The organism is Janthinobacterium sp. GW821-FHT03C08, assembly GCF_059420905.1.
Genome location: NZ_JBWKUP010000006.1, coordinates 114178 through 170475, shown reverse-complemented (window position 1 = coordinate 170475; position 56298 = coordinate 114178). Strand labels below are relative to the sequence as shown.

Here is a 56298-nt window from a genome sequence, read left to right as displayed (position 1 = left end):
TTGCCTGTCACGATTAGGGCATCAAGTCAAGCGCTTGCTTTCCTCGCCGCAAGTTTTGCTTTAAGCAGACGATAGGCCCTCTTCTCATCAAGCTTCAGAAGGTTCGGCTCGTTCTGCAAGAGGTCAGCCAGCACCGGCGTGACAACATCGAACAGCGCCGACAGCAGCGTTTCGCCGACTGCGCGAGGCTCTGCTAGGTCCTCCAGTAGTCCCGACATTTCGCCGTGGGCGAGCTTGTTACGGCCTTCTCGATAGACCTTGTGGACGGCGGCTTCCACGGTGAGCGCGCCCTCTGGCACGGTCTCCCCCTCAGGCTTGAGCGCAGTCTCGGCGAACGCGATCATGTCCTTGGCGCTCCCCCCAGCGCCGGAAAGTCCGTCGGCGGCACAACCATAGTCCACAACGGCCATGAAGTCGGACGCCTCGCGACGAGCTTCACCGACCCAGTACAGCGCATTGGCCCAGCGTTCGACGAGATGCAGCGCATGTCCGCTTCGTCGTCCCTCGACGTAGTGTTGCAAGATGCACCCGGCGGCATCCAGGAAGGATTGCTCCCCCGCCATCTTGGCAGCCAGCGCGCCGGGACGTCCGCCAAGGCCAGGCATCTGTACGCTCGACCCACGCAATATCCGGCCGTCCAGCGTGGTCGCAAACCGGTCCTCTGCAAAAAGATGCTGCCGGCCGGCTTTCGTAAATCGTCGCGCATCCTCAACTTGGAACCTCAGTCCGATTGCGTCAATCGCAAGCCCCACCACCACCGACGCTTTGAAATGAGACCGCGCATGCTCATGCCCTTCCATCCGGATGGTCGCTACCCAGCTGTAATGGCGCAGCGTACGCAGAACGTCCAACGCATGCGACGCACAGCGACCACCCTCGGCTGCAACTGATCGAGCGGTCAACTCCTCCATGTCCAGTTCACGGGTCTCGACCTGACGGATGAGATCGCGGACCTCCGAATCCTTGACAAAGGAATCGAGCCATTCCGCTCTCGGCAGGAATCGCACCGGCCCCACGGCGAATGCCGGCACGGCTTGATCCGAGTGAAACAGATGGCAAGGGATATGCCGGTCGACGTCGGGACTCGCGCTGGCGGCGAGCTGCTGCAAGCGCGTTTGGTAGTCGTCGGCGAGCACCGCATAAAAATCGTCACCGAGCAGCACGTCATGCTCATTTTGGCCGTCCGGTACTGTTGGAAGGCGCGATTGGCAGTCGCGAAGCGTGTCCCCGATGGCCTGGAAAGAGAGCTTCATGAAGGCCTCCCGATCAATCGTCTGGCGCAGGGCTTCGCGTGATTTCCAGCTTTGCTGTGACAGCAAGTGCGCTGCGTCCACGCCAGCTTGCGTGACCCGATACTGACCGCCTTGCGACACCGGAATGGCAAGCGGAACGAAAGGGTCCGCGCTGAGGGCATGCCACTGTGCAAAGGTCATCTCCTTCGTCGTGATCACGTCCTCGACGATGGTCTCCATGAGCTTCCCAGCGGGCGTCTCTTTTGCACCGCCCGAGCTTGCAAACTTGTTTTCTCTTGCCACTTTCCCCTCCTACTTAGCCCAATATGGGGCTGGCGCTACACACAACCAGCTTCATTGATCCGCGGGTCATGGCCACATACAAGTGCTGCGCGCTCATGCCCTCCGTATTCAGCACCACCGCCACTTCTGCCTCCAGCCCTTTGAGCAGCAGCGTGCTGCCAACCGCACGCTTGGGCAACGGGCGGCCCAACAATCGGTTCTCTTCACGCACGCGCCTAGCAGCCTCCGCAAGCGGGACGTTTCCTGCCGAGGCTCCACGCAGCGCCTTGAGCACGCCGTAAAGAATGGCGGGGCGATGCACGCGCACATTCGGCATCTCACGCAGCTCTGACAGTAGTGTTGCGGCTGCGGCCATGGACGGTGCGCGCTGGAACGCCAAGGCACTGCTCTCCGCTGAGGACGGCGGATTCCTCGCGGTTCCTCGGGCCAACGACTCCAGACGCCGTGTCAGCTCTGCGACACCCACGTTGGTCATGACGCTTTGCGCCAGCGCCAGCAACTGCCCCATGGCCCCAGCAGACGCAACATCGAAACTGTTGCCGAAGGCGATGAGGTCTTGCAAATCGACTGCCTCGACGGTCGAGGCCCCTGGCGTCTGGCTTGCAAAGTTCTGCTGGCTGGAACGGTTACGGCTGTCGGCGATGATCAGTACACGCCCGTCTGCGGTGGGCGGCAGTGTCCGCGCAGCAGCCAGTCGCTGCGGGTGGTCGTTGGGCGGGATGGTCTGAACCCACGTCACATGTGCTGGTGGTCCATTGCGCAGATCCACCGACTGACCGGCCACCAACAGGCGGCGAGCCTCCAGCAGCCATTGTCCGAGTGCTTCCGCACCAGCATTGCGCCAACGCCATGGCGTGGCCAGTTCAGCCACGACCGGGAAATGCGCGCACACTTGCTGCTCCCAGTTAGCCAAGGCGTTGCCACCGAACCCGAAGATGCCCTGCATCGGATCGCCAAGCACGCAGGTCGGCAGGATCAGCGAGAGAAAGTAGACGAGATAGTGCTGAGGCACCGAACAGTCCTGGTACTCGTCAACAATGAGATGCGCATAAGACGCTTTCAGTACCTCGCTGACGTGCCCGGCCTGCAACAGCTTCCAGGCGAATTCGCGGATCGCCGGGTAGTCCCGCGCAGGCGTGGCGAGCCGCAGGATGTCCGGATCATGACCGCTGCGACCCGGAAAGCTCGCAATCAACCGAATGGCCCAGCCGTCGATGGTGCTCAATCGATAAGCACTGTGCGGCACACCGGCACGGTCCAGCCGGGCGCGAAGCGCCGCCACGCCAGCGTTCGTGTGCGTGAGCACGAGAATGGGTTTGCGACCTCCGTGAGCGGCCAGGGCGTGAGCAATCAACTGCGTCTTGCCACATCCGGCCGGTGCCGTCACGGTACCTCGGGCAATCGTGCGCAGGTCGATTTCAGCGGGGCCCATGGGCAGCCCACACAGATACCTGGTCTACCAGTGCCTTGAAGCCTGGACCGCATAGCGGCAAGTCCGGCGCCACGATGGTCCTTGCTACGTCCTCCATCCAGGAGATGGACTTGAACCAACCGGCCTTGCGGATGCGCGCCGCCTGCCCGAGCATGACTCGGTTTGGCACTGACAGCGCTTGCGTATTCTGGATTTCGTCCCAGACGGCCTGAACGGTCAGTGTGTTGTTAGAGACGGTGCGCAGGTGTTCGTGAATCAAGTCGCCATGCAGGTCGTGGGCATATTTGATCAAGTGCTGGCAGGCCACTGGCGTAAGGCTGCCAAACAGTTCGTCCTCCAATGCGCGGCCTGCGCGGTACGCGACGACCGCGCCACCGGCCTGCAGGAATGCCTGTTCGATGACAGGCGTAGGCTTCTTGTCGTCATCCCGCACCACCATCACCCTGTAGCCTAACGACTGGAAGGCGGCCGCGCGGGCATAAGGCCGGTCGGGCTCGCCACCGCCACAGTCGACCATGGCAATGCCCTGTGCTGCCAGAGACACACCGCCATGTTCTACCCGGTGCAAATCCAGACCACGCAGGAGGCCGATCTCGCTGGCTCCTTCGCACACGATCACGGAGCCAGCCAAAAAGGCCTCGGGATAGAGGCGAATGGTGCTCTGCGTGTCGTTATCGGTGCCTACCATGCGGGCTTCGTGACCGTGGAGACTGCGGCGCAGCACGAAAAGCTGCCCGCCCGACAACTCCCTGAGTGCCACTGGCGAATGCGTGGTGAGGAATGCTTGCAGCGGGGCCGCTTCCTTCGCTCCGAGAGAGCCGAGAAACCGAGCGATGCGGTGCGGCTCTAGGCCGTACTCCAGTTCGTCCGAAAGGACGATCGACGCTTGGCTGGCCGCCTTGCGCTGCAGACCGGCAACCAGCAGGCGTGTGGACCCAACGCCGAGACTGCGAAGCGGGATGCCAGCCTCATTGTGCAGAGAGATGGTCCCGCCGCCGAACGACACGGAATGCGAGTCGAGCAGCGCCCTCGCCTTTGCGCCAATGTGGACACCGAGTTCTTGGGCGGTCGCGGCGACGATCCCCAGCGCTTCTCCCAATTGCTGCTCGGCCTGGTCGCCAAAGGTGCCGCGCGCATCCCGTGCAGCCTTCACGAGTGCCGCCGAAGCATCCGCGCGTTCCTCCGAGATGCGGTTCAGCACCGAGCCCCGCTGCCAGGCCAAGTTGTAGTCAGCGAGCGCACCGATCCGCGTCGGCGCTAAGGCCAGACGGTCCTTCCATGCGAGTGTCTTCACCAGACCTTGCTGGAAGGCGCGGTCGGAGATAAGAGTCCAGGATGGTTCCAAGTCGCTGGCGACGGTCAGATTCAGGCAGAGAACCACTTCTGCACCGGCAGACGGCTCGTCTTCGACGATGCCCGTGGCAGCGTGATAACCGCGCAGAAACGCACCGAAGCTTTCCAGCGTACTCATGCTGTCATCCAGCGCGCCCAGTGTCAGCGTGATGCTGATTGGAGCGGTGATGTCCAGGCCGAAAAAGTCAGCGTCGGAAATCTGCACATTGCGCCTGGCGCCCAAGCACAGATCGATCGCATCCAGCACCGTGGATTTTCCGCTGTCACCCGTGCCGATCAGACAATTGATGCCAGGCGATGGACACCACACCAATTGCTTGATGCCACGGAAGTTGGCGATCTCGATTTTTCTTATTCTTGCCATTGGGTGCCCCTGTGATGGTGTGCGGCCTGTTCCGCTTTAGAAATCCCTGATGCAAAAGCACATTGCGAAGTGCTCGATTCTTTGCGCTACCTGCATTCCTTCGCAGGACATCGCCTGAGTTCCAGTGGCTCGCGGTCGGATCGAGAACCAGCGATGCAACTGGCGCGTCTCAGGCCTTCGGAGCGTCTTTCGCTTCGTAGATCCGTCGGGCTAGAAGGCTGGCGAAGATCAGATACTGTGCGGCCTTCTCCGGGTCGAGATCATGATTTAGCGAATGAGCCTTGGGATTGCGAATGCCAAGATAGGCACCGACCAAAATTTGCATGAACCCCTTCTGGTCATTTCTGCCCGACTCCGTGTCGAGTTCGCTGAGGATCAAGTGCGGCTTTTCCAAGCTCAACGCTTGTGTCGCCAGAGCCGCGCCGTCGAGATCCAGGCCAGTGCGCTCTCGCATCAGATCAAAGATCGCAACGACGGAGTTCAAGACGGCATCGCGGTAGTGTCCGTCCACATAGTGCTGGAAGGCATGCGCGAAGATAACCGGATGCAGCAGTTCCTCGAAGCCTATGCTCGGTTTGGTACCCGTCGCTTCACGCACATGCGCTTCCGCCCTCACCTCTACCTGGGGAAGATCGCGCGCAAGGATGTCGTCGTAGTCATTGGCGTCGCCAAATCCGATATGCCTGCCAAGATTTCCCATGTCTTGCTCAGGGAACCCTGCACCGGTCCACAGCTTGCGCAGTAGTTGATAGTCAGCTTTCAAATAGCCATTGATCAACTTGGCCCCTGCTTTATCGTCGCTCGCAAGGAGGCCTTGTGCATCGATCGCTTTCTGACGCATTGCCCGAAACAGGGCATTTACCTCCAAGTACCATTCAAGCATTGCGTCTCTCCTCGGTTGATCTTTTCCATTTAACAAGGCCCCCCAAACCCCGCATGAGCGACCACCGTCCTCGCGCAACGTACGGGCTTTCGCACTTTTACTTTTTCCTCAGCATCAGCTGAATCATGGCGAACAGTCGGTGGAACAGATAGTCGACCTGGTCCACATCGATCACCGGCACCTGGCTGATCTCCGAATGCCGAATGAGGTGACTGTTTCCAATGGAGTTAAGTTCTGTCGCTTCTGTCTCCAATCTCTCCCGCAGCGACGGCACGGAAGTAACTGCATCGAGGATGATCTTGACCGAGCGCTTCTTGTCGCTCGGGTCAGCCAGTGACTTGAGTCGCTCCCATGCGTCCCATAACCGCTCCAGCGCTTCACGACGCACCAACGGATTGCGGTCCGAAAACTTGGCCCGGCACTCGTCGAGCATGTTGTCGAGCGTGCGATCTCCCGTATTGAAAAGCGTTCGCTTCAGTTCTTCGCCAAGTACCGGCGGGAGCAGTCGTTCAATTCGACCATTGGGCAGCATCTCGAACGCAAGCCCGTTGCGCGCGAATATACGATTGACCGTCACGCGGAAGTCTTCCTGCCCCGCCTCCTGGTCGAAAGTCAGGTGGTGATGACTGAAGTAGTCGTGATACTTCCCTGAGATCGGCTTAGCCACTGATGCGTGAACGAACTCGATGAAATCCAAGACGAGCAAGGTGTCCGGCGCGAACGGCTGGCGTTCAGCAAAGTAACCCTCCCCATCAATGGAGACTGTCTCCAACGGCCAAGCCAGACCCGGCATTTCTGCGCTTACGGAAGCCGCCAAGGCGTCCGCATCGCCGCCGCAAGTGGCTTGTCCATCCGGGCAGCGTTCCGGAAAGCGCAGGCCGAATGCACCGCTATTGATCAACGCCTGTACCGTTGCCACGAGGCCCGCCCAGACAGTGGGCGAAATCACCTGCTCGGTGCGTGCGCGCGGACCGTTCTCACGATCGCTGAAGTAGTCGCTTATCACGTTGACTCCGTTCGCGGCCACGACGCGATGGTGGCGACGTGTCTATCCAAAAATTTCATTCCCCTGCGCAGTACCATGGTATTCATGCTTGTAGCCTCAGCAGCGACGCGCTAGCTGGACCAATGCATGCTTCTAGCCGCTCGCCGCTCAAGTCGTTCACGGCTTCCGGCGTCAAGCATCCGGCGTTGAAGAGCCCGAGGTATTGCCCCCTAGTCAGAGCGAGCGGTAAGTTTGTGAGCGGCAGCGCACCGGCCGGAAGGCCGAATTCGAGTCGTTGCAGGACTTCGTCGAGTCCCGCCAGGAACGTGGGCTGGTCCGGGAAGAGTGCCGACAGGATTTGGTGCGTCGAGCGCAAGTGAAAGCGGGTTGCGTCGGCGATTCCGATGATGTTCCCGTATCCGACAGCGCCTCCGAAGGGCGTGGTCGAGAACCGCTTCTCCAACACGTCGACGGGGGTGCCCTCGATCCAGTCGTACAAGAGCGCCGCGCGCTTGCATCGGCACCAGAACTCAATCTCGTCCCGGCAATATCGCTGCAGCGCCTGCGTCATCGCATGCCCATAACGCTGCGCCACATCATTGGCGCGCACGCTCTCCGACCGTCCCCGCTTCATGACCGGTGTGTAGATCGCATCCATTTCGTCGAGGACCTGCACCATCGCCAGCACCTGGGTGGGGGACGTCTGTGCGGCGTTCAGTTGTTTCATCAACTCGACCAGCCGCAGGCTCGACTCAAACGACAAGGACGAAGCGCCGCAGGCGCGTCCGAGCAAGGTCAGGTGGATCAACTCGCCCTCGCGCTCGGCCAGCCCGGCCTGGAGCAGGCGCTCGACCAACGCGGTGACTTCATGCTCCACGATCGCGATCCATTGCGGGTTTGCGCGTGACGCAGAGTAGCCGCCGAACGTGTTGACCAGGAGGCCAGGAATTTCGGTGGCGCGCACGCCCCGAACCTGGCTAAGCAAGCGCAACGTCCAGGTTGGCAGGTCGCGCTGCTGGAAGGATGACTTCACGTCTTCCGGCACGCCGAGCACGTACTTCTGGAACAGTTGCGCGCGTTCCATCGGCGTGTCGGCGAGGATGATGGCCTTGCCGGTCTCGTTGTATCCGAGCCGCCCCGCCCGTCCTGCCATGTTCTTGTACTCGGCGACGGTGAATGGGCGGCCGTCCTCACCGACGAACTCGTTCTCGGCCAGGATCACCGTCGATGCCGGGGTGTTGATACCGGCAGCCAGCGTCGTGGTGGCCACCAGCGCATGGATACCGCCGCCAGTGTTGCGATAACCTTTCTCGACGGCTTCGCGCTCCGCGCGCAAGAGATTGGTGTTGTGGAACGCAGTGCCCCCAGCAAGGCATTCCCGCAGATCCTGCGAGGCGCCGGTCAGATCCTGAGTCGGCAGCACGTCCAGGACGGTCGTCGCAGGACCCAGGCCCAATTCCCTTGACAAGTATTTGGCGCAGCCCTGTGCCGGACCACGCATGTTGCGGAAGACCAGCAACTTCTCGCCCTGTGCAACCAGTTGCTGAACCAGCGGCACGATCACGTCTTGCGAGCTGGGCTTGTCGCGACGCTGCACGATGCGATGCGCAGGCAACAGGGCTTCGGTCTTGGTAGTGCCGTCCGCATCGACGAACTGGAACGTCCCGCGCCGATCGAGCACGCCCTCGACCAGGGGTACAGGCCGTTCGCGGGACATCAGCAAGGGCAGGTCGAGCCAGCGATCGAAGCTGTTGAGGTTGCCAATGACCGCCGACAAGATCACCAGTTGCGGCTCTATGCCGCGCTGACGCGCCCGCAGCAGAAGCGCGAAAATCAACTCGACCGTAATGCCTCTATTCGGGTCCGTGATGAACTGGCCCTCGTCAAGCACGACGAGGCCGAGCTGGTTGAGCAGGCGCGGCGAGCCGAGCGCCAGATTGAGAAAGGTTTCGTAGGTGAAGAAACCCAGGTCATAGCGACCGCCCAACACGGGGCCAATGCCATCCGTTGCATCACCGCTGCACCGAACGACGCGCAGGCCCGCGGGTCCGTATCGCTCGCTGAACTCCTCGAACTTCTCGTTGACCAGCGCCCGATACGGCAGCAGAAACGCCGCTTTCTTGCCGGCGGTGACTGCCTGAATCGCAGCCAGTTCGCCGATCATGGTCTTACCCGAGCTGGTCGGCGCGACCACCAGCAGCGATCTGCCGGATAGTACGCCGTGTTCGTTGACTGCCTTGAGTTGCAGCGCGTTGAGGCCTCGCGGGAAGTCCGTCGTCCACTGATCGACGATTTCCGGCGGAAAGCCGTGCGCGGAAAATTCCGCAAATGAGCCCGACATTTGCTGGACTGCTCTGGCCGGGAACGCAGCGGCGTAGTTGTCACCACGCTTGAGGGCTGGAAACACAAGACCACCCTGGACGTTGCCCAGGAATACAGGCGTCTGCGTCACGCTGATGCGCTCGGCCTCGACACGCGCCAGCCGGATGATCTCGCCGGCGATTTCCGGGAAGCTGACCGAGTCGCCGACCGCACCCGTCAACGCCTCGATCACGGCATGCGTAAGCAGTCCGTGTCCGGTGCCCGGCTGCTCCCAGGCAGATTCGTTGGTTGCACAGGCGGCAAGCAGAATGCGTCCTTCGCCGTAAATCCCAGTCAACGCAAATGCGCTTCGCGGGCGCGCTGCAGCCTCCAGCACGCGTGCGGGCGCCTGCCCGCTGAAGCAGCAGTCAAGCACGCACAGCACCGCACGCGCCTTCGTCGCCTTGAAGGCATCGGCCAAGCCCGCCATCGACAGGCCTGTGCTGGAAAGATCGGCTGCGTTGGTATCGAACAGGACCAGGTTTCCATCGGGAGAGCCGTGCCCAGCGAATGTGATGACGACCACGTCGTCCTGGCCCGCAGCCGACAGCGTTCCGAGGATGGCTTGCGACACCTCTGCATGCGTGGCGGCCTCATCGACAAGCAGTCGGCCAGCCAGGCCTTCGACAGTGTCGGTGAACAGCGCCCACAACGCCGTCGCATCGCGGCGGGCCCCGCCCAGCTCGGGGATCGTAGCGTCGAGGTGTTTGTTGATGCCCACGAAAATTGCTTTGATCGCCACGCCGCCCCCTATCCGATTCGCGCCAAGAGTTGTTCGATTACGTCGCTCGCTTGGCGCTGACGCAACGCCCTCGCCTCGCGTTGCTCGGGCTCGTCACCCTCGCCCAGTTCAAATTTGGCGACGGACACCGGGCCATCCTTGCGATACCCCTCCGTCTTGTCGTCGTACACAAAGCGACTACGCAGGATCGCCAGGCAAGCCTGAATCACGGTGCCATGCGTGCCACCGCTTTCCTTGCGGAAAGCCTCGGCAACAGCGTCCATGCCATCGGGCGCGTGTTCAATGCAATAGATCAGGTCGTGCGCATCCTTGCGTTCAAACCGTTGGTCGAAGGCGAATGCCTTCAGGCAGGTGAAGCTCACCAAGTTGGCGTGCTTGATTTTCTCTGTCGCGACGCCGTTGTCGCCTAACAGTTCCGCTTGGATCTCGGTGACTTGGTGGAGATCGAAGACGATGGACGAGTGCGGGATGTTCAACGCCGAGATCGTTCCCTCGGTCGGCAACGGCTGCACCTTACCGCCAGCGATCTGCGGCGCGTCGGCCAACAGTTCCAACACCATCAAGGCGCCGTGTTCGGTGCGGGTCTGCCAACGCCACGAAAGCTTCTGCTTCTTTTCGTTCTCGGCGCGCTCGAAGCCCATCTTCTTGAAGTTGTCCTCCAGCGTGTGGTACGCCTCAGTGTCGGCCAGCATCTGCAAGTCGATCACGATGTCCACGTCCAGCGTGCCGGCGTGCGCAGGTATCAATGGCGGACGGGCGGCCACCAGGTATCGGGGAGTCAGGCCACCGACCAGGTAGACTGAATCCTTCCATGGCCCCAGCCCGCGCAACAGCGTCACGAGAACGCGCTCGCAGTCGAGGGTGTATTGATCGCTGTAGCCGTCGAGGGTCGCGGGCTTGGCCATCAGAAACCGATCCTGTCTCTGCGCAGATGCTCGGCCATTTCCTTGGCTCGCCCCTCGCCGCCCAGCAAGTCGAGGTAGACCTGAATGGGGCTTGCCAACCAGACATCGCCAATGCGCTCGCGAAACAGCAGTTCGCCCGGTGATTTGGCTTCGATGACCGTCAGATTGGCGCCTTCGTTGACCGACCTTGCACCCAACTCGTCGATGGCGGCGTCGGCTGTGGGCCCGACCAGCAGCCGGCAACGGACCTGAGACACGTTGGAAAGGAACGGCGCATAGCGTTGCGCGGCCGCTTCATGGGTAATCGCGTAGCCAACTTGGTGGGACGCGAACACGTGGCCTGCACGCTCAACCAATTGATCCGCCTTGAGGGCTGGCACGTAATAACGCTGCAGTGCGGGGGCACGGATCGATGCAAGCTGCTTCACCCAGGCGTCCAGCATCGCGCCAGGCTCTTTGAGATGCCGTTCTTTGCTCGGACCCTGGCCGCGCGTAGCCAGCCAATCGAAACGTTCCAGTTCCGTCAGTACCTGCGAGGTGGTCGCCGGTGACACCTGCGTTTGTTCGGCAAGTTCCTTGACGCTGAACCAGTCCTTGTGTCGAACCAACAAGGCGTGCAGCACCTGCGCGCGGCGACCCGAAAACAGCGATCGGACAGATTTAGCCAAGGTCTTGGGCGGCGGTCTGTCGATGTAGAGATAGGCACCATGCGCAGGCAGGAACAGGCTGCCGCCGCTGTCGTAATACCCGACGCGCTCGGTTCTGAGCAGATCCTTGGCTCCCGGAGAGATCGACTCAGCAACCAGCAAGGGCAAAGCCTCGTCGCCGCTCCTCCCCAGAGGCTGGCTGCGGGCATAGTCTCGGAACTGCCACAGAACTTCGCGCACATCCCTGGGATAGACCGCCTTTTTTGCCTCGATCAGCAACGTGAACGATCTACCAGCCACATGGAGTTCGATCTGGGCATCATGCCGAGGCTCGTCCGCAGACCCGACGGACTCCCAGCGACCCAGATTCGCATGTACTTCCGGCAGCCCCTGGAGGGTTTCCAGGAACTGTTCGATCAGTTGCCGCTCGTTCGTTGGGGACTCAAGCACCATGGTTTTAGGTTCTTTACTGCGCAGTGAATATGGCCATTCTACCGAATATTCGGCAAAAGCTCAATATTTACTGCACAGTGAAGATCATGGCTTCCGCCGGTCAAAGGCCCGATGCCTCGGGCAAGGCTGCTGCGTCCACCACCCGAGCGTCCGAGGGCCATGCCCCTCGGCTCGATGCACCCTACCCGCCCTGCTTGAATCCCCGATCGCGCGCCATGAATGCCTCAAGCATGTGAGGGATGAGGGTCGCCGCATCGACATCTTCACCATAAGTGCGGCCATGAAGGGCCGCATAGCGGTCGAGGTCGGCCTTCAGCGCGACGGGACACGCGAAGGTCAGCTTGACGATCTCGGTCTTGGGCAGCGGCCCCAGCCGCAGCTTCTTGGTCGTGTTCATCGTGAAGCCCCCCGGTTGAAGAACAGCGGCTGGTAGGGCCGCAGCACCAGGTCGCGGTTGACGATGATGCGCACCGGGAGCCCCGGCCGTTCGGTGAGCGTTGGCTGGATGTTGAGGTTGCGACGGGTCATCTCCTGCCCCGCCTGATTCACGCTGTCCTGCAGGCTGTCGCGTCCGGCGACGATGACGCGATCACCGCCCTGTCGGTTCTCCGGCGCGGCCAGTTCGGCACCGACGCCCAGCAGCGTCGTCAGTGCCGCGCCAGCGAAGATGCGATCCCAATGCCAATCAACGCCATCCTCCAGGCCGGCATAGCCGGCCGGGTCGGTGCCGGCCAGGTTGTCGAGCGTGAGCGATGACGTGTCCGGCAGGATGACCCGGTTCCACACCACCTGTACGCGGCTCTGCCCATAAGCGACCTGGCTGTTGTATTTGCCGAAGATGCGTGACCCCTGCGGTATCAGCAGATAGCGGCCGGTCGCGGTGTCGTACAGCGGCTCCGTCACCGTGCCGATCACGTCGCCCGGCAAGTCGGACTTGATGCCCGTTACGAGCGCTGCGGCGATCACCGTGCCAGCCATCACCTGGTACGGCGAAGCCGGCATTTGCAGATTGCCGGAATTACGGGTTTCCGTAGTTCCTGCTTTCTGGAACGCCTCCTTCTGGTCTTGCCGGTTCTGCACGGCGGTCGGGTCGGCGGGCTGGGCCGCCGTCGAGGCCGGCCCAGCGGCCTGCGGATCGAAGCCCGCCAAGCCAGAAGCTGGGCCAGCAGCGGCCACCTGCGCCGGCGCGGTAGCGGCGCGCTGGTTGCTGGAGCGGAAGAACACCGACGATCCCGCTGCCGCTTCAGCCTCCTTGCGCCGCGCGTCACGCTCGGCGCCGCCGGGGTCTTGGCCGGGCGGCGAATAGCGGGCCACCGCCTGCTGCTGAGACTTCACGATGGCCGGCCCCAGGTCGCCGGGCAACGGCGGCCCCAACTCTGGCACCTTGGGCGGTAGCTTGGAGTAGTCGGCGGGAAGCTGGTCCAGTCCTTCAGAGCGCGAGACGCGATCGACGTTGTAAAGCTCGGCCGGCTCGTTGCCACCGCGCCGATGCGTCGGCTGCAACGACCACATCGTTGCGCCCAGCACGGCCACGCCGAGGCCGCCGGTCAGCAGCGCCAGCGTTCGCCGATTCAAGCGCGTCACCGGGCGCGGTTGCGCCCTTAGCGCCACGTTCTCGGGCGCGACCTTCGGCGCAGCGTCAGGAATCGGCACATCCGGGGTTTCGTCCTGGCTCATGGTCATTTCCCCCGCATGCCATCCGTGCGCTCGATGCGCACCACGTCGCCCTTGTCCCCGCCCAGGCGAAGTTCGGCCGCGCCGAACAGCCGATCCACGATGTAGTACGGCGAGCGGAAGCGGTAGTTCACCAGTTGCCCGTCGCCCTGCGCGCCGATTACGAACAAGGGCGGCAACTCGCCCTGCGCGATGCCTCCCGGGAACTGGATATAGACCTTCTCGCCGTCGTCGAAAGCGCGCAATGGCTTCCACGGTGGATTGCTACCGCTGACCGCGTAGCGGAAGCGGATCTTCTCCAGCGACAGGCCGGTATCGACGGGCGCGGTCGCCTGCGCGGCCTGCGACTGACGCTGCAAGGCCAACATCCGGTCTTTCGGGTAGTCCCAGGACACGGACGCCATCCACGCTTTTTCCGTCGAGGTCAGTTCCAGCAGGTATGTCCTGCGGTTCGTGGTGACGACCAGATTGGTTTTGAGGCCAGACCGGGTGGGCTTCACCAGCACGTTGACGCGCAGCTCGGCGCCGGCGCCGCTGGACGTATCGCCGACAATCCAACGCACCGTGTCGCCGGCGGCGACTGTCACCAGTTCCTCGCCCGGCTGGAGCGAAATCACGGTGACGCGCCCCGGCGCGGCATAGACCTGGTACAGCGCGCCATCGGTGAAAGGCCACACCTGAATCGCGTTGACGTAGCCCTCGCGAGTCGGCGCGATGCGCGCCTCGGCGTTGGCACGCGAGACGCGCACGGTTTCGTCAGCCGGCTCCGGCGCGAGCTTAGCTTCGTCCACGTCAGGCAGCGGCTTCATCTGCGCCGGCATCGGCAGCACCTTCGGCACCTCCACCACTTCCACCGGCTTCGGTGGTTCGGGCAACGGTTGCGCCTGCACCGGCTCATCGAGCGAAATATGCGGCGGTGGCTTGCCCTGCGAGGCGCAGCCCATCAGTGACGACGTGGTGGCCGCCAAGGTCAGCACAAAAGCGTAAAAGCGGAAAGACAGGTTCATGGTTTGGCTCCTTCGGACGCATCCAGTTCGCGGCTCCAGGACAGGCCGTTGACGTAGATGCCCAGCGGGTTCTTGCGCAGGCGTTGTTCGGTGCGCGGGGTTTGCAGGACGATGGAAATCACGGCGTTCCACCGTTGGGTGCCGGCCGGTGCGCCGTTGACGAAACGCTGCTCCGTCCAACGCACGTTGAAAGACGAATCGCTGGCGCGAACGACGCTGGTGATTTGCACCGTCACCGACTCCTTGCCAACGCGGGCGAACGGATCGTTCGTGCGCGCGTAGTCGTTGAGTACCGCTGCGCCGCGGTCGGTGGTGTAGTCGTAGGCATCCAGCCAGTTCTGCCGTACTACGATGGGATCAATCGACAGCGAGCGAACCAGCGTGATGAAGTGTGCCAAGTGGTAGGCGACCTGTGCATCTGCTGGCCGGTACGGCGTGGCGGCCTCGCCGATCGCGCGCACCTGGCCGGTCTTGTCCACCTCCACCACGTAAGGCGTGACGATGGACTGCGCCGAGCGCCAAACCAGGCCGCCCGCCATCAAAAGCGCCAACGCGAGGCAGCCGAAGGCCATCAGCCGCCAATTCTTCGCCTGCACGCGAGCCGAGCCGATGCGCTCGTCCCACACCTGCGCGGCGGCTTGATACGGGGTGGCAGGCTGCGGCGTGTCGGCGTAGCGCACCTGCGGTCGTTTGAATCGCATGGCTGGTTCTCCTCAAGAATCGGAATCGGTAAGGCTTGGTCCGCTACCCGAGCCGCCGCCGTCCCCGCCGCGCAACGTGTGCGCGGCAGTGGTAGCGGCATGGGATATCTGCTGGCGGCGATGCAGTCGCTTAGCCCAGGCGGGTTGTTGTTGGTTGGCGCTATTCGCGGCGGCTTCGCCTGCGGTGGTCGGGCCTGACGCAGCAGCACCGGCCGCTGCGCCCCCACCGGACGCCTGTCCCGCGCCATCCGAGCGGAATGCGGCGGCGGCGCGCTGCCCGATCGAGCGCGCGCCAGCGGCGGCCTTCTGGCCGACCGCCTGCGCGCCGGTCTTGGCGACGTTGCCCAGGCCAGCCATCGCACCTTTCGCACCACCGCCGGCAGAGGCGGAACCGGCCTGAAACGCCGACCGTGCGCTGCCAGCGGTCGAGGCAGCGGCGCGTGCGCCGCTGCCGATGGCGCTGGCGGCGGCTGGCGCCATACGCGCTCCAGCCACCACAGCGCTACCGACGCCGGTAGCGGCAGCGCCGACCGCGACGGCGGTCCCCGCCGCACCCAAGGCGGCGCCTGCCATCGCGCCAGCACCGAGCTGCGGGCCGCCTGAAATTAGCCCCGTGGCGATGCCTGGCCCAAAGACGCCCAGTGCGAGCATTGCCAACGATGCGAGCATCACCACCAGCGCATGGTCTATGGACGGCTCGCCCGGCGTGGTCGGGAACTCTGCGAACAACCCTGTACCAATGCCGACGATGACGGCCAGCACTAGCACTTTGATGCCGGATGACACGACGTTGCCGAGCACCTTTTCAGCGAGAAACGCGGTCTTGTTCCAAAGCGCGAACGGCACCAGCACGAAGCCGGCGAGCGTGGTCAGCTTGAACTCGATCAGCGTGACGAAGAGCTGCACCGCCAGCACGAAGAAGCAGAGGATGACGATGAACCAGGCGAGGAACATCACGACGATGGGCGCGATGTTGACAAACACTTCGGGAAAGCCTGCCATCTCGCTTATCTGTTGAAGGATCGGCGCCGCCGCGTCAATGCCGGACTTAGCGAGGTGTCCCGGTTGCAGGAACGTCGCCATGCTCACGGTCGAGCCGGACGCTGTCAGGCCCAAGCCGGCGAACGAGCGAAACACGATGCTGGCCAGCATGTTGAAATTGCCGATGATGTAGGCGAAGGCACCGACGTAGAGCACCTTGCGAATGAGCTTCGCCATCACGTCGTCGCCCTGGCCGGTCGCATGGCCGAGCGCCCAATACAACCCGGCGAGCGTCATGTCGATCGCCACCAGCGTCGCGGTCAGGAATGCGACTTCGCCGCGCAGCAGGCCGAAGCCGGAGTCGATGTAGGTAGAAAAGACGTTGAGGAAGTGGTCGATGATGGAAACGTCGTTCATGGCCGTCCCTCCGTCGGTGTGCTGGGGCCATCGAAGCTGGCCGGGATCGGCGGCAGGTCAGCCAGCGTTTGGTATTCACCCGGCCCGGCCTGACCGGAGAGGAAGCGGCGCAGGTCGGCTTGGTCCACCCGCGCGCAGAACACGTCGTCGTGTTCGCCACGGTGGCAATGCGCACGCAGCGCGTGCAGCCGGGCCGGATCGGCGGCCAGCGCATCGACCGACAATGCCTGCGGCTGATTGCAGCCGGCCAGCAGGCACGCGAAGGCGAACAGGATGTGCGCGGGTATCATGGCCGTGCCCGTCAGTTGCCGTAGAAGTTGACCGACTGCGGCGTGTACGCCGTGCCGGTGCCAAGGAAGCGTCGCGTCACTTCGCGGCCGCGTTCAACGGCGGTGGCCTGCCGCGCCAGTTCCAGCGCCGTGGCGCGTCCCTGCGTGAGCTGGAGCTGTTGCGTCTGAATGGACTGCTTCGCTTGCAAGGCCAAGAGCTGGTTGGTCGCCTGCATGGCTTGCAAGGCGCCGGTGGCCGACTGGCTTTGGCCTATAAGGTCAGTCAACACACTCTCGTCTTCGGTCACGTTCTGCGACACCTGCGCCTGCATCTGCATCGCGGTCTGTAGGCCATTGAGCGTGTTCTGCCAACGCTGGTGCGCGTCCTGGTACATCTGATTGCCGCTCACGGTCGCGGCGTACTGCTGCGGATAGAGGCGCGCGAACTGCTGATCCATGCTCTGCACCTGGAACGCCAGGCCTTGCGCTTGCGTGATGAGCTGCTGGGTGGTCGCCAATGTTGAGCGCAGCCGGTTGACCACGTTAAATGGCAGGCTCGCCAGGTTGCGCCCCTGATTTATCAGCGACTGCGCTTGGTTCTGGAGTTGTTGAATCTGGTTGTTGATCTGCTCCAGTGTGCGAACCGCAGTCAGCGTGTTCTGCACGAGGTTGGTCGGATCGACGACGACCCATTGCGCTTGCGCAGCGGGCATGACACCGATTAACGCGGCAACAGCGAGGGTGAGAAGGCGAATCTTCATGGCGAGACCTCCAGAGGTTGACGAGCGAGGAAGGACGCGGCGGATGGTGCGGACGGCAGCAGGTCCGCCGCCCAATCAAGGCCGCGATGGCGCAGCCAGGCGCCGGTAAAGCCCGGTGCGCCGGCATCGGTAAGTACCCGGTCCATGGCGCGCTGGTCCTGGGGCGTCGAGGCGCCCGCGAATGCAAGCGTGACCGGCCCCAAGTCGAGGTCGAACAGGCGATTGCCTGCACGGGATTGGTAGTAGTAGTCGCGCTTTGGCTGCGCGGTGGCGACGATCTCGATCTGGCGGCTGTTGAGGCCAAAGCCTTCGTAGATCGTGCGAATCTGCGGCTCGGTGGCCTGCGGGTTCGGCAGGAAAATCCTGCTCGCGCAGCTTTCGATGATTGCGGGCGCGATGCTCGAATCCTTGATGTCGGCGAGCGACTGCGTGGCGAAAATGACGCTGACGTTCTTCTTGCGCAGCGTCTTGAGCCACTGGCGGATGCGCGCGGCGAACACCGGGTCGTCAAGGAACAGCCAGGACTCGTCGAGGATCAGCAGCGTTGGCGCACCGTCGAACCGCTCATCGAAGCGCGCGAACAGGTAGCCCAGCACGGCCAGCACCGCAGCCTTGCTGTGCATCAGCTCCTCCATTTCGAAGCACTGCACGTCGGCCGTGCCGAGCCGGTCGTGATCGGCATCGAGCAGCTTGCCGTGCGCGCCGCCGAGCACGTAGGGCGCGAGCGCTTGGCGCAGCGCGTTCGACTGCAACAGCACCGACAAGCCCGTGAGAGTCCGCTGTTCGATCGGCGCGCCGGCGAGGCTGCCGAGCGCCGACCAGATGGCCGCCTTCTCGTCGGGGCCGACAGCGACGCCTTCGTGCGTCAGGCGACCTTCGACCCATTCGGCGGCCCAGGTTCGGTAGCCCTCCCGGTCGATGCGCGCGAGCGGCTGGAAGGCGATCGCGCCATCAGCGCCGAGGTCGTAGTACTCGCCGCCCAGGCCCAGCGCCGTCGCTCGCATGGAGCGGCCCATGTCGAACGCGAAAATGCGGGAGCCGGGATAGCGGCGGAACTGCATCGCCAGCGTTGCGAGCAACACGGATTTGCCCATGCCCGTCGGACCGGCGATCAGCGTGTGGCCCACATCGCCGATGTGCGTCACCAGCCGAAACGGCGTGGCGCCTTCGGTGCGGGTAACGATCAGCGGCGGGCCGTCGAGATGCTCGTTCTTCTCCGGTCCGGCCCACACCGCCGATACCGGCATCAGGTGCGCGAGGTTCAGCGTCGAGACGATGGGCTGCCGCACGTTGGCGTAGGCGTTGCCCGGCACCGACGACAGCCACGCCTCCACCGAATTGAGGGTTTCGGGAATCGTCACGAAACCCCGACCCTGAATCGCGCGCTCCACCATGCGCAGCTTCTCGTCAGCCGTGTCGGCATCGGCATCGAGCACCGTTACGGTCGCGGTGACGTAGCCGAAGGCGACTTGATCGCTGCCCAGTTCCTGCAAGGCGGCGTCGGCGTCCGCCGATTTGTTGCTGGCGTCGGTATCGACCAACGGGCTTTCCTGCTGAAAGATCGTTTCGCGCAGCAGCGCCACCACGTTCTTGCGCTTGGCGAACCACTGCCGGCGCAGGCGGCCGAGTTCCTTTTCGGCCTCCGACCTGTCCATGCACAGAAAGCGCGTGCTCCAGCGGTAGGCGAAGCCCAGCCGGTTGAGGTCGTCCAGAATCCCCGGCCAAGTCGAGGTTGGGAAGCCGCGTACCGTGGCGATGCGCAGGTGCTGGTCGCCAAGCATCGGTGCGAGGCCGCCGATCAAGGGCGTGTCGGCCAGCAAGGCGTCAAGGTGGAACGGCACGTCCGGCACGCCGATGCGGTAGCGCCGTGTCGAGACGGTCGCGTGCAGGTAGGTCAGAGTTTCGGCATCATCGAGCCAGTCGATCTCCGGCATCACGCCATCGAGCAGGTCGAAGACGCGGCCCGTTTCCGCGACGAACGCGGTCATGCGTTCGCGCCAGTCCACGCCGGCGGTCGGCGTGTTCTCGTACAGCAGCTTCGCTGCGCGGGCGCGGGATTCCTCCGCCGGGAGGTATTGCAGCGTGAGGTGATAGCCGCTCTCGAAGTGGTGGCCTGATTCCTCAAAGGTCGCGCGCCGTTCCTCGTCCACCAGCCACGACAATGGTTCGGGAAAATCCGAGTGCGGATAATCGGCCGCCGGCCGGCGTTCGGCTTCGACGAACAGCGCCCAGCCGGCGCCGAGTCGGCGCAGCGCGTTGTTCAGCCGCGCCGTCGTGGCGATCAGCTCGCCTTGCGTCGCGCTGTCCAGATCAGGTCCACGAAAGCGCGCCGTGCGCTGGAAACTACCGTCTTTGTTCAAGACGACACCTGGTGCGACCAGTCCGGCCCATGGCAGCCAGTCGGCAAGCAGTGCGGGACGCTGGCGGTATTCGGCGAGTTTCAACATGGCTCGGTCCTCACACGTCCAACAGCGGTTTGTGCTTGAGGTGCTTGGCGAACACCTGCGTGAACTGCGGATCGACACGAGCGCCCCACACCGCCAGCGAATGGCCGACGATCCAGAGCACGACGCCGGGAATCCACAGTTGCAGGCCCAGGCCAACGGCAGCGGCCAGCGTGCCGTTGGCGATCGCCACAGTGCGCGGCGCGCCGCCCATCAGGATCGGCTCTGTCAGCGAGCGGTGCAGCGGCACCTCAAAGCCCGGCAAGGCGCTGGTCGCGCTCATACGACCGCCCCGCCAGAGAAGCTGAAGAACGACAGGAAGAAGCTCGACGCCGCGAACGCGATCGACAGGCCGAACACAATCTGGATGAGCTTTCGGAAGCCGCCTGATGTGTCGCCGAAGGCCAGTGCCAAACCGGTGGAGATGATGATGATGACGGCCACAATGCGCGCGACCGGCCCTTGGATGGATTCGAGAATGGATTCGAGCGGGCCTTCCCAGGGCATCGACGACCCGGCGGCCCGTGCCGTGCCAGCCATCGTCAGCATCACGGCGACGGTCAGCAGGCCGTGGTGCGCAGGGCCTGCTAGGCGCCGCAGGCGCGCCAGGATTGAGGCCGGATTTACGAAAATATGGAAAGTATGGGCGTGCATCTGTGTCATGGCAGTTCTCCAAGGTGGTTAGGGGACAGGGAAGAAAGCAGCAGCTCTGGAAGCCGTGGCTCCAGCGCATCCGCGAGGCGATAGCCCACGCCGTCGAAGCCAAGGACGCGGGCGATGCTTTCGATGCGGCGATGCCGGCCACGGCCGGCGATGTGGATGACAACGTTGACGGCCTCGGCGACGAGCGCACGCGGCGGATTCACGGCCACTTCGAGAATCAGTTGCTCCACGCGCAACAGTGCGCCCAGCGCGGAGCCTGCGTGGATGGTGGCGATGCCACCTGGATGGCCGGTGCCCCACACCTTGATGAGATCCAGCGCCTCGCCGCCGCGCACCTCACCGACGATCACGCGGTCGGGGCGCAGCCGCATCGTGGCGCGCACCAGCTCGGTCATCGACACGACGCCGGCACGCGTGCGCAGCGGCACGTGGTCGCGTGCCGTGCATTGCAGTTCGATGGTGTCTTCGAGCACCAACACGCGGTCGCCCGTGGCGGCGATTTCCGCGAGCAAGGCATTGGCGAGCGTGGTCTTGCCGGTGCTTGTGCCGCCAGCGATCAAGATGTTCTGCCGCTCGCGCACTGCCCCGCGCAAGAACTCGGCTTGTTCGAACGTCATCATCCCGTCGGAGACATAGCGCTCCAGCGGGATCACGCCCACGGCGCGCTTGCGTAGCGCGAAGGCTGGCCCCGGCGCCGCCGGCGGCAGAATGCCCTCGAAGCGTTCGCCAGTTTCCGGTAACTCGGCGCTCAAAAGCGGCTGGCCGCGATGGACTTCTGCGCCGACATGCGCGGCGACCAAGCGAATGATGCGTTCGCCGTCTTCCTCGGATAGTTCTGCGCCCAGCGGCGCGCGACCCGACGACAGGCGATCGACCCAAAGTGTGCGATCGGGGTTGAGCATGATTTCCACCACGTCGGGGTCTTCGAGCGCGGTGGCGATCAGCGGCCCCATCGCCGTGCGCAGCATGCGGATGCGCCGGTCGAGCGAGGTGGTGGCAAAGGACTGCCCGACAGTCGAGGGGATGGCGCTCATGAAGCACGCTCCTGAGCCTCAGCCAGCGCCGCCGCATCGTCCAGGTGAGCGGTGTCGGGATGCAGTTCCTCCACCACGTCGCGCACCAGGCTGCGCCCGCGCATCAGGTGGCGGCCGAGCTGTTCGACGAACTGCTCGAAGCGCGCTTTGCCTTGCGCGCGCGCCGCGTCTTGATGGGCTTCAGGAACCGGCGTGCTGACCGTCAGGAAGTAGCGGACAAACAGCGCCAGCGTTTCGATCTCGATGTTCTGGTCGCGCTCCAGCCTCTCGAACTGGCGCGACAGTCGATCAAGCCGCTTGGCGATGGCCGCCTCACGCTGGTCGCCCGCGTCCGGCGACAGCCAGGACGCCAGCGCCGCCGCCACGATGGAAGACTTGGACACGCCTTTCTTGGCGGCCAGCTCGTCGAGCCGCTTGGCGTGCTCGTGCGGAATGAACAGGTTGAGGCGGTATTGGCTCATAGCTCGATTCCGTCGTGTTGGTCGAGGGACGCCAGCCGGGCCGTGCGCTGCATGGCCGGGTCGAGCTGCCGAGGAAGGGGCAACGGCAAGTCGTCGTCATCGAGCAGTGCCAGGTCATTGGTCGGCTCTTGGTCGGGGAGGTATTCGGTGACCTCGGATAGCTCCGGTTGTCGACGCGGCCCGCCGTCGTCGGCAACTGCTGCGCTGTCGGTGAAGTTCACCGCTGCGGTCGAAGCGGCAGGTACGACGGGAATAGCCAAGCCGCTCCAGTCGTCTGGACGGAGCGGCGGCGCATCGGCGTAGCGCCCGGCTGCGAGCGTGGGCGGCGGCAGCACGCGCTGCTGGAAATTGGCATCAGCGTAGTAGCGCAACTTCTTGGCCTTGATCGGCGCGAGGCTGGACACCATCACCACGGCGTCGTCCGGCGGAAGCTGCATCACCTCGCCGGGCGTCAACAGCGGACGCGCCGTCTCCTGCCGCGACACCATCAAGTGGCCCAGCCAAGGTGCGAGCCGGTGGCCAGCGTAGTTGCGCTGCGCGCGCAACTCGGTAGCGGTGCCCAGCGTTTCAGAGATGCGCTTGGCGGTGCGTTCGTCGTTCGTGGCGAACGTCACGCGCACATGGCAGTTGTCGAGGATGGAATGGTTCTGACCGTAGGCCTTGTCGATCTGGTTCAGCGACTGCGCGATGAGGAAGCTGCGGATGCCGTAGCCGGCCATAAACGCCAGCGCCGTCTCGAAGAAGTCGAGCCGGCCCAGCGCCGGAAACTCATCGAGCATCAAAAGCAGCTTATGGCGACGGGCGATGCCGTCGCTGCCATCAAGCGATTCGGTCAGGCGGCGACCGATCTGGTTGAGGATCAGACGGACCAGCGGCTTCGTGCGGCTGATGTCTGATGGTGGCACTACCATGTACAGCGAGATGGGATGCTCGGATGCGATCAGATCGGCGATGCGCCAGTCGCAACGCGACGTGACCTCGGCCACCGTCGGGTCGCGGTACAGGCCGAGAAACGACATGGCCGTGGACAGCACACCTGAACGCTCGTTGTCGCTCTTGTTGAGCACCTCGCGCGCGGCCGACGCGACGACGGGATGCGGGGCATCGCCCAGATGCTTCGTCGTCATCATCCGATGCAGAGTCAGCTCGAACGGACACGCCGGATCGGACAGGAAGTTGGCGACGCCGCGCAGCGTCTTGTCGGTGCCCGCATAGAGCACATGCAGGATGGCTCCGACGAGCAACGCGTGCGAAGTCTTCTCCCAATGGTTGCGACGCTCCAGCGCACCTTCGGGATCAACCAGGATGTCGGCGATGTTCTGTACATCGCGCACTTCATGCGCGCCGCGCCGAACTTCCAGCAGCGGGTTGTAGGCTGCCGACTTCGGATCAGTGGGGTTGAACAGCAGGCAGTGCGAAAAACGCGAGCGCCAGCCTGCTGTGACCTGCCAATTCTCGCCCTTGATGTCATGGATAACAGCGGACGCAGGCCAGCTCAGCAGTGTAGGAACCACCAGGCCGACGCCCTTGCCGGATCGCGTCGGTGCGAAGGTCAGGACGTGCTCCGGGCCTTCGTGCCGCAGGTATTGGTCGTCATGCCGACCAAGGAAGACGCCTGCAGGCTGGGTTAGTCCCGCCTTGCGAATATCAGCGGCGTCGGCCCAGCGCGCCGAGCCGTAGGTCGTCACCAGTTTCGATTGCCGCGAGCGCCACACGGACATGGCGATGGCAACCACGACAGCCACCAGGCCGCTGCCGCCAGCAATCGCGCCGCCGGTGTCGAAGACCCGGGGCGCATAGGCATCGAAGAAGAACCACCACTCGAACAACCGCCAGGGGTGATAGACCGGTGTACCGAAGAAATCGAACCAAGGCGAGCCAAGGCGTAGCTGGTAGCCCAGGGCTGCGGCTGTCCATTGTGTGGCGATCCACACACCGGCGATAACGATGCCGAAGACGACACCGACCTGCCCGAATAGCACACCTTGACCTTGCATCCCGGCCTCCGCTTTCTCCTGTACAACCCGCGGCACAAAGGCGTGCTGCACACATGAGGATCGGGGTCAGATCAAGGGCGGTCAAAGACCGTTATCGGGACAAAGGTCGATAAATAAACAAGATATGGCGCAGCATCGTGCAGAAGGAAAACGCCGCAAGCGTTGGCGCATTACGGCGGGTCGAGCAAAAAAATGGGATAGTGGTGGTGGCGAGCAGCTCGAAGCTCTCTCCTGCAAGCGCTGTTAGCAGGGGGGCCTTGTCGGCTGACCAGCATCCTTGATGGCTTCTCTTTTGGTGATGATAGGCAAAAGTCGCATCGGGGCGAACTCAGTCGTACCGATGCCGAACGCGCCTCCATCGGGGCAAGGCCCGAAGAGCTTACGAACTGTTCGTTTGGACGTGCTTGCTTGCGGGCAGTGAGCAGATCCTCACTCCTTTGGCGGTGTGTATGGCGTCTTTCTATCACCGAAGAAGCGTCGATTCGTCGCCTCGGCCACGCGGTTGCAAAGCTCATCGCCCAGCTTGGCACGATCCGTCTTGCACTGCTGTCGCAGACCCTTTAACCGTTCGGGATTGGCCGCGAGCGATGCCGCCGTTTCGGTTGGTTCGGATTTTCCACAAGCCACCAGCATCGCGACAAGCAGAAGCGAAATGAACTTCTTCATGGCTCGTTCTCCTCCGAAGCATCGGGTTCGAGTGGTACAGCAGGCTTCTTTCCAATGAGTGATTCGATCGCGCGAACCCTTTCGATGAAACGGGCCAGCGCCTCAGAAGGTTCGCTATCCAGACGCAGTAGATAGGTGGTGAGCATTGGCGAGCGCCCCGCCAATGGTCGTGCTACCACGCCTGGCTCGCGGCTGGCCAGGATCTGCGATGTACCAGCCAGACCTAAGGCGAAGCCGGCGGATACCAATGCCATCATCAGGTCGATAGAAGCGACCCGCTCAGCAATCAACGGCTCTTGATCTGCTCGCCTCAATGCGCGATCAACCTGTCGAGCATGCCCCTCGCAGGCTTGAGAATCTCCAAGCACGAGCGGGTACCGCAGTACTTCCTCCAGCGGCAAATGCTTGTAGGTCAGCAGCGGATGCCGCGCCGGTACGGCTACCATCAGTGGATCGTCCCAAACGACTTCAGCAATGACTCCATCGCCTGCCTCATCCGATTGTGCAAATCCGACGTCATACAGATCGTCGTGCAGTCCCTTGATCTGTTGCGCCAGAGGTACTGCGGACAATCGAATTTCGATCTCCGGCTCTTCTTCGCGGCACAACGCTAGGAAGGTAGAAAAACGCGATGGCGTGATGCCGTCCGAGAGCGCCACCCGCAATTGACCGTGAAAGCCATTAGCGGCGGCCTTCACGCTGTCACGTGCCTGCTGCAAGGCAACGAATACACGGGGTACATGCTCCAGAAGCAACTTTCCCGCACGTGTTAGCCGTGTGCTGCGCGTAGTCCGCACAAAAAGCTGAGCACCGAGGTCTTCCTCTAGTTCCTTGATGGCCCGTGACAAAGGAGATTGCTCAATGTGAAGTCGCTCCGCTGCACGAGCGAAGTGCAGCTCTTCTGCAACTGCGATAAAACAGCGCAGGTGACGAAACTCCATGAGCATCCCCCTAGGTCAAATCCGTTCGCGGACTTAGCACGGTTGTATTTTTCTTTGCCGGTCAATTCGCACGATTGAGAGCTCGGCGATATTAATTTATTGCCAAACGCAAAAATTGGCGCAGGCCTCGATATTCCGATCCACCTTGCCTGCCCCAATTAAATCCTTTTGGCGATTATCGGATCAGCAGAAAAGGCCCTGCGGCGAAGATTTATGCATCAACAAACAGGACTTGTCCGCTAATGAAACCATCGACAGAGCGCTCAAATGCTTTACCCACAAGCGCGCTTGGGACTGGCTGGTAACCAGGCATCATTTCCCCATAAACGTCCCAAGCCTCTTCAAGTACCGTAGGATTGACGACATTAATCCGAATGCTTCTCGGAAGTTCATGCGCGACACATTTGACGAAAGTGTCGATTGCGCCGCTAGTGGTGGCATCCGCGATGGTTGTCGGAAGGGGCTTGACGTTCAAGATGCCGGAAATCAACGTGAAAGAGCCGCCGTCCTTGATGAAATCAAGGCCAACTTTCACGACATTCATCTGCCCGACGAGCTTGCTCTGAATGGTCGTATCCCATTGAGCATCGGTCATCGTTTGAAACGGTGCGTATTCGCAGTGACCGACCGTATTAACGACCGCGTCGAATTCGCCGACGGCTTCAAACAATTCGCGGATTGACTCCTTGCTGGTGATGTCCACCTTGTAGTCACATCCCTTGCCCGAACGGCTGGCAGTAACCACCTTGTGCTTTGTGAGTCCGGTGAGCGCGGCCTGGCCCATCTTGCCTTGAGCGCCGATTACGATGACGGTTTTCATAAATTTGCCTTGCTTGGTTGAACGAAATGACATTCTAAAAGCCAGGTGATACAATGAAAAACAGAGATTACTTGTAAGCGATACAAATTTTCATGATAGACAGAATCGACATCAGGCACATGCGAGTTTTTATAAAACTCGTCAAGGAAAAAAATGTCTCAAAAGTGGCGTCTGAGACGGGTCTGTCGCAACAGGCAGTCAGTGGGTATTTAAAAAGACTAAGAGAAGAATTTAAAAGCGAGCTGTTTTTGCGACAAAGCAACGGCCTGAAACCCACAGACTTTGCATACGAGTTGTGCTCAAAATTTGAACGGGTAATACATGAGTTCGACAATATCTATGAAACACTTCCTTTTGATCCAGCATCGGTCAAAAAGACATTCACGATAATAGCGAATGAATATGCGCAGCTTTCTTATATTCCGCTCATTATTCAGTCTGCTGCATTATCCGCACCAAATATCAAATTCAAAATTTTAGATTTTGATCAAAGAACTCACGAAGAGATGCTGTCATCGAGGGAGGCCGACATTCTCATTGGGTTCAAGGAATTTATTGACGACAGGCTTGTACAGACATTGATAAAGAAAGATTACTACTCGTGTGTCGCCAACGAAAAATCAAAAATACCCGATGAAGTACAAACACTAAGCGATCTATCAAAATTCCCTCATGTCGCGATGAGCAATAGCGCGTATTATTTTAGCGATACGGTTGATAATTTTCTTAAAGAGCAAAGCGTATCGAGAAACGTCATTGCTACGCTACCGTGCTACACATCATTGCAGAGCTTTCTGTCCGTTAATGATGTGATTGCATTTATTCCTTCTGCAATGGCTCGACTCGGGAACTTTAGAACGCTAAATTTTGATTCAATCCCACAAACCTTTGATGTGGTAGCTGCATGGCATCGAAAGGTATCGGAAAATCCTCTTCATAAATGGGCTATTGAGACAATCCTAAGTGTCAAGTAGCCGTATCCTTGCGATTGAACAGCACCGCGAATGTCGACACAGCCGGATCAGGTCAGCGCCGGCTCCGCTTGCTGCCGGCGCATTTGCCTTCATTAACATTCGCCAATCATCCGCCTGTCCAGGCCGCCGGCTTTTCACCCGCGAGTGACGGGAACCTGTCTTCCAGCACGTTCGGTATGTAGCCGACAGCTGCAAACAGGTGCGCAAGCGATGCTTCGGCTGCGCGTCGGACCTTGCCTAGGTCGACCTTCAGGAGCTTGCCGTGTTGCTTGCGAAATTGCCCCGCCACCATCACGGTGTCGACATGCGAATGATTAGCTGCGTGCACGACCGTGCCGGCTGCATTGTTGGATGGGAAAAGGCTGATGTCATCGGTGCGGATGAGGATCAGGTCCGCCTGCTTACCGGGTGTCAGACTTCCAATGCGATGGTCGAGGCCAGCGCATCGTGCACCGTCGATGGTCGCCGCTTCAAGCAGTGTACGAACAGTGACAGGTGACGGAGCTGTCGGATCGTTTGCATACCGGCGGCTCTGGGCGATCGCGCGTTGCAGCGAGAAAGCCACGCGTAGCTCCGTGAACATGTCGCCACCGTACGCTGTCTCAAGGTCGGTCCCGATGCCAGGCCGGAAGCCATGGTCAATCGCGGACTGCCACGCACAGACCCCGCCTGCCAAGGCGTACTGTGCGTCCGAGCGCGGATCCACGGTAATGCTCGCGCCCGCGTCTGCCAGCTTGTGCCATGCGTCGTCCGGCAGAGATGTGCAATGGTTGAAGATGCTACGGGGACCAAGCAGACCATCGAACCCGGCCAGCATCGGTGCCATCGGTCCGAGAAACTCGGTCAGCGTCCGCATCTCAAGCCGCGCCGCCAGCTCCCATGCCTGCCGGTCCGTCTGAGCGAACACGCCGAGCGTGAGCAATTGGTTCTCCGAGCTAAAGCGCTGGGCTTTCAAACGCTCCAAGTCGTGCGGCCAGTGCCTGGCCCAATTTCCGGCAAGCGGAGCGCCCGGCAGGTGAAGCGCACGCAGCCCAGCTTCCTGCAGGGCGTCTAGACATGCGTCCGTATGCTCAGGACTACGCGCATTGTGGGAGGCGTCGATAATCGTCGTCGTACCCGCGTCGAGGCAGCCCAATGCCGTGAGCAGATTGCCGATATGCATGTCTTCCGGTCGATAGAGTTTCGCCAGAGTGAAATGAGCTGCATCCACGTAGCTGTCCAGATTGTCGACATTGGGCATCAGTCTGCGTAGCGAGCCCTGCCAGGCGTGGCGGTGCGCGTCGACGAATCCTGGCATCACGATCGCATCGCTGGCATCGATCACCTGTGCGTCGTGGACCACTATTCCAGGACCCACCGCGGCGATCAGGTCGTCTTCCACTAGCACGTCACCACGCGCGAAATCGCCCAGCTTGCGGTCCATGGTGAGCACCGTGGCTGCTTTGAAGAGAATGCGCTGAGGCGTGTGGCTGGTCATTAGGATTCCTACTGGAGTATGAACAGGCATTCAAGATGCGGTTGGGCAAAGGAACACGACAATCTTCCACCAGCCTCAGGTGGGAGTGAGTTCTGGAGCACCTTCCATACGCTGGTTGGGCTATAACTTAGACGCCAAAGAAATAAGGCGGCCATTTCGGTTGGGCCTTGACGGCCGCATCATCGATAGAGGTCAAAACATCGAGCGGCAGCGGACCTTCAGTTACGGCTGAAAGATTGTGCCGAAGATGCGCGAGTGATGAGGCTCCGATGATGACGCCATCATTGCGCTCAGCGCTTAGCTGGGAATGGTGGATCAGCCAACGCAATGCAACGGACACCGGATCAAGGCCAAGAACTTCGCATGATCGGTGAATTCCCGCCAACGCATCAAGATAAGCATCATTCAAATAGCGATCACGATAGAGCTTGCCTTGAGCATGAGAACTGTCGAAGCGCGAGCCGGCGGCTACTTCACCACTGTCGCTGAACTTCTTGCTAAAGGCGCCGCCAGCCAGCGGATTGTAAGCATGGAAGCGGATGCCGTAATTGCGCAAGCATTTGAATAATTCTGGCTCGACCGCACGTGTGATCGCGTTATACAGTCCTTGGTACACGGTCGGCTTTACCCAACCATGGCGCGATGCGATTTCGTATACTTCGGCCACCTGCCAAGCACTGTAATTGCTTACACCAAACTCTTCGAACAGCCCTTCTTCGTAAAGCTCCTGAACGGCCTTCAACGTAGCTTCGATCGGCGTGGCACTGTCGCGTGTCACCAAATAGAGAATTTTGACCTTGCTGGTTTTCAAGCGTTTCAGGGACTCCTTGAAAACCCGCTTCAACTTCTCAGGCTCGTGACCATGAGAATTTCCTGGGTGAATCCGCGTAGCGATGTCGAAGCGCTCGGAGGCGCGGAGGTCACCTAGCATCTGTTCGCAGCTTCCGTCGCCATAGTCAGAGCATGTGTCGAGTTGGCTGTGACCAAAGTCGGAGACGGCGCCGAGCATTGCGCCTGCAGTCTCGACATCATGAACACGGGCTCCGTATCCATGGTAGCCGAGCGTCATGGTCCCAAAGATGATGTTGGTGATAGGTGCTTTTGGCATTCCAAACTCCTTTTATATTGACTATCACTGCATCGTATCGGACTCTGACTGTCGCGATAAGTGAGACAAACTGAGATGAGGTAACACGAAAATCGAGATAATGTCTATAATAGTGGTGAAAATTGAGATGAGTTGACTGGGTACAGGCAAAAATCGTGACAACGCACAAAAGTGGATTGATGGAGCTTGAGGCGGCGGTGGCCATCGCTAGGCTAGGAAGTTTCCGTGCAGCGGCATCTGAACTGGACGTGTCGCCGACAGCAATTGGCAACGCCATTGCCGGTCTTGAAAAGCGCCTTGGTGTGCGCCTCTTCAATCGAACGACTCGGACCGTTGCCCTGACTAATGCTGGTCGCGAATACGTCGAGGCAATCGCCCCAGCGCTTGCGGACATCCGCAATGCCAGTCAGGCGGTGGCCGATCACAGCCGCAAACCGACAGGTACGCTTCGGTTCAATTGCTCGCTCGCCGGCGGGCGGCATGTACTGATACCCCTCGTCATTGAGTATCTTCGTCGCTACAACGAGATGAACGTCGAAGTCGTAACCGAGGGGCAACTGACCGATATTGTCAAGGATGGGTTCGATGCCGGAGTACGTCTGGCCGAAGCCGTTCCTCGCGACATGATTGCCATACCCCTCAGTCCAAACACGCGCCATATCGTAGTCGGGGCGCCAAGTTACTTCGCAGATAGGCCCCGACCCATTGTTCCAGCCGACCTGACGGGGCATGAATGCATCCGTGCGCGCTATCCAAGCGGCACTCTCTATCGCTGGGAATTTGAGCGTGACGGCGAAGCGATGACGATTGATGTGCCTGGATGCCTTACGCTCGACGAGCCCAACATGATGGTGCAAGCGAGCAGGGCTGGTATCGGCCTAGCCTATGTGAGCGATTGGATGGTTGCGGATGACATTGCCTCAGGCAGCTTGATTGAGGTTCTAAGCGAGTGGACGCCCTCACATCCCGGGTATTCCCTCTACTATCCTGGGCGCCGCCATATGGCCGCGAGCTTGCGTGTTTTCGTAGATCTAGCCAAGGAGATTGGCTTTCGGAAAGGCTGATATCGTCGCCGACAGAACCGGAGCGCGCAGCGTCAATGCGAGGATTTTCGGGTGAGAGCAAAATTCGTCAGCTGACTGACCGTCCTCGTTGTCGTCCAAACTCCCAGGACGCTCCATCTCTTCGCACAATTGCGGATAAGGTCTGACCCAGCCGTGGCTCAATGACCGGCCGCCATGGCACCAAACTGAACCCCATGCCGTCATCGAGCATGGCGTAACGTCCACTGGCGAGCATGACGCTGCGCCGGTAGATGCCTGTCACGCGCTGCCCGTTGGCCACTGGCCGATGCTCCAAGCCGGTTTCGGCCGCGATCTCTTGCGCGGTCTTCGCCAGCTCGCGCCCACGCAGCGTTGCCAAGAGGTTGCGCGCCAGGATCACGCGCTGGCCCCGCCGCTCGGCCAACCCCTGCTCGGTGAGGAAGTCGGCCCGCTGTTGTAGTGCGCCTTTGACCTCACCGCCGAAGCCTAAGTCACCCAGTCCCTTGCCGCCGCCGATCAACTGCTGGTCGAGCCATGTTGCCCCGATGATGCGGGCCTGCCGCTCAATGGGCAGGTGTGATTTCAGTTCCACCGCCACGCCGCCGCCCAGGCGCTGCGCGTCGTACTGTCGGCCCCGTTCGGCTAGGTCGGCGGGCACCTGCCAGACGCCTTCGGCCATGCGCTCCACTATGCCGGCACGACGCAGGGTTTCCAGCCGGCGCACATGGCCGGCTACCACCTCGCGCGGGTCGCGGTCAGACGCAGCCTGCCCCTGCGCGACAGCCAGGTGATGATCGGTGCGATACACACCATCAACGGCGAACGTAGCGATGTTCCGGTCGGCCGCGCGCACGTCAGCCGAAGCCTTCACCTCCACCACCGCGCCGGCCGGGTACTGCTCCAGCTCCGACCGTGGCGGCAGCGTGACGTAGTGTGCCTTGCCGTCGATCCCGTCGATAACTAGATAGCCTTTGTCGTACAACTCGTCCGCCAAGCCCTTGCCGACCACGCGGCCTATAACGGTACGACTGTCGTTGCCCGGCTGGAACACAGCCAACTCGCGTTGCCCGCCGCTCATGGCGCGATGCATAGTGCGAATGATGTCGTCGCGCTCGCCCATTGCCCGCAACGTGGATTCGGCGTCGGCGTGGATGGCCCAGGTGCCAGACTGTTGCTCAGTCGCCAGGTCCATGCGCTGCAAGCGTTGCAAGCGTCCGATCAGCATTTGCCGTTGGCGTAGCAACCGGGGTTCGGCCAGTGTTGCCGGCTGCACCAGGCCGTCCACCGCCTCGCGCTGCAACGTGCGATCCAGGGCCGTCCAGCGCTCCTGATCCACCTCGCGTTGCATGGCGCGCTGGAGCTCCAGCTCGGTGCGCGGCCCTAGCCATTCGGTCGCCAACTCCGACGCCCGGTGACGCATCCCCTCGGCGATGTAGTCACGGGAAATGATGAGGTCTTTGCCGGAGTCATCCTTGCCGCGCAAGACGACATGCGTGTGCGGGTTGTCCGTATTCCAATGATCGACCGCCACCCATTCCAGGCGCGTGCCGAGGTCCGCCTCCATGCGTGCCATCAAGTGCCGGGTGTATGTGCGCAGGTCATCGAGCTGTTCGGCATCCTCCGGCGAGACTATGAAACGGAAGTGGTGCCGATCCTCGCGCCCACGCGCCTCGAAAGCGGCGGTGTCTGCCTCGTCGGTCGTCGGGCCATAAGCGTGGCCCGGCCCGCCCTGACGATCGACGCCTTCGCGTTCGATGTAGCGCAAGTGCGCGACGGTCGAGCGCGGCCCGGCTTTCGCCAGATTGACCAGCCGCGCCTTGATCGTCACGCGCCGGGAATTCCCGGTCAGCAAGCGTCCAGCGAAGCGCGCCGCGACGTGGCCGCGCCCCAGCCGAGAACCGGGCCGCTGGCCGGTTTTGCCGACCGCCTTTCCGAGCTTGGCCCCGGCCTTGTTGGTCTGGCGCAGCACCTTGTTGATGAAGGCGTCGCCGCGCTGCTTTGGCGCGCCAGGGCGGACGCGGAAAAGGTCATCGTCGCGGCTGCTCATGTGGCCACTCCATCCAAGACCATCGCAGTCAGGCGCGCTAAGCACACGCTTTCGCCAATGCCGATGCGGCATTGCGCACCTTCGCGGCACGCTGCCGCTCCTAGGCGCGTGCCGCGCCACCCCCACGTGCAGACTGGCTTTTCGCGCGACGTAGTGCCGCGACCTTTTATCTTGCCTTCCGCCTTTGCCCTTCGCTTTCGCTCCGGGCCTCGGCGTCCCGGCGGTGCTGCGCTGCCCACAGCCAGCCTGCCGGCGAACGCAGCCACGGCCACAGGCCGGGCCGGTTCGAGGCAAGACGCCTGCACATGGGAAGGCGGCGCCGGTTGTTGCGCGAAGTGCGGCGCGAATGCGCACGCACTGCACGCGCGACGACACTGTGACGACCAGCGGAACGACAGACCGGATGGCACGATGAGATGCACGGGAACGTGCAGCGAATCGACGGCCATCATGGGCGTGTCTCCAGCCAGACCGGATGCGCAAGACCGATCACGGTGGAAGCAGCAATCGGCCCGAAGTAGCGGCTGTCGAACGACGCAGGGTTGGTCACGCTCAACAGGAACAGTTCGCCAGGTTCAAGGCGGCGGCACTGCTGCCAGGATGGCAGCGGGCGGCCCAGCCGGTCGGTTGGCAGAACGGTGGCCGTAGGCACGCCGTCGATGCGAACGATACCGCCAGCGATGCACACCTCCTGCGGTGATACGGCGCCCACTCGCTTGAGCAGCGGAACGCGCGTCGGTAGATAGCCGCGCTGCGCAGCGAGTGCGGCAGCTTCGGCCGGCAGTGGAACAAGCACGATGCTGTCCACGGACAATGGACGTGGCAGCGAGGCGGTCCGATGGGCGAACGGTTCGATGCGATACCAACCGACCGCGACACTGTCGGACGGGTTGTAGGTCAGACGCGGCAACGGCGACACGAAACCGGCCCAGGCCAGTGCAGCGAGGCCGGCAGCGGCGAAGCCTGTCAGCACGATGCGAGCGCGCCGACGCGAACGAGGATGCGGTGCGATGCTGGATGTGGAAAGCGTGGTCATGGCAACGCCCTCCCCCCCAGCCAGGCCGCATGTCGCTCGGCGGTGTATTCGGGTAGCGGCAAGCGCGCAGCGAGCCGGTTGCCGAGGGTGCGCCAGTACGCGGGCGACACGTCGGCTGGCGCAATGCGCAGCGCCTCGATGGCGTCGAGCTGCGCAAACACAGCGCGGACAGCTGGTTCGCCTTCGGCGTGCAGCAGCAACCGCGCGCCGGGCAGCACGCCGGGGATGCGCTGCGCCTCATCCAGCGACGTGCAAGCCTGCATCACCATGAGTTCCCAACGGATGGTGCCGTAGTCATTGGCCTGCCACCGGATGCGACAAAACACGGCCCCCGACAAGAACACCGCGACACGGCGCCAGTGGTCAAGCCGGACGATGCGTGACGGTTCACCGAAGCGCAGATAGAGGTCGATGCGCCGCTCGACGTAGGCGAGCGATACGCGGGTCAACGGTATGGTGCCGGCCCGTCTGGCGAGCACCGCGAGCGAAGGCGCATTCGCGTTGGTTGTAGCAGCCGTGGCCGCCGAAGGTTGTACGTTCATTGGGAGTTCTCCGGAAACTCGCGTTCCAGCAGTGCGCGCAGCAGTTCGGCCACCGTCACGCCACGCGTGAAGGCAAACACCTTGATGCGCGCCCGCATGGCGGGCGTGATGTCGAGGGTCAGGCGCGCGGTGTAGAGGTCGCCCTTTTGCAAAGCATCGGTGTCGCCTTGGCGAATCCACGCCTCAGCGTGCGGATTCGCTGGCGGACGTGCGCCGATGCCGATTCGTTTCCCGCGCGTGCTCGTCATGTCGGCCACCGCAGCAGTTCATCGGTGAGCGCGGCGATCTCCCGCGCGGCGGCACTGTCAGGCGCTGTCTCGCGTGCGAGCCGGCCGGCGGCCACGCTGTCGGCAAATACGATGCGCTGGTGCACTTCCGAGCGCAGCGCCGGCAGCGGCTGTTCGGCAAGCGACTGCCGCGCCTCCCGGCCGATGATGGTGGTGCTGACGCGCCGGTTGATGACGAAGGCCGCGCGTAGCGCAGGTCGAAACACTTGCGCTTCGCGGATCAACGCCACCATCTCGGCACTGGCCCACAGGTCGTAGGGACTGGGCTGCACCGGGATCAGGACACGCTCGGCCGCCAGCAGCGCGGAGCGCGCCAAGGCGGCGATACGAGGTGGCCCGTCGATAATGACGTGATCGGCCCGCCTGGCGAGTTCTGGGGCCTCCTGGTGCAGCGTTTCGCGTGCCAGACCCACGGCGCTGAACAGCCTGGGCAGACCTTGCTGACTTCTGCGCTGTGTCCAGTCCAGCGATGAACCCTGCGGATCGGCATCCAGCAGGATGACCGCTTGCCCTCGCAGCGCCAGTTCGCCCGCAATGTGCGTGGCGAGCGTGGTCTTGCCTACGCCACCTTTCTGATTGAGCAAGGCAACGATCATGGCGCGGCCCTCCGATCTGGAAAGCCAGCCTGCTTTTGTCGTGAAAACCGGGGTTGTTTTTGCTTTCGGGGTTGCTTTGTTTTTTGCCTTTCGGTAGTTGTCCACCGAAACGGCGCGCTTCTACTAAAAGTTAGAGAATTTAAGTTAGGTAAGTTAAGGGGCGTCGAGACCCGCGCCGTTATTGGCTTTCCGGCCGATTCGTACTCCTGATAGCACGATAGGCGTACTCCCGATAGCACGATACCCGTTACTCCTGATAGCACGAGCCCGTCCACAGGTTGTCCCGCAGTTATCCCCGTGCCGTGAACGGCACGGGCCGGAAGGTCAATAACTCCGTCCGGTCGCCCGGAATCCGTTCGATGCCCAGGACATAACCTGGCAGCGATTGCCGCGCCACCAAAACGCGGAGGTCGTAGGCGAAATCCGAAAACCGCGTGCTGCTGCCCGACTTGCGATACAGGTGTCGGAAGTCGAACTGCCAACCAGCCTCCTGTCTGCCGCCGTGCTTGCGCACCAGGCGGTACAACCAGCGTTCGATGCCGCCCGTGAGTCGGAAGTAAGCCGGGTCGATGGTGAGCACCAGCGCTGCGTCGAGCACACCCGCATAGAACCAGTCCGGCAGGATCAGCTCGATGCCCAGCGGCGTGCCATGAGCGTCGGCCAGTTCTTTCCACTCGTTGATCCACGAGAAGCGATGCAGCCGCCGCCCGGTCGTCTCGCGGATGGACGTGGCCACCGTGGTTGATTGCAAGCGATCCAGCGCAGCCTTGAGGCGCTGGTAGTCGCGCAGCGACGTACCGCGCCCGATGAAGCGCAGGATCTCGTAGGGCGTTGCCTGCATCAGGCGCGATGGACGAATACCCGCATCGCGCGCTTCCACGATTTGCGAAGCGGCCCAAATCAGGATGTCCGCATCCCAGATGGTGGCGATGCCGTGCTCCAGTGTCCCTTCCACGCGTATCGTGACGTTGCCACTGCGAAAGTCGATCGGCGCCGTGCGCCGCGATTTCGCCAGCGAGAAAAATGGAAAGGCCATCAGGTCCTGGCTGTCGCGCGGCGCCATGTCGCCCGGCAAGGCGCGGAACAGATCGAGCTGTTCCCGCTCCCGCGATGGGTTGGACAGGGCGATGGCCACCGGCGAGCCACCGATCAGCGCGCACGGCTGTCGGCCGAGTGGTGCTCGGCGTATTCCGGGTCGGACGTGGTTTCGTAGCTGCGCTGGTCGGCCCAGGCATCAAGGTCGGCCACCGCGTACATGACGCGCCGGCCGAACTTGCGGAACTTCGGCCCGTTGCCGATCACGCGCTGTTTCTCCAGCGTGCGCGGCGAGAGGCGCAGGTAGTCGGCGGCCTCATCATTGGTGAGATAGCGTTGAGGCTGCGCCGGCGCGGGAGCGGCGGCAGGTTGCAAGGGAGCGGGTCGCATGGTGAGAACCTCCATCGGTCAGGAACGCCCGGCCACACAACGCGACCGGATGGAGGCAGTCTCAAGAAAGAGGCGCGGAGCGCAGAGGGTCGTTTTGCAGTGAAGGCAAAGCGACCCTCCCCAGGTCATTCGAGCTGTGCCAGACGGCGATAGCCGCCGCGCATCAGCAATCGGCCGCGCTGCACCAAGCGGCGCACGCGCGAACGAAGGCCACCGTCGGCGTACCAGCCGCCGGCCACGGCTTCGGTGCCGAACAGCCCTGCGGCTGTTTCACGCAAGGACGCACCCGCCAGGGTTGCGTCGAGTGCCTGGAGCGTGTGCAACTCCAGCAGCGCCGCAGGCGTGGGCCGGGAGCGGGCCACTGCCGCAGGCGCGGTCTCGGCGACAACGGCCAGCTTGTCTAGTTCGGCCACTATCGTGTGGTAGCGCCCGCAGGGCGCAGCACACGCGCGGACGGCATAGAGATAGGCCATGCCATCGGCCAGGCCCGGTGCCAGTGCGAGCCGCACGCAGCAGCCGGGCCATCGTGCCACCAGCACCAAGCGCTTGCCATCGTGGATCAGATGCTTGTGGCCCGGGATGCGCCAGAACTCGAAGGCCTCGGCATCGGGTGGCGGGTCGGCGTCCGGGTAGAGCTGGAGCACGGCGTCATGGTCGGGGAACCAAGCTGGATGCGCGTCGCGCGCATCCAGCGCCGGGTCTTCCAGCAGGCGCAGGCCCCACGCGTGTGCCGCTTCCGGCCGATGGCGACGGCGCAGCCAGTCGCGCCGGTAGTCGGGATGGCGGCGTAGATACTCCCAGGCCAGCGCGAGCCCGTCCAGGTGCAGCACGTAGAGATACGCGGCGGTTGGATACCAGAAATCGGCGCTTCGATCAGCCATGACGCGACCTCCTGTTCGACAGGAACGTCGCCACGACCTCGGGCGCGAATAGCTACGGCATCAAGACATCAAAGCGCCATTAGGAATGGCGTAACTTAAGCTGTAGAGAGAGTGTCAAGACCGATTAGCTCCGAAACCTTGCTCGGGTCGTCCGAGTGCGACGGCCGCGCATCCCGAAAATGGGGCGCGGCTCTGACACCGTGCCGCAGCCCGCGCCGCACATCATGTCTTTCTGGGTCATGTTGCACCCTCTTGGTGCAAGAGTGACGATTCAGACCCCAGCCGTCTTGAGCCAGACTGAGAAAGACACAGTACGCCGCAACGGCCTGTGTCTGGATGGCCTGCAGCCGAGAGCAGATGGTTCGTCAGTCGGGGATCGAACCATCGCGCTTCGCCAGCCGGGCGTACTCCAATATCGGCCGCGAGGCGCGGAAATACAGGTCACGCAGGATGGGTCGCTGCTGCGGCCCAACGATGCCCGCCAGGTCGGACAGCTTGACCGTCCCCAGTGCCGGCAAGCCAATACCGAGGTCGATCAGCCCCCACGCGGTATCGCCATCGGCTGGGTCGAGCGCGGCCAGCAGCCAGGTCGCATGCGCATCCGGCGTGAACAGTCGCACCACCGGCAGCGGGTCGATGCTTTGGCCGGCGCCGCGCGCCGCGCCATTGGCGAGCAGGCGTGCGCGTTCGTCGGCGGTGGTGAACGGCTGGGTCATGGGCAGGAATCCCACGCATCTGCGAATGCACGAACACGCCTTTCAGGCGAAGCACGGAACCGCCAAGGCGGATATGCGCTTTCGTGCGCAAGCACGAATGCGCAATCTCTCGAATCCGTACATGCACAGAAACGCAGACGCGGAATTGTGGATGTCAGGAAAGACACGAATGCGGCTCCCCGGTTCTGGCGAAATCCTCAGATGCGGATTTCCTCAAAGGCACAAATACGGAAAACAATAACACCAATTGAACACTATAGATTGTAGCCCTATAGGGCGCAATAGGTTGTCATCTTGGTTTTATAGGGAAAACCATCGGTGGCGGCTAAAAACTCATTGGCGACGGCATTACGGACGATCAGAAAAGCGCGCGGCTTGAGCCAGGAAGCGTTTTCTGACGTGTCGAGCCGTACCTATATGAGTTCACTGGAACGCGACCTGAAAAGCCCGACCCTGCACAAATTGACCGAGCTGTGCGAGGTCATGGAAGTGCATCCGCTCACGCTGCTGACACTGGCCTATGCCGGCGACAGCCCGTACAAGGCCGATCAGCTTCTGGAGCAGGTGCGCCAAGAGTTGGAGGCAATCTTGAAGAAGCGCGACGCGCCGTAAGCGCGCGCGGTGCTGCGGTCAGCAGCACTGCGCCCCGCCGTAATGGGCGGGGCGCTAGGAGCGGCCGTCAGGCCGCTTGAGGCTTGCTGCGCGACCAGATCAGGTCGTGCGTGCCGTCCTCGCCTTCGATCAGGCGGGCATAGACCGTTGCCGGGAACGAAGGATCGTCCACGGTCAGGGACAGGTAATCCCGCCCGGCTTCGCTGGTCTTCTTCCACGCCGCGCCGATGTCGTGGCTTGCCGCCTGCAGGCGGAAGTCGGGGGCGTTCTCGTTGTTGCCCTTGTCGTTGGGAACCAGCTTGACCTTGACGTTGAGCGTCAGGGTGCGGAGCGTGCCAGTGAAACCGTCTTTGTCTGCGGTGAAGGTGCCGATGTTAGCCATGATGATTTTCCTTTCGGGTTGAACAAGATCGCGCCAGTGCGTCCTTGTTGTGATCTGGCCGGCGGGGGATGGGCCGGCCGCACCGCGCAGCGGTCGCAGCAGCGTGGAGAATCTGGAAGAGCAAAGAATTTGTTCCGCGAGGAAGCCGCGCAGCGGCGGGGAAATTGTTTGCGCTGAAAGGTTGCGGCCATGAAGCCCAAGGCGCAGCCGTGCCCTCGCCAGGATTCACAACAAACCAAGGACGCACAGGCCGACCGCTCCCGAAAGGAGACATGGCCAACCCGACATCCCCGCGTGATGGCTTCACCGGCTTGTGCCCTGATGCGGCAAGGCCAACACCCCAGCGACAAGGCGGGAGCGCCCCTGCCGCAGCTTGCGGCTTCGTGCTTGAGGCGTGACGTGGAAGCTCCATAAGCTCGGCCGGGCGGGTGTGTCGGTGAACCGTCCTTCGTGACGTACAGGCGATGAACCGCCAGCGTCGGGGACAGCACGCTTTTGCACAACCTGCCGCAGCAAGCCTGGGCGTAGCCCCACATGCTCCGCCCAGGCGGCGGGGCGTCATCGAAACGTTGCCCGCGTCAGCGGGCACTGATCGCCATACCGCGCGCAAGGCACTTGTGCGCTCGCCACGTCGTCGCCTGGTCGAAGGCGGCGACGTGGCGCTTTTGCTTTGGATGTTGAAACCGTGTGCGGCGGTCGCCCGCCGCACACGGATTTTGGGAAACAGCCCCCGGCGCGATGCGCCGGGGGCTGCTGTTATTGCTTGGTTTCGATGATCCACCACACCGAACGCGGCAAGGGCTGGCCGCTGATGGGGTATATGTCGGTCAGGTCGGCGCAAGTCGTCCATCCGCTAGGGGGACGGTAGCCGCGCACGTCACCATCGCCATGCCAACGGCGGGCGCGCACCGTGTCGGAGGCATAGGTCGCCGCCATGCGCGGGCGAATGGTCGGGTGCTGGCTGTTCATGGGGAAACCTCCTGGCCTGCCGAAGCGCCCCGAACAGTGCCGGAGCGCTCGGCGGTGGCAAAGGTCATGCGGCGAGCGCGTGGGCTTCCTCTTCGTCGGTAGCATCTTCCGGCGCATCCAGGTCCTGCGTGCCTTCCTGCGGCTCCATGTCGTGTCCGCTCCTAAACACGGCGGGCATCCAGCCGGTGCCATCAGCCAGTCGTTCGGCCTCGCTGGCAATGTCGCCCTTCTTCAACTTCGCCAACCGGGTAACGTGCGACGGCGCGAACTCGCCCACGGCTTCCAGAATCACCGCCTTGGAAACGTGCTTGAAGTAGCCTTCGGCAGTCGGCTTCCACCATGCGACCATGTCGAGCCCCACGGCCTGCGCCAGTTCCGCGCCCGGTTGCTGCACCGTGGCGCGGGGCGTCACCACGTCCACGGTCGCCGCCACGCATACCGCCAGCAACTGCATCAGTTCGTCTTGCTCCATCGCCAGCAGCGCGGCGAACAGTTCGGCGCTGTCCTGCGGCAACGCCTCGCCCGCGACTTGCCGCAACTCGCGCAGGGCCATGGCGGCGGGCGAATCGGGCCAGTCGGGGGCCATACCTTCCAGCCGGCCTTGCACAGTCAGGCGCACGCCGAGCGGCAAGTCGTGGCCGTAATGGTTGTCCTGCAAGATGGTCTGCACCATGCCATGCGCCAGCGCGGCCAGCGCGACTTGTGGATGCCGGGCGACTTCGATTTGCAGCGCGGCGGTGCGATGCGCGCTCAACCGCTGCGCCAGCCGGTCGGACAGGCTCGCGGCCTTGGGCTGCTCGGCGTCATCGCCTTCGTCGTCGTTCCCGGCGTCGCCTTCCGCGCTGCCGAAACCCTGCCGCAGCTTTTCCAATGTGCGCAGCGCCTTGGCCTCGGCTTCGCGCAGCAGGCCACGGTGAATCACGGCTTCTCCCTCGCGATCGAGCGTGACGATGGCACCGGCCACGGCGCGCACATCCGGGGCGTAGTCTTGCAAGGCATCCTCCACGGCTTGCAGTTTCCCGGCCATCTGTTCGCGGCGCGGTTCCAGCGCCTCGGTCTTGTCCTCGTCCTCGGCGTCGTAGGCTTCTTCCAGTTCGGCGTCGATCTTGTCGAGGCGGGTTTGCAGCGAGGCGATGCGGCGGGCTTCGCGGGCGCTCGGTTCGCGGCGCTGGCGCGGCGCGTTCTGAAACGCCTGCCGCTCGGCGTAGCTCATGTGCGGCACGACTTCCACCCACGCCCAACCCTCGGCGCGCACCTCCCCGGCCAGCGCATCCAGCTTGCCGCACACCAGCGTTTCCAGCAGCGCAGCGTCGGTCAGGTAGGTTCCGGCATCGCCTTCCGCGAACAGGTCGCGGCGGATGCCGCCGCCCGCCGCCGCGTAGGCGTCCAGCCCGGCGAAGCGCACCAGCGGATGCGTGGCGTCGATTTCGCGTTCGGTCAGGCGTTCGCGCAGCGCGGATGCGCCGCGTTGCCATTCGGGCGCACCGTAGAACGCGGCTTCCTGCGCGGCTTGGTCGTCGGTGATGGTCAGGGCCATCAACTGTTCCAGCGTCACGCCACCGGCCCGATAGTCGGCCATCAGGCGCGGCGAGACGTTGGCCAGCTTCAAGCGGCGCTGCACCACCAGCGGGGACACGCCGAAGTCGGCGGCAATGTCTTCCACCGGGCGGCCTTCGGTCACCAGCGCGGCAAACGCCTCGAACTGATCGGCGGGGTGCATGGCCTCGCGCAGCACGTTCTCGGCCAAGCTCACGGTACGCGCCGAAGAATCGGGCACCAGCAGGCACGGCACTTCGTAGCCCATGGCGATGCCCTTCTTCTTCGCCAGCAGCTTCAAGGCGGTCAGTCGGCGGTCGCCCGCCACCACTTCGTATTGCTCGCCATCGGCGGCGAGGATGACAACGAGGTTTTGCAGCAGGCCGATGCGGGAGATGCTCGCGGCAAGTTCGGGAATGGACAGGCGCGGTGACTTGCGCGCATTGCGCTTGGAACGGCGCGCAAGCAACTGTGAGAGCGGAACCAGAATCAGGTTCTTGGCCGGGTCGGCCACTTCCAGAGGGGCGGCGGTTTCGATGGCGCGGGCTTCGGTATGGGTAACGGCGTTCATGGTGAAAACTCCTTGGGATTAGGGATGCAACAACGAAAGAAGCGGCAAGGGCTGCTGCCTGCCCCTGCCGCGTGGGGATTCAGGCTTTCAACTGGCGCATGCCATCAGCCAGCAGCCAAAGCGCACGGTTCAGTCGGATGTTTTGGTCGATGCCCTGCACCGGACGGGTCTGCTGGCGGCGTCCGTTGGTGCTGCGCCCGCGCAGGCCGCCTTGGGTCAGGTTTTCTTGCGTGCGGTTGAACACGCTCCACAAGTCCGGGCGGCGGTCGTCGAAGCGGCGCGGCATCAGGATTTGCGATTCCGTGATGGGCGCGGGCTTGTCGGGGTCGTCGTACTTGAGGGCCAGCGCGGCACGGGCGAACACTTCGGATTCGCCATCGTTCAAGGTGATGGCGTGCATGGCATCGCGGGATTCCTTCACCCGGTCGAAGCCGCTCAAGACTTCGTAAGCGCCTGCAATGACGTGTTCGGCTACGTTGCCTTTGTGCGGCACGCGCACGTCCGCCACGGTGTCGCCGCAGACAAGGCCATTGCTGCATACAAACCGGAACATCCCGGCCAGCATCTGATAGCTGCTCGTGCCGTCATGGGAGTTCAGCAGCACTATTTCATTGGCTTCCGCGCCGTTGATCTGGCTGGCATGGCGCAAGCGCAGCATGTGTTTGGTGTAGTCGCGGCGATCGTCGTGTCGCACGCGGGTTTGCGCTGCCATGAAGGGTTCAAATCCTTCCTTGCGCAGTTCCGCCAGCACGGCGGCGGTGGGGATGTAGGCGTACCGTTCGGAGCGGCTTTCGTGTGGTGCATCCGCGAAGATGGACGGGGCGACGCGGCGGATTTGGTCGTCGGACAGCGGGTAGTCGCTGCGCAGCGTCGGGGAGTGGGAAGCGAAACGGGATGCGAGTTGCATGATCTTTCTCCTGATAAAGAAGGGTTGGCTGTTCAAACCGCACACCGGATTCCAAGATTCGGAGCCCAGCCTTTCGGCTGTTCGGTGCGGTCGGCACGAAGAACCCGGTTGGCCTCGTTGCCACCGTCTTTCCTGAGTTCATCGCCCGCGACGGAAAGGAGCCCGTGGACGGGGGCCGTCAAGGAGACAAGCGCAGGGTTGGTGCGGCCCGCAGGCGCAGCCGAGGACACGGCCCTGCGCGCCTTGACGGCACACGGACGCGGGCTACAGTCGCGAGTAAGGTGATGGGGTCAGAGAAGACGGCTGGACAGGCAACGGCCATCCCTTTGTGCCGACCGCACGCAAGCGAAGCGCGCAGGCCCGAAGCTGGAAGCCGGGCCGTAGGCGTCAGCGATGAACGCCCGAAGGGGGCGAGACTCGCGCAGCGAGGCTCGATGCGAAGCACGACAGCGCGGCCCGGCCCGACGGGCGACGCACAAATTCGTCAACGCCTATCGGTATGATTTGTTTGCCAGGCACCACCAACTAGCCGAAAAACAGGCTATGGGGATACTCGCTTTGTTAAAATTGGTCCGTAAGCCATCCGAACTTATAGGATGAACAGAAAACCGATTTTCATCGGCCGCATCGACTAATTACGGATGGCCCAATGCCTTTAACTGCGTATTTGATCTCTGAAGCAAAGGAACTTGATGTTGAGCAAGTTCTTCGCGCCTTATCTCAAAGAAATGGGCTACAGGACTCTATAGCCGATCAGATACCGGATTCATGGCGAGAATTTCTGCGCTCTGACCTCGAATGCCCATGCTGCTTTGTGACCGGTGGGGATATCGTCAAAGAGGCCATCTCACGAACTACGAAAAAAGCAATACGACAGGCGTGCTTTCGCTTTGTATCCCCCGGTCATCGCCCTCAATGTGACTATGCATCGAACGACGCGACAAACTTCACACCCGAGAACCTAGTCCAATTTGGGATCGCTAACTCAAATTTGACGAAGGCGGTACGCGAACTCGTTTGCAGCGGAATCCAGATAGGGGCCTTTAGCCAAAAGGCGATCCGCGACATGCGCGAGTGGTTTTTCGAGGAAAAGATCAAGACATCTTTTCAAGTAACTCTTGACCCACAAGTCCCTAGATGGCTTGACACACTTTGGCGCATAGCCAGCCCCTCGCTTGGCCAACTACCTCAGGGAATACCTCTTACCCGTGAAATTGCGGCCATGCCGGGTTTCGATTGGTCGATAGAGTCCGCACGCATCCTGGGCGAGCGTTACAAGCCAACTCTGGATATTCTTCGCGAAAAGCGCCTTTGGACACATCATGTGGTTGACCGTATGGAGTCCTTGATGAAACGCTATCAGGGCGAGATCGTTTTTGACCCTACGGTTCTTCAGCCGAAGTACGAGCAAAGTCTCGTGCTCGCACGGTTTATTTCCGAGAATTATGCCCCGATCAAAGATGCCAACCGGAGCAAGTATGGAGATATTGCAACCTGTGTGTTGGCGCTGTCGGCTCTTCTCTTGTTCGTGAATAGCTGGGATCTTGGCCGCGCTATTTCCACCTTCGCCAACATATCGACATCAATAGGTCACGCTGACCAAAGCCTTGGCAACGTGATGGGCCTCAACCCGTTCCACGACTACGAAGCATGGAGCAAACTCAAGCAGATTCAGGATTTGGGAATTGCGCTGCCTGAAGATTCTGACCTGCGAGCGGAACGAAAGAAGATCGAAGAAGAATTACGGGCGCATTTTCAAAGCTAAACGCGACCAGGCTACAGCCAGAAATAAATATTATTTATCTCAGTGCTTCAAGTGGAATGAAGAGCAATCCATTTCGACCTGGATAGCTGACCACGGCGTGATCTCCCCAAACCAAAACCGCCCTCGGGCCGTTAGGCGCTTCACCAACGAATAGGCTCTTCTTCATTTGAAGCGAGGCACGATCCAACGCTACTAGCTCACGATTGTTTCGGTTGACCGATAGCAGCAAATCGCCACTGACCGCTTGCGATAGTGGGTCCGCCCATGCAAACGCGCCGTTCCTGTCATTTGAGGCAAAGCGAATGTCTTGAATCAGCGCTCCAGATGCCGGCTCGGTCACGCAGATACCGCGCTCGGACTGGAACATACCGACATAGATCCGGTTGTGACGATCATCATATGTGAGGCATGCCGGGGTAGCGTCATCTGCTCGTCCGTTTTTGACCTCGGCGAGCTGAGCTTCCGCGATGTAAGTTTGACGACTGAGATCGTAGATGGCCAAATAACAGTTGGCATGCGGGTAACTCTGCCCGTCGATGCGGCCGCCGCGTTGAATGCCAATGTAAAGTAGCGGCAGCGTCGGATGTCGCAGCAATGACATGCAACCTCGACCTCCTTCGGGATAAGCTACTGTCGTAACAGCATAGGTGGCGCTGTCGATGATGTAGAACTGGCTGACTCGATTGCTCGCAAAATAGATTTCTTTTTCGTCCTGCGACACTGCGAGCTGCCCATCCCCCCCGCCTGGTAAAGTTATCCTTTTGACGATAGCGTGCGTAGCTAAATCGATAACGAGCACAACTTCCGAAAAAACTTGGCCGACAAACAAACGACCGTCTGCGATGACCAAGCTGCCAGGAGGATGGCTCCGAATCTCTCTCGCACCATCTTGCGAAGAAATCGCCTCGTATTTGTCTAGGTCGATGGTGCGTACGATTGCTTTGGATATTGGATTGATGATGGAGATGCTGCATCCGGCCCAATTTCCAGTGATGATGAAGTTGTCATGCAAGAGCACATCATGTGGTTCAGCGCGATTGGGAAACTGGTAAATTGGCTCTCCGTCACCACCGCTGTTCAGCGTAAGCGGGACTTCTGACGTTGCTGCCAGCGCCGTTTTGGCGAAATCATCCAAAGACGTTACCAGAGTGATGTTCGTCCCTCGTGCTGCATCCTGTGCGCCTGGCTGAAAGCCGGCCTCGCTGACTATGATTCCGCGATCGGCACCAAGGTCATCAATGAGGCTCTTGAGTGCAAGTACCTTCTCCTTGGGAACGCGTGTTTTCCACAGTTTGCATTCAATCACCCAAGTGCAGAGGATGCCCGACCGAAGAAAAGTCGCATAGACGTCGATGTCGTGTGTTGCCCGAGCACCAGTGACGCGAAAGTCAACTTGGGCGTTGCATCCAAGACGTCGAAATACTTCTGCGGTGGCCTCCTGATAGACGCGCCAGTCCGTGTAGCTCATGCAGTTCCCCTACGGTGCGGTGATCGTTGTTTTTTGCGTGCCGTCCAGCTTGCGATGAATCAGCGAAACCAACGTAAGGATGTCCAGTGCGTCCTGTTCGGACATAGGCCAATTCGTCTTTGGCGCATGCGCTAGCGGATTGCGCACGGCGCCGAATAGGCCAATCAGTAGGTTCGCAAAACCTTTCTGCTCGCTCTTTTCTGAGTCGGTGGTGAGTGGTCCTAAGGCCAGAACGGGTTGTTGTCCCGCAAATGCCTTATTCACTAGATCGGCGCCATCACCGCTCAATCCCGATAATTGGCGAATCCGCTCCGCAACGCCCTTCGTCGCCTCGAATACGGCATGAAAATAGTTCTCGTCCATTAGTTCGGCGCGGCAATAGCTCAAAACTTCCGCATGCACGGCGCGGCTTTCCAGCGCGGCCTTAAGCCTCCCGGCGCGGGCGCGTGCCGCACCGAGTGTTGTTGCCTTGTCGGCGTTCGCGACCTTGCCATCCTCACGGACATAGAAGCCGGAAAAGGCCAGGACAACATTGAGTTCGTCTCGCCGCCAAGCGAACACCGCCGGCTCGCGGGCGTAACTCACCGGATTCATCGCACGGTTGATGAACATGATGAGATGGTTGCCGACCTGATGCTGGTTCTGCGCACCTGCGAGCGCATTGAACAGTCGCTTCCATTTGGTCATACCAGGCGATGTATCGGCAACCTCGATTTCTTGCAGCAGTCGCTCGATCTGCGTCCCACTCAAGCCACGTTCAGTATCGGCAAGAACGCGGCAGGCGGCCTCAAGGTGCTGAGAGCTGAATGATGGAATACGTGTCATGGAATTATCTTTCTATCGTCTCTCAGGCCCATTCAAGCGCAGTGATAATCGATTGCCCCTCGGTGCCAACCTCTACAAACAGAGCGTGCTCGTAGCCAAGCTGCTGCTTATAACCCCGAAGTTTCCGAAGATCGATCTGCCTATCGACGCGACTCGTTGATTTCTTGAATTCCAAGACCAGATGATTCTGTCGTGTCCCCCTCCGATGCACGATCACATCTGGAAATACTGTCTTCGCCTCATCGTCTTCGCTGTCTGGGTAAAGCTCTAAATGTCCGAGCCGTTTAGGTTCTGTGCCATCCCGGTTGTATTCGCAATCTACGGTCAATCCAGGGAAACGTAGCTGGAGATACATCGCAAAGCGAAAGGTGATGGACCGTTCGTTAGCATCGATGCCGAGTAAATCATGGTCATTGACCAACAGCTCGGACAATGCGTGTGCCACAGCTTCGCCTGGCGCGTATTGGTTGAGGTAGTGAATTTGATCGGGGGTCAGTGCCATCATCACGCTCGCATACCTGACGAATTTTCTTGAGCTTCCGGGTGCAGCGTGCTCGTTGTGGATTCCATTGTTTTCATCACCTAACCGAGGTTCACACTGAAGGACGCATACACTGATCGAAACGTCGCGAGGATTTTCCGCCTAGCCTCGTCCAGTTCGTCAGCGACGTGATGCGTGAGCATGTACGTGGGGCAATCCCGCTGACCGCATTCGCAGTGTCTGATCGTCCCTTCCTTGAGGCGGGTTACGAAGATACGCCGCAGTTGGTCGACCTGGCGAACCACCGTTGCCAGCACTGCTTGGGTACGTTGATCTTGAAGATGATGGATCGAAGGTATGCGCCTGATCTCGTCGCCCTCGCGCGTTCGCCAGACGCCGGTGTTGAGTGCGCCAATGGTGTCTTCGATTGCCTGCTGAAAAGCAGGTAGCGAGCTTTCCTGCTGAAATGGCGTGCGAAATGCCGGTCGGTCAAACACGGCCGCCATCAGTTGCAGCGCATCGGCGTCCGAAAGGTCGGGAAAGTCATCCGCGAATTTTCGAATATCAGCCTCAGCGTCAGGAAACTCGACGCCCTGGACGAAGCGGTGCAGCAGATACTCAGCGCGAAGCCGCAAGTTTTCTTCGAACTCCACGCCCGACCATATCGTCACATGTGCGACGCCGAGGGAAGCTGCGGCTTGCTCGATCCGTGTTCGACCTGCATCCGAGACGGCACCACGAGACACGAACTTAAAGACATCAGGGGTCCCGCCTGTAGCCTTGACCGCCTTGCTCATGTCGCCCTTGGCTTTTGCCAGTGTCAGCGTGTCTCGGTTCGCGCACTGGATGATCGTCTTGCGAGCCGGCTGGTCATCAAATGGCTCAATACCCGAGATATCCCGTCCTTGGTCACCTCCTGATTGGCCGTGCCAAATCAGGTCTCGCCAGCCAGCACGCACGTGGTACGCAAAAACAAGGCGCTCGAACTGGGTACCACCGTAGTCCTCGAAATGAACCGGAGAAACCGTTATCGTCGCCATCCTCGCTCCCTTTTTTACTGCTATTTGTCTTCAGTACGCCTCGCTACGCTCCTGTGAGTTTCCGCGATAGTCAATGAAAGCCACCATATCTTGGTGGCGAACCTTGCGTCGCCAAATGACACGGAGTTCGACATGCAGAATAACCCGTTAGAGAAAATCCGACGCGACAACAGCGCCGAAACTCGCCCGCAGCCTGCGTCTCTTCCCCTACCCGGCTCGAACGCCTATGGCGACCTCCCTCAATTCACCAAACATGGCGTTCTGCCATTTCGTCGCACCATCCGCCGCCAAGAGTTGCGGCAGATTGTCCCTTTAGCCGAAACGACGATCTACGAGATGGAGCGCCGTGGTGAGTTTCCGCGTCGCTTCAATCTGACACCTCGATGCGTTGTGTGGGATCTGGCCGAGGTGGAAGCGTGGATCGAAGCGCGCAAGCAAGCCCCTCGCGTCAGCACCTCAAAGCCGGATGTCCGTCTACGAAAAACTCGCCCAGTGCTAGCGGACCCGAATTAATATGAGGCCTGGTTCCAGTACCGTACATCCCAGTTGCGCTACTCCGCTTTTTAGACGGGTGGCTAGACAGGTGGCAATATCGAATAGCGAAGACCGATTCGATCGTCTGCATTACCGTATCGATGCCAGTCTTTATTCGAGATCATCTCCACACTGACCATAAAGCCGTTTGCGGATACATGTCGGTTTTCGAGCACTACCGAGAACTTTCGCCCCTTCCCGTATTGTGGGGGACTTATATTATTCACCACCCAACGAATGTTGTATGAGTCCTCGGGGAAACTCTCATCTGGCTGGACCTCCAGCAGCAGAACGTCACCAGGGCGAAGCTGCGTTTCCTTGAAGTCAAGGTGGCGTACGGCGCCATCCGTTGGGAGTTGGATAGCCTCGCCGACATTACCGCGATCATCCCAAATTCGAATAAAAGACGGCGCGTTATAAGTCTGAGCCATGTTGATTTTCTTGTAGTAAGCCTTAAGTGATTCCAGGATGTCGGTCGAATAGCACATCGCCTGCAGCGCTTGATGACTAGTAATCTCGTTAGCATGCGAGAGAGGATTTCGCGGATCGACTATGCGCTTGAGATAGGTCCGCGCCTCATTTTCGCCGTTCTGAAAAGCACCGCTCAGCGCGTCTTGGAAGTGCACGTACTGTTGCCGGTTGCAAATGATAGCGATAAGGTCGTCAAACAAAAGAGCGTCTACCTCCCGAGGATATCGGCTTGGTTCCGTCTCTCGACGAAGCAGAGCCTTATTCAAGGCTTCCTTTTTCATCGGCAAGTTCAGAAGCGTGCCACCGTAATGGTCCCGAACAACGTCGTCGATCAAGCGGCGCAACCAACGCTCTAGCGTCTCAATTTGGTGTCGGACAATGTTGCGCATTTCGTCCGTTGGAATATTTCTGAAAGGCAATTACGGTTCTCCCTGCATGAATGGGCAAGTATTTTTATGGAAATAGCCGAATTGGCTCACACGTCGACGGTAATAGACACCGAGAATCTGCGCCAAGCTGCGGCTCCTAGCCAAACAGAGATTGGAGATCTTTGGAAACCGAGCGTTGCAATCGCCGGCCTTCCTTCGCCAGGTTGACCTGCAAGGCCACCCGTGCCACGTCAAGAATATCCTTGGCCAGCGTATAGCTGCCCTTGGCCTGTAGCCAGACCAACACGTCTGCCAGGTGCCAGATCGACGCACTGCCTTCATGGACCGGCGCCGGGAAGCTGCCTGGATGGGCCAGCATCAGCTTACGCATGTTCTGCCGCGACACGCCCACAATGTCAGCCACGTCGGTCAGACCTACCAAATCCGGCGTTACCTCGATGAGCCTGGCCGACGGCGCGGCGCGGCGCACGTCGGCTAGTGCGCTGCGCACAGCCTCATCCGCATTGGCCGCCTCGCGGGTGAACTCCAGCGCCAGCCGCCCCGGCTGCCCGATGCCAACCAGGGCATCGTCGCAGCCAGCTTCTCCCAGTCGCTCGACCAACGCATCCGGGTCGCGGTCGTCGTCGGCAAGCTGGTACTTCAAGGTGAAGGTGTATTCCATCGCGCTACTCCTTGGCATCGTCATCAGCCTCACGCCGCTTGCGATGCGTCGTGTAGTTATCCACGACACGCCGCAAGGCGCGAGCATGGTTGCCGGGGTTCTTTGGCGTGCTCCATACCGACGTGATGCAGAACTCGCCGCAGCGGCATTCCTCATCGTTGTACGGGCAATAAATCCGCCCCCAGGCGTGGCTGCCGCCGACTTCGACGCGCCAGCCCTGCCCTTCGGCGTGCCTGAGAGCTTCCTCAACGTCTTTCTTCGGATGGGCGGAACGAGCCATCAGTGATCTCCAGTATGGGGATGATTGGCCTAGTTGTCAAGTGACAACCAAGCCGCCATATCAGGCTGTTGCGCTCAACGTCGGCACTACTACGTTCTCCGGCATCAGCTTCGGGACGTAGGTCTGCCCGTCGATCCAGGCATCGACCATGTTGGCCCACTCCTGCAGCATGTGGCGCCGCTGCTCGGCGTACTCGGCCTTGTTGTAGATCGAGCGCGAGGAACGTCCGTCCTCGTGTGCGAGGCACTTCTCGATCCAGTCGCGGTTGAAGCCGATTTCGTTCAACAGCGTCGAGCCGGTACGGCGCAGGTCGTGGACGGTGAACGGCTCCAGCGGCAGGCCGGCGGCCTTGGCGCGCTCGGCCACGATCTGCGTGACGCGGTTCAAGGTTGCGTTTGACATGCAGCGGTCGGCGTCGTAGCGCGACGGCAGCACGAACTTGGAACCGGCCGCGCAGGTGTGCAACGCCACGAAGATATCGAGCGCCTGACGTGACAGGTAGACTACGTGCGGGTTGCGCCCCTTCATGCGCTGCTTCGGGATGGTCCAGGTTGCGTTCTCGAAATCGACCTCATCCCAGGTGGCCTGGATCAGTTCGCTCTTGCGCACCAGCGTCAGCAAGATCATGCGGAGTGCCAGCCGGATGGTCGGATAGGTAGCCACCGATTCCATTTGCCGTGCCATCAATCGGATTTCCAGCGGCGACAGAGCGCGATCCTTCGGCACAAAGGTGGCGATCGACGCTGCGCCCACGTCCTCGGCCGGGTTGTCCAGCTTCTCGCCGTGCAGGATGGCGAAGGCATAAACCTGCTTCACGATGTCGCGAACATGTACCGCTGTGGCTGGCGCGCCGCGCGCCTTCACCTTGTTGCACAAGGCGCGCAGGTCGTCGGCGGTGATTTCGTTGAGCTGGCGGTTCTCGAACGCCGGCAGGATGTCCCGATCGACGATGCTCTTGCGCATCGCCTTGGTGCTGTCGGCCATGCGAGCACCCGCCAACCACTTTTCGGTCATTTCGCCGAAGGTCTTGGCGGCGGTCAGGCGGCGCTTCTCGCGCTGCTTCTCCAACGCAGGGGACTTGCCCTGAGCCACGGCCTTCTTGGCGTCGATCAGCTTCTCGCGGGCGAGTGCCAGCGAAATGCCGGCGGGCCCGTAGCGGCCGATGGTCAGCGTCTCTCGGCGCCCGTTGAGACGGTAGTCGTAGCGGAAGGTGACGGTACCGGTAGTCGATACCGTCACGTACATGCCATCTCGGTCAGAAGCCTTATATATCTTGGACTTAGGCTTGAGGTTGCGCAGTGCGGTGTCGGTAAGCATCGAGGTTTTCCTCCTGTTCGTGACGGCGTTTTACCGTCAGGGGTCAGGAGACCTGCTGATGCCGGGAAAGCCGCATAAAACAAGCTTTCCCGAGGAGACATTTACCGTCAAAGACCGGTTTGGTCTGGATAGTAAACGGGAAGGTCTTAATCCGACCTCCGGTTCTTACCGCCACTTCTACCGCCAACCTGTTCCGCTGGCCGGCGATAGCTATCGATAGCTCCCGTGACGTATTTTCTTTAAAATCAATACGTTACATCGTCTTTTCGATAGTCGGCGATAGCCCCCGAAGGACCTGATTTCACTCCCACTCGATGGTCGCCGGCGGCTTGCCCGAGATGTCGTAGACGACACGGTTGATGCCGCGCACTTCGTTGATGATGCGGTTGGAGACCTTGCCCAGCAGGCTGTGCGGCAGGTGCGCCCAGTGGGCTGTCATGAAGTCCTGCGTCTGCACGGCGCGCAGGGCTACCACGTATTCGTAGGTGCGGCCATCGCCCATCACGCCCACCGACTTGACGGGCAGGAAGACGGCGAAGGCCTGGCTGGTCGCCTCGTACCAGTTCGCTGGCAGAGCGTCCGGGTCGACGGCCTGGCCGGCAACGAATTCGTACGGCGTGTTGCGCAGCTCTTCGATGAAGATGGCGTCGGCGCGGCGCAGCAGGTCGGCAAATTCCTTCTTGACTTCGCCGAGGATGCGCACGCCCAGGCCCGGGCCCGGGAATGGGTGACGGTAAACCATGTCATGCGGCAAACCCAGGGCCACGCCCAGCTTGCGCACTTCGTCCTTGAACAGTTCGCGCAGCGGCTCCAGCAATTTGAGCTTCATGGTGTCCGGCAAGCCGCCCACGTTGTGGTGGCTCTTGATGGTCTGGCCCTTCTTGCCTTTACCGGCCGATTCGATCACGTCCGGGTAAATCGTGCCTTGCGCCAGCCACTTGGCGTTCACCAGCTTGCCCGACTCGACCTGGAAGACTTCGACGAATTCGCGGCCGATGATCTTGCGCTTTTGCTCCGGGTCGGCAACGCCGGCCAGGTGCCCCATGAACTGGTCTTCCGCGTCGATGCGGATGACTTTCACGCCCAGGTTCTTGGCGAACATGTCCATCACCATCTTGCCTTCGTCCAGGCGCAGCAGGCCGTGGTCGACGAAGACGCAGGTCAGCTGGTCGCCGATGGCGCGGTGGATCAGGGCAGCGGCCACGGACGAATCGACGCCGCCGGACAGGCCCAGGATGACTTCGTCCGTGCCCACTTGCGCACGGATTTTTTCCACCGCTTCGCTGATGTAGTCGGGCATGTTCCAGTCCGACTTGCAGCCGCAGATTTCATGCACGAAACGGCCGATGATGGCCTTGCCCTGCACCGTGTGCGTCACTTCCGGGTGGAATTGCACGCCGTAGAACTGACGCTCTTCGTCGGCCATGGCGGCGATCGGGCAGCTCGGGGTGTTGCCCATCAGCTTGAAGCCTGGTGGCATTTCCAGCACCTTGTCGCCATGGCTCATCCATACTTTCAGCATGCCGTGGCCTTCGTCCGTGACGAAGTCGGCGATGCCGTTGAGCAACTTGGTGTGGCTGCGGGCGCGCACTTCGGCGTAACCGAATTCGCGTACCAGGCCGTTTTCCACCTTGCCGCCCAGCTGGGCCGCCATGGTTTGCATGCCGTAGCAGATGCCCAGCACGGGCACGCCCAGCTCGAACACGGCCTGCGGCGCGCGCGGCGAGTCGCCATCCAACGTGGAATTGTGGCTGCCCGACAGGATCACGCCGGCCGCGCCATAGTTGCGCACGAATTCGTCGCTGACGTCATACGGGAAGACTTCGGAAAACACGCCGGAATCGCGCACGCGGCGGGCGATCAACTGGGTGACTTGGGAACCGAAATCGAGAATGAGGATTTTAGAATGCATGATGGGGACTTTATCTGAGGTCATTACAAAACCGGCGCACTAGGCGCCGGTCTGGTCTGTCGCTAATTACTCTGAACGGTAGTTAGGGGCTTCTTTCGTGATCTGCACATCATGGACATGCGACTCGCGCATGCCGGCCGAGGTGATTTCCACGAATTCCGCCTTTTCGCGCAGTTCGTCGATGGTGGCGCAACCGCAGTAACCCATCGATTGACGCACGCCGCCCACCAGCTGGAAGATGATCGCCAGCACGCTGCCCTTGTAGGCGACGCGGCCTTCGATACCTTCCGGCACGAACTTGTCGGCTTTCATGGTGGCGTCCTGGAAATAGCGGTCAGCCGAACCATCGGACATCGCGCCCAGCGAACCCATGCCGCGGTACGATTTGTAGCTGCGGCCCTGGTACAGGATCACTTCGCCCGGTGCTTCTTCCGTACCGGCAAACATGGAACCCATCATGACGGTCGAGGCGCCAGCGGCCAGCGCTTTCGAGATATCGCCGGAGAAGCGGATACCGCCGTCGGCGATACATGGCACGCCCGTGCCTTCCAGCGCTTCGGCCACGTTCGAGATGGCCGTGATTTGCGGCACGCCCACACCGGCGACGATACGCGTGGTGCAGATGGAGCCAGGGCCGATGCCGACCTTGACGGCATCGGCGCCGTATTCCACCAGCGCCTTGGCGGCAGCGGCGGTGGCGATATTGCCGCCAATCACTTCCACTTGCGGATACTTGGTCTTGATCCACTTCACGCGGTCCAGGATGCCCTGGGAGTGGCCGTGGGCCGTGTCGACCACCAGCACGTCGACACCGGCAGCGACCAGCAGGTCGATACGCTCTTCATCCTTGGCGCCTACACCGACGGCAGCGCCGACCAGCAGCTTGCCCTGGCTATCTTTCGATGCGAACGGGTGGGAAGTCGATTTCTGGATATCCTTGACGGTGATCAAGCCGCGCAGTTCGAAAGCGTCATTGACGACCAGCACGCGCTCGAGACGGTGCTTGTTCATCAGGCGCTTGGCTTCGGCCGTATCGGCGTCTTCTTTGACGACGACGAGTTTTTCGCGCGGGGTCATCTTGGCGGAGGCTTCCGCGTCGAGTTCCTGCTCAAAACGCAAGTCGCGGTTGGTGATGATGCCGACCACTTCCTTGCCCTTGACGACAGGGAAACCGCTGATGCCGTATTGTTCCGTCAGCGCGATCACGTCGCGGATTTTCATGTCCGGCGGAATCGTGATCGGATCGCGCAGCACGCCAGCTTCGAAACGTTTTACACGGGCCACTTCACGTGCCTGGTCCTTCGGATTCAAATTCTTGTGGATGATGCCGATGCCGCCTTCCTGGGCCATCGCGATCGCCAGGCGGGCTTCCGTCACCGTGTCCATGGCTGCGGACAGCAAGGGAATATTCAGGGTGATGTTGCGGGTCAGGCGAGTCTTGAGGGACGTATCGGCGGGCAGAACGTTGGAGTAGGCTGGGACGAGCAGCACGTCATCGAATGTGAGTGCTTTTTGAAGTAGACGCATAGCATTTCCTATTGGCGCAAAAG

54 protein-coding genes are annotated in these 56298 nt (G+C 61.4%); 5 read left to right on the top strand and 49 right to left on the bottom strand.

The genetic code is table 11. The features are described 5' to 3' along the window. Positions 1-26 precede the first annotated feature (26 nt). The 24 genes from AC07VL_RS10195 to AC07VL_RS10080 all read right to left on the bottom strand — a co-directional run bounded on the left by AC07VL_RS10195 (position 27) and on the right by AC07VL_RS10080 (position 26496). On the bottom strand, positions 27-1472 hold the full coding sequence (locus AC07VL_RS10195) for a hypothetical protein (protein WP_494805719.1): 1446 nt from the start codon (positions 1470-1472) through the stop codon (positions 27-29). Positions 1473-1548: 76 nt separating this feature from the next. After that, positions 1549-2967 carry a UvrD-helicase domain-containing protein gene (locus AC07VL_RS10190; RefSeq protein WP_494805718.1) on the bottom strand — a complete coding sequence of 473 codons (1419 nt, stop codon included), beginning with the start codon at positions 2965-2967 and terminating at the stop codon, positions 1549-1551. Further along, on the bottom strand, positions 2954-4684 hold the full coding sequence (locus AC07VL_RS10185) for an ATP-dependent nuclease (RefSeq protein WP_494805717.1): 1731 nt from the start codon (positions 4682-4684) through the stop codon (positions 2954-2956). The genes AC07VL_RS10190 and AC07VL_RS10185 overlap by 14 nt, the downstream gene beginning before the upstream one ends. Positions 4685-4853: 169 nt before the next feature. After that, on the bottom strand, positions 4854-5567 hold the full coding sequence (locus tag AC07VL_RS10180) for a TIGR02391 family protein (protein WP_312660154.1): 714 nt from the start codon (positions 5565-5567) through the stop codon (positions 4854-4856). Between the two features lie 97 nt (positions 5568-5664). After that, complete coding sequence (locus AC07VL_RS10175; protein ID WP_494805855.1) at positions 5665-6570, bottom strand: AbiJ-NTD4 domain-containing protein; 906 nt, start codon at positions 6568-6570, stop codon at positions 5665-5667. Positions 6571-6655: 85 nt separating this feature from the next. After that, positions 6656-9655 carry a DEAD/DEAH box helicase gene (locus AC07VL_RS10170; protein ID WP_494805716.1) on the bottom strand — a complete coding sequence of 1000 codons (3000 nt, stop codon included), beginning with the start codon at positions 9653-9655 and terminating at the stop codon, positions 6656-6658. Positions 9656-9663: 8 nt separating this feature from the next. Further along, positions 9664-10560 carry an antitoxin gene (locus AC07VL_RS10165; RefSeq protein WP_494805715.1) on the bottom strand — a complete coding sequence of 299 codons (897 nt, stop codon included), beginning with the start codon at positions 10558-10560 and terminating at the stop codon, positions 9664-9666. Further along, positions 10560-11660, bottom strand: coding sequence for a MarR family transcriptional regulator (locus tag AC07VL_RS10160; protein ID WP_126124149.1), 1101 nt, complete (start codon positions 11658-11660; stop codon positions 10560-10562). Before AC07VL_RS10160 ends, AC07VL_RS10165 begins: the two co-directional genes overlap by 1 nt. Positions 11661-11841: 181 nt before the next feature. Further along, positions 11842-12057: a DUF2274 domain-containing protein gene (locus tag AC07VL_RS10155; RefSeq protein WP_126124148.1), complete on the bottom strand. Its 216-nt coding sequence runs from the start codon at positions 12055-12057 to the stop codon at positions 11842-11844. Beyond that, complete coding sequence (locus AC07VL_RS10150; RefSeq protein ID WP_494805714.1) at positions 12054-13337, bottom strand: TraB/TrbI/VirB10 family type IV secretion system protein; 1284 nt, start codon at positions 13335-13337, stop codon at positions 12054-12056. Before AC07VL_RS10150 ends, AC07VL_RS10155 begins: the two co-directional genes overlap by 4 nt. 2 nt (positions 13338-13339) lie before the next feature. Next, positions 13340-14341, bottom strand: coding sequence for a P-type conjugative transfer protein TrbG (gene trbG, locus AC07VL_RS10145; protein WP_126124146.1), 1002 nt, complete (start codon positions 14339-14341; stop codon positions 13340-13342). Then, positions 14338-15042 (bottom strand): conjugal transfer protein TrbF, encoded by a 705-nt coding sequence (gene trbF / locus AC07VL_RS10140; protein WP_062794347.1) that lies wholly within the window; start codon positions 15040-15042, stop codon positions 14338-14340. Before trbF ends, trbG begins: the two co-directional genes overlap by 4 nt. 12 nt (positions 15043-15054) lie before the next feature. Then, positions 15055-16440 carry a P-type conjugative transfer protein TrbL gene (trbL, locus tag AC07VL_RS10135; RefSeq protein WP_494805713.1) on the bottom strand — a complete coding sequence of 462 codons (1386 nt, stop codon included), beginning with the start codon at positions 16438-16440 and terminating at the stop codon, positions 15055-15057. Continuing rightward, on the bottom strand, positions 16437-16730 hold the full coding sequence (locus AC07VL_RS10130) for a hypothetical protein (protein WP_494805712.1): 294 nt from the start codon (positions 16728-16730) through the stop codon (positions 16437-16439). Before AC07VL_RS10130 ends, trbL begins: the two co-directional genes overlap by 4 nt. A gap of 11 nt (positions 16731-16741) precedes the next feature. After that, positions 16742-17470 carry a P-type conjugative transfer protein TrbJ gene (gene trbJ, locus AC07VL_RS10125; protein WP_494805711.1) on the bottom strand — a complete coding sequence of 243 codons (729 nt, stop codon included), beginning with the start codon at positions 17468-17470 and terminating at the stop codon, positions 16742-16744. After that, a complete protein-coding gene (gene trbE, locus AC07VL_RS10120; RefSeq protein ID WP_494805710.1) occupies positions 17467-19917 on the bottom strand; it encodes a conjugal transfer protein TrbE in 2451 nt (816 codons plus the stop codon). Before trbE ends, trbJ begins: the two co-directional genes overlap by 4 nt. A gap of 10 nt (positions 19918-19927) precedes the next feature. After that, complete coding sequence (locus AC07VL_RS10115) at positions 19928-20197, bottom strand: VirB3 family type IV secretion system protein (protein WP_494805709.1); 270 nt, start codon at positions 20195-20197, stop codon at positions 19928-19930. Next, positions 20194-20577 carry a TrbC/VirB2 family type IV secretion system protein gene (locus tag AC07VL_RS10110; RefSeq protein ID WP_494805708.1) on the bottom strand — a complete coding sequence of 128 codons (384 nt, stop codon included), beginning with the start codon at positions 20575-20577 and terminating at the stop codon, positions 20194-20196. The genes AC07VL_RS10115 and AC07VL_RS10110 overlap by 4 nt, the downstream gene beginning before the upstream one ends. After that, the gene (gene trbB / locus AC07VL_RS10105; RefSeq protein WP_494805707.1) at positions 20574-21611 is read right to left on the bottom strand and encodes a P-type conjugative transfer ATPase TrbB; all 1038 of its coding nucleotides are present in this window, start codon (positions 21609-21611) and stop codon (positions 20574-20576) included. Before trbB ends, AC07VL_RS10110 begins: the two co-directional genes overlap by 4 nt. Further along, positions 21608-22072 (bottom strand): CopG family transcriptional regulator, encoded by a 465-nt coding sequence (locus AC07VL_RS10100; protein WP_494805706.1) that lies wholly within the window; start codon positions 22070-22072, stop codon positions 21608-21610. The genes trbB and AC07VL_RS10100 overlap by 4 nt, the downstream gene beginning before the upstream one ends. Beyond that, positions 22069-24069 carry a conjugal transfer protein TraG gene (locus tag AC07VL_RS10095; RefSeq protein ID WP_494805705.1) on the bottom strand — a complete coding sequence of 667 codons (2001 nt, stop codon included), beginning with the start codon at positions 24067-24069 and terminating at the stop codon, positions 22069-22071. The genes AC07VL_RS10100 and AC07VL_RS10095 overlap by 4 nt, the downstream gene beginning before the upstream one ends. A 429-nt stretch (positions 24070-24498) precedes the next feature. Continuing rightward, positions 24499-24735 (bottom strand): EexN family lipoprotein, encoded by a 237-nt coding sequence (locus AC07VL_RS10090; RefSeq protein ID WP_494805704.1) that lies wholly within the window; start codon positions 24733-24735, stop codon positions 24499-24501. Beyond that, the gene (locus tag AC07VL_RS10085; protein ID WP_494805703.1) at positions 24732-25676 is read right to left on the bottom strand and encodes a LysR family transcriptional regulator; all 945 of its coding nucleotides are present in this window, start codon (positions 25674-25676) and stop codon (positions 24732-24734) included. The genes AC07VL_RS10090 and AC07VL_RS10085 overlap by 4 nt, the downstream gene beginning before the upstream one ends. A 211-nt stretch (positions 25677-25887) precedes the next feature. Then, complete coding sequence (locus AC07VL_RS10080; protein ID WP_494805702.1) at positions 25888-26496, bottom strand: short chain dehydrogenase; 609 nt, start codon at positions 26494-26496, stop codon at positions 25888-25890. Between the two features lie 92 nt (positions 26497-26588). Between AC07VL_RS10080 and AC07VL_RS10075 the strand changes: the two genes are divergently transcribed. Continuing rightward, positions 26589-27470 carry a LysR family transcriptional regulator gene (locus tag AC07VL_RS10075; RefSeq protein WP_494805701.1) on the top strand — a complete coding sequence of 294 codons (882 nt, stop codon included), beginning with the start codon at positions 26589-26591 and terminating at the stop codon, positions 27468-27470. A gap of 106 nt (positions 27471-27576) precedes the next feature. Here the strand turns inward: AC07VL_RS10075 and AC07VL_RS10070 are convergent, their stop codons facing one another. Further along, positions 27577-28947 (bottom strand): amidohydrolase family protein, encoded by a 1371-nt coding sequence (locus AC07VL_RS10070; protein WP_494805700.1) that lies wholly within the window; start codon positions 28945-28947, stop codon positions 27577-27579. 127 nt (positions 28948-29074) lie between these two features. Beyond that, a complete protein-coding gene (locus AC07VL_RS10065; RefSeq protein ID WP_494805699.1) occupies positions 29075-30055 on the bottom strand; it encodes an aldo/keto reductase family protein in 981 nt (326 codons plus the stop codon). 155 nt (positions 30056-30210) lie between these two features. Between AC07VL_RS10065 and AC07VL_RS10060 the strand changes: the two genes are divergently transcribed. After that, entirely contained in the window at positions 30211-31119 is a 909-nt protein-coding gene (locus AC07VL_RS10060) for a LysR family transcriptional regulator (RefSeq protein ID WP_494805698.1), read from the top strand. A gap of 67 nt (positions 31120-31186) precedes the next feature. On the opposite strand, the gene AC07VL_RS10055 is transcribed toward AC07VL_RS10060, so the two are convergent. From AC07VL_RS10055 to AC07VL_RS10015, 9 genes are all read right to left on the bottom strand, one after another. After that, complete coding sequence (locus AC07VL_RS10055) at positions 31187-33145, bottom strand: DUF3363 domain-containing protein (protein WP_494805697.1); 1959 nt, start codon at positions 33143-33145, stop codon at positions 31187-31189. A gap of 448 nt (positions 33146-33593) precedes the next feature. Beyond that, positions 33594-34181: a S26 family signal peptidase gene (locus AC07VL_RS10050; protein WP_494805696.1), complete on the bottom strand. Its 588-nt coding sequence runs from the start codon at positions 34179-34181 to the stop codon at positions 33594-33596. Then, positions 34178-34723 carry a DUF2840 domain-containing protein gene (locus tag AC07VL_RS10045; protein WP_494805695.1) on the bottom strand — a complete coding sequence of 182 codons (546 nt, stop codon included), beginning with the start codon at positions 34721-34723 and terminating at the stop codon, positions 34178-34180. The genes AC07VL_RS10050 and AC07VL_RS10045 overlap by 4 nt, the downstream gene beginning before the upstream one ends. Continuing rightward, a complete protein-coding gene (locus AC07VL_RS10040) occupies positions 34720-34971 on the bottom strand; it encodes a chromosome partitioning protein ParB (RefSeq protein ID WP_494805694.1) in 252 nt (83 codons plus the stop codon). Before AC07VL_RS10040 ends, AC07VL_RS10045 begins: the two co-directional genes overlap by 4 nt. Further along, entirely contained in the window at positions 34968-35606 is a 639-nt protein-coding gene (gene parA / locus AC07VL_RS10035) for a ParA family partition ATPase (protein ID WP_494805693.1), read from the bottom strand. Before parA ends, AC07VL_RS10040 begins: the two co-directional genes overlap by 4 nt. Positions 35607-35895: 289 nt before the next feature. Then, positions 35896-36669, bottom strand: a complete 774-nt coding sequence (locus AC07VL_RS10030; RefSeq protein ID WP_494805854.1) for a replication initiator protein A — start codon at positions 36667-36669, stop codon at positions 35896-35898. 86 nt (positions 36670-36755) lie between these two features. Beyond that, on the bottom strand, positions 36756-37031 hold the full coding sequence (locus AC07VL_RS10025) for a helix-turn-helix transcriptional regulator (RefSeq protein WP_062794374.1): 276 nt from the start codon (positions 37029-37031) through the stop codon (positions 36756-36758). 125 nt (positions 37032-37156) lie between these two features. Continuing rightward, positions 37157-37912, bottom strand: a complete 756-nt coding sequence (locus AC07VL_RS10020) for a DUF2285 domain-containing protein (protein ID WP_494805692.1) — start codon at positions 37910-37912, stop codon at positions 37157-37159. Positions 37913-38277: 365 nt separating this feature from the next. Next, on the bottom strand, positions 38278-38628 hold the full coding sequence (locus AC07VL_RS10015) for a DUF2958 domain-containing protein (protein ID WP_494805691.1): 351 nt from the start codon (positions 38626-38628) through the stop codon (positions 38278-38280). Positions 38629-38946: 318 nt separating this feature from the next. Here AC07VL_RS10015 and AC07VL_RS10010 point away from each other — a divergent pair, with 318 nt between their 5' ends. Then, the gene (locus AC07VL_RS10010) at positions 38947-39240 is read left to right on the top strand and encodes a helix-turn-helix domain-containing protein (RefSeq protein ID WP_494805690.1); all 294 of its coding nucleotides are present in this window, start codon (positions 38947-38949) and stop codon (positions 39238-39240) included. A gap of 67 nt (positions 39241-39307) precedes the next feature. Here the strand turns inward: AC07VL_RS10010 and AC07VL_RS10005 are convergent, their stop codons facing one another. The 4 genes from AC07VL_RS10005 to AC07VL_RS09990 all read right to left on the bottom strand — a co-directional run bounded on the left by AC07VL_RS10005 (position 39308) and on the right by AC07VL_RS09990 (position 43605). Continuing rightward, a complete protein-coding gene (locus AC07VL_RS10005; RefSeq protein ID WP_250626938.1) occupies positions 39308-39622 on the bottom strand; it encodes a DUF736 domain-containing protein in 315 nt (104 codons plus the stop codon). Positions 39623-40378: 756 nt separating this feature from the next. Then, positions 40379-40591, bottom strand: coding sequence for a hypothetical protein (locus AC07VL_RS10000; RefSeq protein ID WP_494805689.1), 213 nt, complete (start codon positions 40589-40591; stop codon positions 40379-40381). A 64-nt stretch (positions 40592-40655) separates the two neighbouring features. Then, positions 40656-42698, bottom strand: coding sequence for a ParB/RepB/Spo0J family partition protein (locus tag AC07VL_RS09995; protein ID WP_494805688.1), 2043 nt, complete (start codon positions 42696-42698; stop codon positions 40656-40658). 79 nt (positions 42699-42777) lie between these two features. Next, positions 42778-43605: a DUF932 domain-containing protein gene (locus AC07VL_RS09990; RefSeq protein ID WP_494805687.1), complete on the bottom strand. Its 828-nt coding sequence runs from the start codon at positions 43603-43605 to the stop codon at positions 42778-42780. A 649-nt stretch (positions 43606-44254) separates the two neighbouring features. Here AC07VL_RS09990 and AC07VL_RS09985 point away from each other — a divergent pair. Next, entirely contained in the window at positions 44255-45370 is a 1116-nt protein-coding gene (locus tag AC07VL_RS09985; RefSeq protein WP_494805686.1) for a hypothetical protein, read from the top strand. Between the two features lie 34 nt (positions 45371-45404). On the opposite strand, the gene AC07VL_RS09980 is transcribed toward AC07VL_RS09985, so the two are convergent. From AC07VL_RS09980 to AC07VL_RS09965, 4 genes are all read right to left on the bottom strand, one after another. Continuing rightward, positions 45405-46838, bottom strand: a complete 1434-nt coding sequence (locus AC07VL_RS09980; RefSeq protein ID WP_494805685.1) for a restriction endonuclease — start codon at positions 46836-46838, stop codon at positions 45405-45407. Between the two features lie 9 nt (positions 46839-46847). Beyond that, the gene (locus AC07VL_RS09975) at positions 46848-47663 is read right to left on the bottom strand and encodes a TIGR02391 family protein (protein ID WP_494805684.1); all 816 of its coding nucleotides are present in this window, start codon (positions 47661-47663) and stop codon (positions 46848-46850) included. A gap of 22 nt (positions 47664-47685) precedes the next feature. Then, positions 47686-48168: a hypothetical protein gene (locus AC07VL_RS09970; RefSeq protein WP_494805683.1), complete on the bottom strand. Its 483-nt coding sequence runs from the start codon at positions 48166-48168 to the stop codon at positions 47686-47688. 77 nt (positions 48169-48245) lie between these two features. Beyond that, positions 48246-49184: a hypothetical protein gene (locus AC07VL_RS09965; RefSeq protein ID WP_494805682.1), complete on the bottom strand. Its 939-nt coding sequence runs from the start codon at positions 49182-49184 to the stop codon at positions 48246-48248. Between the two features lie 132 nt (positions 49185-49316). On the opposite strand from AC07VL_RS09965, the gene AC07VL_RS09960 reads away from it, so the two are divergent. Continuing rightward, positions 49317-49697: a helix-turn-helix transcriptional regulator gene (locus AC07VL_RS09960; protein ID WP_494805681.1), complete on the top strand. Its 381-nt coding sequence runs from the start codon at positions 49317-49319 to the stop codon at positions 49695-49697. Between the two features lie 62 nt (positions 49698-49759). Here the strand turns inward: AC07VL_RS09960 and AC07VL_RS09955 are convergent, their stop codons facing one another. The 6 genes from AC07VL_RS09955 to guaB form a co-directional block, all read right to left on the bottom strand. Beyond that, the gene (locus tag AC07VL_RS09955; RefSeq protein WP_494805680.1) at positions 49760-50608 is read right to left on the bottom strand and encodes a hypothetical protein; all 849 of its coding nucleotides are present in this window, start codon (positions 50606-50608) and stop codon (positions 49760-49762) included. A gap of 106 nt (positions 50609-50714) precedes the next feature. After that, a complete protein-coding gene (locus AC07VL_RS09950; protein ID WP_494805679.1) occupies positions 50715-51239 on the bottom strand; it encodes a helix-turn-helix transcriptional regulator in 525 nt (174 codons plus the stop codon). A 4-nt stretch (positions 51240-51243) separates the two neighbouring features. Continuing rightward, positions 51244-51519 (bottom strand): hypothetical protein, encoded by a 276-nt coding sequence (locus AC07VL_RS09945; RefSeq protein WP_494805678.1) that lies wholly within the window; start codon positions 51517-51519, stop codon positions 51244-51246. A 60-nt stretch (positions 51520-51579) separates the two neighbouring features. Next, positions 51580-52836 carry a tyrosine-type recombinase/integrase gene (locus AC07VL_RS09940; protein WP_494805677.1) on the bottom strand — a complete coding sequence of 419 codons (1257 nt, stop codon included), beginning with the start codon at positions 52834-52836 and terminating at the stop codon, positions 51580-51582. Positions 52837-53137: 301 nt separating this feature from the next. After that, on the bottom strand, positions 53138-54748 hold the full coding sequence (gene guaA / locus AC07VL_RS09935) for a glutamine-hydrolyzing GMP synthase (RefSeq protein ID WP_092804375.1): 1611 nt from the start codon (positions 54746-54748) through the stop codon (positions 53138-53140). 66 nt (positions 54749-54814) lie between these two features. Continuing rightward, entirely contained in the window at positions 54815-56275 is a 1461-nt protein-coding gene (guaB, locus tag AC07VL_RS09930; RefSeq protein ID WP_086137751.1) for an IMP dehydrogenase, read from the bottom strand. Between the last annotated feature and the right edge of the window lie 23 nt (positions 56276-56298).

Excerpts from the sequence above, each read along its gene's own strand:
- AC07VL_RS10195 (WP_494805719.1), bottom strand. The coding sequence starts at position 1,472 with ATGGAGACCATCGTCGAGGACGTGATCACGACGAAGGAGATGACCTTT.
- AC07VL_RS10190 (WP_494805718.1), bottom strand. The coding sequence starts at position 2,967 with ATGGGCCCCGCTGAAATCGACCTGCGCACGATTGCCCGAGGTACCGTG.
- AC07VL_RS10185 (WP_494805717.1), bottom strand. The coding sequence starts at position 4,684 with ATGGCAAGAATAAGAAAAATCGAGATCGCCAACTTCCGTGGCATCAAG.
- AC07VL_RS10180 (WP_312660154.1), bottom strand. The coding sequence starts at position 5,567 with ATGCTTGAATGGTACTTGGAGGTAAATGCCCTGTTTCGGGCAATGCGT.
- AC07VL_RS10165 (WP_494805715.1), bottom strand. The coding sequence starts at position 10,560 with ATGGCCAAGCCCGCGACCCTCGACGGCTACAGCGATCAATACACCCTC.
- AC07VL_RS10160 (WP_126124149.1), bottom strand. The coding sequence starts at position 11,660 with ATGGTGCTTGAGTCCCCAACGAACGAGCGGCAACTGATCGAACAGTTC.
- AC07VL_RS10155 (WP_126124148.1), bottom strand. The coding sequence starts at position 12,057 with ATGAACACGACCAAGAAGCTGCGGCTGGGGCCGCTGCCCAAGACCGAG.
- AC07VL_RS10150 (WP_494805714.1), bottom strand. The coding sequence starts at position 13,337 with ATGAGCCAGGACGAAACCCCGGATGTGCCGATTCCTGACGCTGCGCCG.
- trbG (WP_126124146.1), bottom strand. The coding sequence starts at position 14,341 with ATGAACCTGTCTTTCCGCTTTTACGCTTTTGTGCTGACCTTGGCGGCC.
- trbF (WP_062794347.1), bottom strand. The coding sequence starts at position 15,042 with ATGCGATTCAAACGACCGCAGGTGCGCTACGCCGACACGCCGCAGCCT.
- trbL (WP_494805713.1), bottom strand. The coding sequence starts at position 16,440 with ATGAACGACGTTTCCATCATCGACCACTTCCTCAACGTCTTTTCTACC.
- AC07VL_RS10130 (WP_494805712.1), bottom strand. The coding sequence starts at position 16,730 with ATGATACCCGCGCACATCCTGTTCGCCTTCGCGTGCCTGCTGGCCGGC.
- trbJ (WP_494805711.1), bottom strand. The coding sequence starts at position 17,470 with ATGAAGATTCGCCTTCTCACCCTCGCTGTTGCCGCGTTAATCGGTGTC.
- trbE (WP_494805710.1), bottom strand. The coding sequence starts at position 19,917 with ATGTTGAAACTCGCCGAATACCGCCAGCGTCCCGCACTGCTTGCCGAC.
- AC07VL_RS10115 (WP_494805709.1), bottom strand. The coding sequence starts at position 20,197 with ATGAGCGCGACCAGCGCCTTGCCGGGCTTTGAGGTGCCGCTGCACCGC.
- AC07VL_RS10110 (WP_494805708.1), bottom strand. The coding sequence starts at position 20,577 with ATGACACAGATGCACGCCCATACTTTCCATATTTTCGTAAATCCGGCC.
- trbB (WP_494805707.1), bottom strand. The coding sequence starts at position 21,611 with ATGAGCGCCATCCCCTCGACTGTCGGGCAGTCCTTTGCCACCACCTCG.
- AC07VL_RS10100 (WP_494805706.1), bottom strand. The coding sequence starts at position 22,072 with ATGAGCCAATACCGCCTCAACCTGTTCATTCCGCACGAGCACGCCAAG.
- AC07VL_RS10095 (WP_494805705.1), bottom strand. The coding sequence starts at position 24,069 with ATGCAAGGTCAAGGTGTGCTATTCGGGCAGGTCGGTGTCGTCTTCGGC.
- AC07VL_RS10090 (WP_494805704.1), bottom strand. The coding sequence starts at position 24,735 with ATGAAGAAGTTCATTTCGCTTCTGCTTGTCGCGATGCTGGTGGCTTGT.
- AC07VL_RS10085 (WP_494805703.1), bottom strand. The coding sequence starts at position 25,676 with ATGGAGTTTCGTCACCTGCGCTGTTTTATCGCAGTTGCAGAAGAGCTG.
- AC07VL_RS10080 (WP_494805702.1), bottom strand. The coding sequence starts at position 26,496 with ATGAAAACCGTCATCGTAATCGGCGCTCAAGGCAAGATGGGCCAGGCC.
- AC07VL_RS10075 (WP_494805701.1), top strand. The coding sequence starts at position 26,589 with ATGATAGACAGAATCGACATCAGGCACATGCGAGTTTTTATAAAACTC.
- AC07VL_RS10070 (WP_494805700.1), bottom strand. The coding sequence starts at position 28,947 with ATGACCAGCCACACGCCTCAGCGCATTCTCTTCAAAGCAGCCACGGTG.
- AC07VL_RS10065 (WP_494805699.1), bottom strand. The coding sequence starts at position 30,055 with ATGCCAAAAGCACCTATCACCAACATCATCTTTGGGACCATGACGCTC.
- AC07VL_RS10055 (WP_494805697.1), bottom strand. The coding sequence starts at position 33,145 with ATGAGCAGCCGCGACGATGACCTTTTCCGCGTCCGCCCTGGCGCGCCA.
- AC07VL_RS10050 (WP_494805696.1), bottom strand. The coding sequence starts at position 34,181 with ATGACCACGCTTTCCACATCCAGCATCGCACCGCATCCTCGTTCGCGT.
- AC07VL_RS10045 (WP_494805695.1), bottom strand. The coding sequence starts at position 34,723 with ATGAACGTACAACCTTCGGCGGCCACGGCTGCTACAACCAACGCGAAT.
- AC07VL_RS10040 (WP_494805694.1), bottom strand. The coding sequence starts at position 34,971 with ATGACGAGCACGCGCGGGAAACGAATCGGCATCGGCGCACGTCCGCCA.
- parA (WP_494805693.1), bottom strand. The coding sequence starts at position 35,606 with ATGATCGTTGCCTTGCTCAATCAGAAAGGTGGCGTAGGCAAGACCACG.
- AC07VL_RS10030 (WP_494805854.1), bottom strand. The coding sequence starts at position 36,669 with ATGGCGCCGCGCGACAGCCAGGACCTGATGGCCTTTCCATTTTTCTCG.
- AC07VL_RS10025 (WP_062794374.1), bottom strand. The coding sequence starts at position 37,031 with ATGCGACCCGCTCCCTTGCAACCTGCCGCCGCTCCCGCGCCGGCGCAG.
- AC07VL_RS10020 (WP_494805692.1), bottom strand. The coding sequence starts at position 37,912 with ATGGCTGATCGAAGCGCCGATTTCTGGTATCCAACCGCCGCGTATCTC.
- AC07VL_RS10015 (WP_494805691.1), bottom strand. The coding sequence starts at position 38,628 with ATGACCCAGCCGTTCACCACCGCCGACGAACGCGCACGCCTGCTCGCC.
- AC07VL_RS10005 (WP_250626938.1), bottom strand. The coding sequence starts at position 39,622 with ATGGCTAACATCGGCACCTTCACCGCAGACAAAGACGGTTTCACTGGC.
- AC07VL_RS10000 (WP_494805689.1), bottom strand. The coding sequence starts at position 40,591 with ATGAACAGCCAGCACCCGACCATTCGCCCGCGCATGGCGGCGACCTAT.
- AC07VL_RS09995 (WP_494805688.1), bottom strand. The coding sequence starts at position 42,698 with ATGAACGCCGTTACCCATACCGAAGCCCGCGCCATCGAAACCGCCGCC.
- AC07VL_RS09990 (WP_494805687.1), bottom strand. The coding sequence starts at position 43,605 with ATGCAACTCGCATCCCGTTTCGCTTCCCACTCCCCGACGCTGCGCAGC.
- AC07VL_RS09985 (WP_494805686.1), top strand. The coding sequence starts at position 44,255 with ATGCCTTTAACTGCGTATTTGATCTCTGAAGCAAAGGAACTTGATGTT.
- AC07VL_RS09980 (WP_494805685.1), bottom strand. The coding sequence starts at position 46,838 with ATGAGCTACACGGACTGGCGCGTCTATCAGGAGGCCACCGCAGAAGTA.
- AC07VL_RS09975 (WP_494805684.1), bottom strand. The coding sequence starts at position 47,663 with ATGACACGTATTCCATCATTCAGCTCTCAGCACCTTGAGGCCGCCTGC.
- AC07VL_RS09970 (WP_494805683.1), bottom strand. The coding sequence starts at position 48,168 with ATGATGGCACTGACCCCCGATCAAATTCACTACCTCAACCAATACGCG.
- AC07VL_RS09965 (WP_494805682.1), bottom strand. The coding sequence starts at position 49,184 with ATGGCGACGATAACGGTTTCTCCGGTTCATTTCGAGGACTACGGTGGT.
- AC07VL_RS09960 (WP_494805681.1), top strand. The coding sequence starts at position 49,317 with ATGCAGAATAACCCGTTAGAGAAAATCCGACGCGACAACAGCGCCGAA.
- AC07VL_RS09950 (WP_494805679.1), bottom strand. The coding sequence starts at position 51,239 with ATGGAATACACCTTCACCTTGAAGTACCAGCTTGCCGACGACGACCGC.
- AC07VL_RS09945 (WP_494805678.1), bottom strand. The coding sequence starts at position 51,519 with ATGGCTCGTTCCGCCCATCCGAAGAAAGACGTTGAGGAAGCTCTCAGG.
- AC07VL_RS09940 (WP_494805677.1), bottom strand. The coding sequence starts at position 52,836 with ATGCTTACCGACACCGCACTGCGCAACCTCAAGCCTAAGTCCAAGATA.
- guaA (WP_092804375.1), bottom strand. The coding sequence starts at position 54,748 with ATGCATTCTAAAATCCTCATTCTCGATTTCGGTTCCCAAGTCACCCAG.
- guaB (WP_086137751.1), bottom strand. The coding sequence starts at position 56,275 with ATGCGTCTACTTCAAAAAGCACTCACATTCGATGACGTGCTGCTCGTC.